This is a genomic window from Mesorhizobium sp. CNPSo 4689, assembly GCF_057784325.1.
Genome location: NZ_JBWLUZ010000035.1, coordinates 1 through 51,971 on the forward strand (window position 1 = coordinate 1; position 51,971 = coordinate 51,971).

The following is a 51,971-nucleotide window of genomic DNA, read 5'->3' on the forward strand; positions in this document are numbered from 1 at the left end:
GCGGTGCCGACCAGATCGGCGGCGCCGACTACACCTTCGACTGCACCGGCAGCACCAAGGTGATGCGCCAGGCGCTGGAAGCCTCGCATCGCGGCTGGGGCAAGTCGGTCGTCATCGGCGTCGCCGGCGCCGGCCAGGAGATCTCGACCCGGCCGTTCCAGCTGGTCACCGGCCGCACCTGGATGGGCACCGCCTTCGGCGGCGCGCGCGGCCGCACCGACGTGCCGAGGATCGTCGACTGGTACATGGACGGCAAGATCCAGATCGACCCGATGATCACGCACACGCTGAAGCTGGAAGACATCAACAAGGGCTTTGATCTGATGCATGAGGGCAAGTCGATCAGGAGCGTGGTGATTTACTGAGGAGAAGAAAGCCGCCGACCGAAGGGCCAGCGACTGACGTTGCACAGGGTTCAACAAGGGAGGAATAAATGCCGGAAAAACTGCATCCGAAAATCGACAATGGCCTGCCCAGGGAAAGCGCAAGCTTTGCCGGCGGCACGCTGGTCTGTGCCTGCACCAGCAAGCCGGTGAAGGTGAAGGTCAAGGGCCAGATCGCCCATAACCACGCCTGCGGCTGCACCAAATGCTGGAAGCCTGATGGCGCGATCTTCTCGGTCGTTGCCGTGGCTGGCACCGGCGACGTCACCGTCGTCGAGAACGGCGACAAGCTGAAAGTGGTTGATCCAAGCGCGCTGATCCAGCGGCATGCCTGCACCGGCTGCGGCGTCCACATGCATGGCCCGGTCGAACGCGATCATCCGTTCAAGGGCCTGAGCTTCATCCATCCCGAGCGCTTCGAGGAGGACGGCTGGTCGCCGCCGGGCTTCACCGCCTTCGTCTCATCGATCATCGAATCCGGTGTCGATCCAAGCCGCATGGACGGCATCCGCGCCCAGTTGAAGTCAATCGGCCTCGAGCCCTATGACTGCCTCAATCCGGGCCTGATGGACTACATCGCCACCTGGACCGCGAAGAAGTCGGGCGCGCTGCCGGCCTGACAATTGTTCGATTTCAGGCATGGGGCCGGGCAAGTCTCGGCCCCATGCTCGTTTTGGAGAGACAATGCCCGCACCCGCCATCCTCGTCGATGCCGACGCCTGCCCGGTGAAAGCCGAGGTCGAAAAGGTCGCGGAGCGCCACGGCGTCGTCGTCACCTTCGTTTCTAACGGCGGCTTGCGCCCGTCACGCGATCCGATGGTCCGCAACGTCGTCGTCTCCAAGGGCGCCGACGCGGCCGACGACTGGATCGTCGACAATGCCAGGCCCAACGACATCGTGGTCACGGCAGACATCCCGCTCGCCGCCCGCGCGGTGGCGCTTGGCGCCCATGTGCTCGGCCCAACCGGGCGCCCGTTCACGCCGGAGACGATCGGCATGGCGGTGGCGATGCGCGATTTGAAGCAGCATCTGCGCGAGACCGGCGAAAGCAAAGGCTACAATGCCGGCTTCACGCCGCAGGACCGTTCGCGGTTTCTCGGCGAGCTCGACCGCATCTTGCGGCGAGCGCTCAAATCCGCCACACCGGATTGAAATATGACGACCGACACGCCCATCAAGACGCCCTCGCACCGGCACAAGCAGTTCGCGATATCTGCTTGCATTGGCTTGGCAGCGTTGGTCATCGCGCTTTTCTTGCGTGCACCGCTCGCCTATTCGATAGGCGCCAACGCGTTTTTCGGCACCTATATCACTCTCGTCGTCGCCCAGATGCCGCTGCTTACCGGCACCTATCTGAGCAAGAACGCGCGCGCCACCGACCAGCCGGTGCTGGTCATCTTCGCCGTCACGCTGATTGTCGTCGGCGTCGCCATCATCTCGCTGTTCCAGCTGATCAACCAAAAGGACAGCGCGGATTCGCTCCAACTCACCTTCGCACTGCTGTCGATCCCGCTCGGCTGGTTCACCATCCATGCCATGACAGCGCTACACTATGCGCATGTTTATTGGATGGACGACGAGGAGACCGGCGGCAAATCGAAACAGAAAAAGCCCGTCGGCGGCCTCGAATTCACCGGCAAGGAGCGGCCGGACGGCTGGGATTTCCTCTATTTCTCGACCACTGTCGGCATGACCTCGCAGACCTCCGATACCGAGGTCTCGACCACACAGATGCGGCGCATCGTGCTTCTCCATTCGATCCTGTCGTTCTTCTTCAACACCATCATCGTCGCCGCCGCGGTCAATCTCGCCGTCAACCTCGGCAGCCCGTAATAAAAACGTGATCGTGTGAAACATCGCTTGGGCCGGCGACGTATTGGGAGGAGAACGAACATCTGAGAGGCCGCGACGGGACGCGCGGACGGGAGTACAAAGGACGATGGAAACCGTTGCCAGGAGCCAACCAACCGTCGAGGCGGATGCCGCGCCGAAGGATGCGACGCTGATCTACCGGCAGTCGCGCTGGACGCGGCTGACGCACTGGCTGTGGGCGATCTCGCTGTTCTTCATGCTGCTTTCCGGCCTGCAGATCTTCAACGCCCGCCCCCAGCTCTACATCGGCAAGGAGTCCGGGTTCGACTACAACAACACCGTCTTCGCCATTGGCGCTGAAAACACCGCTGCCGGCACGCGCGGCTACACCGAGATCTTCGGCAAACGTTTCGACACCACGGGCGTGCTTGGCTGGTCGGGGCCGGCGGGCCAGGAAACCTCGCGCGGCTTCCCGTCCTGGGCGACCATTCCGTCCTATTATGACCTTGGCACCGCCCGCGTGGTGCATTTCTTCTTCGCCTGGATTTTGAGCACCACCTTGCTCGTGTGGCTCATCGCCAGCCTTATCAACGGCCATCTGCGCCGCGATCTCGCCCCGCGTCTCGATGATCTCAAGCGCCTGCCGCGCGACATTGTCGATCATGCCAAACTGAAGTTCCACCACACGCGCGAATACAACACGCTGCAGAAGATGGCCTATGGCGGCGTTCTGTTCGTGCTGCTGCCGCTGATGATCATCACCGGCCTTGCCATGTCGCCGAGCATGAATTCGGTGCTGCCGTTCCTCAACGATCTGCTCGGCGGCCGGCAGACGGCGCGCACCATCCATTTCGCGGTCATGGTGCTGCTGGTCGGCTTCTTCATCATCCATATGCTGATGATCCTCGCCGCCGGCCCGATCAACGAATTGCGATCGATCATCACCGGCTGGTACCGCACCGATCCGCCGGCGCATGGCGACAACACGCCCGAGAGGAGCGCCTGACATGGCGAAGTTCGAGATCAGCCGCCGGAAATTTCTCACCTCGGCCAGCCTCGGCGTTTCCGGCATCATGCTGTCGGGTTGCGATGCCTTTGACAGTGGGCTCGGCGTCGGCGACGGCCTGCGCAGTTTCCTCGAAGGCGCCAACGGCCTGACATATCGCGCGCAACGTTGGCTCGCCGGCCGCGACGCGCTGGCCCAGGAATTCACCGAGGCCGACATCCGCCAGCCGCAGCGGCCGAACGGCGTCACCGCGCCCGACGACGATACCTACAGGGGCCTGCTCGCCAACAATTTCGCCGACTGGCGGCTGGAAGTCTCAGGCCTCGTCGAAAAGCCGCTGTCGCTGACCCGCGAGCAGCTTCAGAACATGCCGAGCCGCACCCAGATCACCCGTCACGACTGCGTCGAAGGCTGGAGCTGCATAGCCAAATGGACCGGCACGCCGCTGTCGCTGGTGCTCGACCAGGCGATGGTCAAGCCGCAGGCGCGTTACGTCATGTTCCATTGCCTGGACACGATCGACCGGAGTCTAGCCGGCGATATCAAATATTACGGCACCATCGACCTGATCGATGCCCGCCATCCGCAGACGATCCTAGCCTATGGTCTGAACGGCAAGCCGCTGCCGGTCGAGAACGGTGCGCCGCTGCGCGTCCGCGTCGAACGACAGCTCGGCTACAAGATGCCGAAATACCTCTACAAGATCGAGCTGGTCGACAGTTTCGCCGCGATCGGCGGCGGCCGCGGTGGCTATTGGGAGGACAATGGCTACGACTGGTACGCCGGGATTTGAAGCCGTCGACCGTTTCCGATCAATGATTTGACGTCTAAGCTACTTTGTCGAGCAGCGGCTTCAGCGCCGGGTGGATTTCCGGCGAAGCGTGCTTGATCAGCGTCAGCAGCGCGCGCTCGTTCTCGCGTAGCGGCCGGTCCCCGCCGATTCGCTCGGCCAGCCATTTCGCTTCGCCGGCGTCGATCGTCTCGGCGCGGCGGGCGAGCGCCTCGGACGCCCGGTTCTTGGCTTCCCACTCGGTCTCGATATCATCCGGCGCGCGATAGGCTTCCATGATGGCGGCAAGACCGCCGGACACCATGCGGCCGAAGAAGCCGCCGATTTCGGCATCCGCCTGTTCGAAGAAGCTATCGCGGCGCAGCGCCACCTCGCGCGTCGGCGCCTCGTAACCGGCCGAGCACATGACAAAATTGGCGATCGCCTTGACGAACAGATCGTTCCAGGACGGGTCGTTGCTGGCCGCCGCGGTCCGCTCGTTGATCTTGAACAGCACCTCGGCCTCGGCGCGGGTGATGGCGATGTTGCCGTCGCCGCCATAGGCATAAAGGATCCGGCGCAACAGATCGACCTCGGCCTTGGCGATAAGGCCGGGGACCAGATCACCGCCGAGCATCAGCGAACCCTTGCCGTCGATCACCGCATGGCCGACCTGTTCCAGCGCGTAGGCGGAAAGCCGGCTGGGCGAGGATTTCGCCTTTTCCAGCACATGCACCAGAAGTTCGAGTTCGGTCAGGCTGTCGACCATGCCGTCGCGCGAGATCGTCTGGACCAGCCAATCGGCATTGCCCTCAGAGATGTAGCCCGCCGGCTTTTCCTGGTGGACGATGTAGTCGGTGATCGCCTCGACGAAGAATTCAGGCCATTCCTGGCACTTGTCGCGAGCCGTCGCGTCGAGCGCGAACAGCGCCTCGGCCTCGCCGCGGCTCACCACGCCGTCGCCGAACACCTCGCGGCGCAGCATCGTCACGTCCTCGGCCGTGATGCGGTTCTTCGAGGTCAGTCCAGCCACCGGTGCGCTCATGATCAGTTCGCCCATTTTCTTGTCCCCGTCCGCGCCGGCAGCCGCCGGTCGCAAGCCACCATGTCGACCAGCATATCAGCAGTGTCTTGAAAAACCGGCAAACGGCGTGGTTAGCGAAGACTTGTCGGCCAATGCATGTCGCCCAAAAGTGTGCCGCGGTTTTGGGAGAACGACATGCATCAAAACAAAGATCTAAAGCGTGTCGCCTGAATCCGTTTCAGCGCGACGCGCTTTAGATGTCGCTGGCAGGTGACAAGGTGTCGTTCACGGGCTATGGATGACGAGTCGAGGGCTCATCGTTTGAGTCCTACCTGTTTGCGGGAGAGAGCAGCGAGAGCTGCCGCCGAAGGGGAAATCGCCCGAAATCTCTCAGGCAAAAGAACCGTAGACGGGAAAGACACTCTGGAAAGTCGGGGCTTGCCCCCGCGCCGAAGGTGTAAGCGCTGCCGACAGAGTTACGGGGCGCGAGTCTCTCAGGCTTCAGACAGAGGGGCACGGACTGGTCGCCATCAGCGGCCGATTGCGTGCGACTCTGGAGAAGACATGACGGGCGAAGACACCAAACACCTCCCTCTCAAGGATCTGCACACGGCCGCGGACGCGCGCTTTGGCGCGTTCGCCGGCTGGTCGATGCCGCTCACCTATCCGGCCGGCGTCATGAAGGAGCATCTCCACACCCGCGAGCATGCCGGACTGTTCGACATCTCGCACATGAAACTGTTCGAGGTCAGCGGTCCCGGTGCGGCGGCGCTTCTCAACCGCACCTGCCCACTCGACGCCAGTGCGCTCGATATTTCCCAGTCGAAATACACCTTCCTCCTCAATGAGGCCGCCGGCATCATCGACGACCTCATCATCACAAGGCTCGGCAACGAGCGCTTCATGGTGGTCGCCAATGCCGGCAATGCCATCACGGACGAGAAGCACCTGCGGGCATTGGCCGAGGATTTCGACGCAAAGGTCGATGCGCTCGACCGCGTCTTCCTGGCCATCCAGGGGCCCGAGGCCTGGGCAGCCCTTGCCCGCGCCGGCATCGAGACCGGTTCGTTGCTGTTCATGCACGGCATCGAGCCCAGGCAAGACTGGTTCATGAGCCGCTCGGGCTATACCGGCGAAGACGGCTTCGAGATCGGCCTGCCGGAGGCGGACGCGCGGAATCTGGTCGCGAAATTGCTCGAAGACGAGCGCGTGCTGTGGATCGGCCTCGCCGCGCGCGACAGCCTGCGGCTGGAGGCCGGGCTCTGCCTGCACGGCCAGGACATCACGCCGGAGATCGATCCGGCCAGCGCCGGGCTGATGTGGGCGATCCCCAAGGATGTTCGCGCCTCGGGCCATTTCATCGGCGCCGACGCGTTGCGCGCAATCGTTGAGCGCGGCGCGGCGCAAAAACGCGTCGGCCTGAAGCCGGAAGGCCGCCAGCCGGTGCGCGCGGGAGCGGCCCTGTTCGACGCCGACGGCAATCCGGCCGGCCACGTCACCTCGGGCGGCTTCGGCCCGTCGGCCGGCCATCCGGTCGCCATCGGCTATGTCCACACCGCGCTGGCCAAGCCCGGCACAAAACTTTTCGCCGATGTGCGCGGGACGAAAATCCCGATCGAAATCAATCCCCTGCCCTTCACACCTCATCGCTACCGCAAAGGATAAGTCCCGATGGCAAAGACCTATTTCACCGAAGACCACGAATGGCTCCGCGTCGAAGGCGGCATCGCCACGGTCGGCATCACGGACTACGCGCAGGAGCAACTCGGCGATCTCGTCTTCGTCGAACTGCCCGAAATCGGCAAGAAACTGAGCAAGGGCGATACGGCGGTCGTGGTCGAATCCGTCAAGGCGGCCTCGGACGTCTACGCGCCCGTCGATGGCGAAATCACCGACGCCAACAGTTCGTTGTCATCGGATCCATCGCTGGTCAACTCGGCCGCGACCGGCGACGGCTGGCTGTGGAAGATGCGGCTCGCCAATGAAAGCCAGCTCGAAGGCCTTCTGGATGAGGCGGGTTACAAGGCCCATATCGGCTGATAGCAGGATCATGACAATGAGCGCAGCACCCTACCCCTTTTCCGCCCGCCATATTGGCCCCGGCCTCAATGATATCAGAGCGATGCTGGCCACTATCGGCGTTCCCTCCGTCGAGACGCTGATCAGCCAGGCCGTGCCGCGATCGATCCGCCTCGACTTGCCGCTGACCCTGCCTGCGCCGGCCAGCGAAGCTGAAGCGCTGGCCGAATTGTCGGCGACCATGGCAAAGAACACGGTGCTGAAGAGCTTCATCGGCGCCGGCTACCACGGCGTCCACGTGCCGCCTGTCATCCAGCGCAATCTGTTCGAGAATCCGGCCTGGTATACGGCCTACACGCCCTACCAGGCCGAGATCAGCCAGGGCCGGTTGGAAATGCTGTTCAACTTCCAGACCCTGGTCGCCGAGCTGACCGGCCTGCCGGTAGCATCGGCCTCGCTGCTCGATGAGGCAACCGCCGTCGCCGAGGCCGTCGGCATTGCGCTGCGCCACCATCGCGACAAGCGCACCAAGGTGGCGCTTGCCGGCACGCCGCATCCGCAGACGCTGGATGTCGTGCGCACCCGTGCCGAGCCGCTCGGCACCGAAGTCGACGGCGAAACGATCGACGACAATACCGCGGCCCTGCTCGTCTCGTGGCCGGATACGTTTGGCGTCTATGGCGACCACAAGGCGGCAATCGAAAAAGCCCGCGCCCTTGGTGCGCTTGTCATCTTCATTGCCGATCCGCTCGGCCTGACGCTGACCGACGCGCCGGCGAAGCTCGGCGCCGACATCGCCGTTGGCCCGATGCAGCGTTTTGGTGTACCGATGGGCTTTGGCGGCCCGCACGCCGCCTATTGCGCCGTCTCCGACAAACTAACCCGCCTGATGCCCGGCCGCCTCGTCGGCCAGTCCACCGACAGCATGGGCCGCCCGGGCTACCGGCTCGCCCTGCAGACACGCGAACAGCATATCCGCCGCGACAAGGCCACCTCCAACATCTGCACCGCGCAGGCGTTGCTTGCCAATATGGCGACCGCCTATGCGATCTGGCATGGCCCCGCCGGCCTGCAGGCGATTGCCGGGCGCATCCATGCGCTCGCCAGCCGCCTGGCTGCCGGCCTCGAGGCGTCAGGCGTTTCGGTGCTCGGCACCAGCCGCTTCGACACCGTGACAGTGGAAGTGAAAGGCAAGGCCAAGGCGATTGCCGCCGCCGCCGAAAAAACCGGCCGGCTGCTGCGCGCTATCGACGCCGACCATGTCGGCATCAGCTTCGACGAGACCTCGACCGAGACCGATCTGGAGGCGATTGCCGCGCTGTTCGGAGCCAAGGCCGGCGCTGCCGGTGCCGGCACCCTGCCCGGAAAACCGCGCGGCAAGGAGTTTCTCAGCCAGCCGGTCTTCCACGACAACCACTCTGAAACCGAGATGATGCGCTTCCTGCGCCGGTTGGCCGACAAGGATCTGGCGCTCGACCGCGCCATGATCCCGCTGGGATCCTGCACGATGAAGCTCAATGCCGCCGCCGAGATGATGCCGGTGAGCTGGCCGAGCGTCGCCAATTTGCATCCCTTCGCGCCGGCCGGCCATTCGGCTGGCTACCGCGCGATGGTCGGCGAACTGGAAGGCTGGCTGTCGGAGATCACCGGTTTCGACGCGGTCAGCATGCAGCCCAATGCCGGCAGCCAGGGCGAATATGCCGGGCTGCTCGCCATCCGCGCCTATCACCGCTCGCGCGGCGAAGGCCATCGCACAGTCTGCCTGATCCCGTCCTCCGCGCATGGCACCAATCCGGCCAGTGCGGCGATGGCGGGCATGAGCGTCGTCGTCGTGCGCTGCTCAGAGGACGGCAACATCGACATGGACGATATGAGGGCCAAAGCCAATGAGCATTCCAAGAATCTCGCGGCGTTGATGTTCACCTATCCCTCGACGCATGGCGTCTACGAGGAAGGCGCGCGCCACCTCTGCGCTCTCATCCACGAGCATGGCGCCCAGGTCTATTTCGACGGCGCCAACCTCAACGCCCTTGTCGGCCTCGCCCGCCCCGGCGATATCGGCGCCGACGTCTGCCACATGAACCTGCACAAGACCTTCTGCATCCCGCATGGTGGCGGCGGTCCGGGCGTCGGCCCGATCGGCGTCAAGGCCCATCTGCAGCCCTATCTGCCGGGTCATGTCACCGAGGGCTCGGCGCATGCCGTGGCGGCCGCACCCTTCGGCAGCGCTTCCATCCTGCCGATCACCTGGATGTACATCCGCATGATGGGCGCTTCCGGCCTGAAGCAGGCTACGGAAACCGCCATCATCTCGGCCAACTACGTGGCGACCCGGCTCGCGCCGCACTTCCCGCTGCTCTACAAGGGCAGGCACGATCGCATCGCGCATGAATGCATCCTCGACACCCGCGTGCTCAAGGAGAGCGCCGGCATCAGCGTCGACGATATCGCCAAGCGGCTGATCGACTATGGCTTCCATGCGCCGACCATGTCGTTCCCGGTTGCCGGCACGCTGATGGTCGAGCCGACCGAATCCGAGCCCAAGCGCGAGCTCGACCGCTTCTGCGAGGCGATGATCGCGATTGCTGGTGAGGCAGCCAAGGTGGCGAAGGGCGAATGGCCGCTTGCCGACAATCCGCTGGTCAATGCACCGCACACCGCGGCGGAAGCGCTGGCCGTCGAGTGGTCGCATCCCTATTCGCGCCTGGAGGCCGCCTATCCGGCGGGTGATGCCGACAGCGCGGCAAAATACTGGCCGCCGGTATCGCGCATCGACAATGTCGCCGGCGACCGCAACCTCGTCTGCTCCTGCCCGCCGCTGTCTGAATATCTGGGCGCCGCCGAATAATTTCGGGCGACGGGTCAAGCGGAACGCAAGGCCGGCCCCTCGGCCTTGCTCGCCCTGTCCAGGACAAGCACGCGGTTTCGCCCGGTGTTCTTGGCCGCGTAGAGCGCTCTGTCGGCCTCGGCCAGCACGTCCTCGAGGCTGCGGCCGCCGACCTCGCCGAAACCGATGCCGCCGCTGACGGTGCTGCGCAAGGGGCCGCGCGGGGTGGGCACGACTTCGGCGCCGAAGGCGACACCGATCTTACTCGCAAAGTCGTAGGCCTTTTCTTCCGTCATGCGCGACATGACCAGCGCGAACTCCTCGCCGCCCAGCCGAAAGGCGTCGACGCCGGTCCGGCCATATTTGCGGATGACCGCGGCGAAGCGGCACAGAACCTTGTCGCCGACCGGATGGCCGAACACGTCGTTCGTCCGCTTGAAATGATCGAGGTCGAACATGACCACGGACATGAACGGGCCGAAGGCGCGCTCGCCATAGAGCGACATCAGCGCCCGCCGGTTCATCAGCCCCGTCAGCGGATCGGTCAGGGTCTCGGCCTTCAATTCGATCTGCGCCTGCAAATGGTGCAGCGAGAGCGTCAACGCGCCGAGACCGGTCATGCAGGCGACCGCCACGACGGAATTCAATCGTTCGGCCCAGTTGTCGGGCGCCACGCCGAGCACCCATTGTCCCTTGACGACCAGCATCGCGGCACAAAGTCCGAAGGAAAGGGCGCAGGTGCCGCTCAGGAAAGAAACGACCAGCAGAATCCGGCGATCATGACCGCCCTGGATCCAGAACAGCACCCCGGTCACTGTCAGCAGCGCCGTCACGGCAATGTAGGTGAGGATGAAGCCGACGCCATCGAGGCCGAAATAGGTGACAGCCGCGCAGACGGCCATCGCCGCTACGGTCGGAAGCACAACGCTGCGATAGTGACGAACGCCGAGATACTGCATGGCAGACAGGCAGATGATCAGAAAGCCCAGGCTGAGCAGCGCAAGCACGGCCTGGCACAGCCAGGGGCCTGGATCTCTGCCGTACTGCCAGAACAGCACCACATGCGCCACAAGGACGAGCATGCCGCAGGCCACCGTCAGGACAAACCGCGCCATCGGCGTGGTGAACCAGATTGCAAGCAGGGTTATGCTGAGACACGTGCCCGACAGCGCCGCCGCGAGCAGGAGCGAACTGAAATCCAACATATGTGCGCGGCAGCCTTTGCGATCCTTGGTTGCATTGCATCATAAGCCAGGGGCGGCCCGCAGGTACCATTTTTGGTCAGGTTTCCCGCCCAACCTGCGGACAGGGTTTATAAAGAGTCGATGTCCTTTTCCGCCAGCCGCTGCACGTTACGGATGCGAGACCGGAGGAGATCAGCTCTTGGCCAGCAGCGCCAAATTGGCGTCGACCACCGTCTGGTCGGCCATATGGGCCTTGGCCTCGAGCAGCAGCGCCCTCGCCTTCTTCTTGTTGCCGCGCAGCAGCTGCGAATAGCCCATATTGTTGACGATCTGCGGCTTGCGGCCGGCAACCTTCAGAAGTTGGTCGTAGGCGCGGTCGGCGAAGTCGAAACGGCCGAGCTCGTCATAGGAAGCGGCCAGCCCCATCCATGCCTCGGCATTGTCGGCCTTCAGCTCGACGGCCTTGCGAAAGTGCTTTTCGGCGAGGCCGTAATTCGCCTCGCGGAACTGCGCCTTGCCCTGATCCAGGTCGGACGCGCTGACGTCCTTTGCCGTTGGCTGGATGGCGGTGGTCTTGGTCGTGTCGACGTTGCTCGACGTGCAACCGGATATTATCAAGACGGCTGCCATCGCGGCCATTGCCGTGAGAGTTCTGTGACGCATGCCCCTGCCCCAATCGCCCGATTTGCCGGGTCGTCCTTCAGGAAGCACCGTACAAGAAGGCGATTAACCTTCGGTGCCGAAACGCGCCTAAAATTTGGTTTCGAACAAGGATCGCATTTGTCGCAAAAACGAAATCCTAATTCGCCGTCATTTTGACGATGATCGGAATGATGGCGATCATCAGCACCACCGGCAGGATGCAGACCGTCACCGGGACCGACATCTTGGCCGGCAAGGCATGCGCCTTCTCCTCGGCGAGCGACATGCGCTTGTGGCGCATTTCGTCGGAAAACACGCGTAGCGCCCCCGACAGGCTGGTGCCAAGCTCCTTGGACTGCTGCAGGAGCGTGGCGAAGGAACGCACCTCGTCCAGGCTGAGGCGATCGGCGAGCGCCTTCAGCGCGTCGTCGAGGCTGCGGCCGGCCCTCAGCTCCAGCGACACCATCTGCAGATTATGGCTGAGCGACGGATAGGTCTTGGCAAGTTCTTTCGAAACCCGCTCGATGCCGGCCTCCATGCTCATGCCGGCATCGGAGCAGACGATCATCAGGTCCATGAAGTCGGGAAAGCCGTTGCGGTATTCGCGCATCTTTTCGCGCACCTTCTGGCTCAGCACCAGGCCCGGCAGGAAATAGCCGGCCGCTCCCGACAGGATGACGAAGCTCCAGCGGCTGGTCATGGTCGCATCGGCGCTGGCCATCCACTGGTTGATCAGAAACGCACCGACGGCGGCGCCGACAAAGGCGGCAAAGCGGATCAGGAAGAACGTGCCCACCGCGCGCGGCTCTATGTAGCCGGCCTGGATCAGTTTCATGCGCAGCCGTGCGACGTTTTCCGGATCGCTCTTGGCGTAGAATTCCTGCGCTCGCTTGACTGCCTTCTCGCGCACAGCGCTGGGGTTCTTCCTGGGCGCCGCTTCGATGCGTTCGACCGCCTGGCTGTCCTCTACCTTCAGCCGCCGCTTGACGTCGTTGCGGTCGCCTTGCGCGGCGACCAGCGGCCACGCCACCGCGCCGCCGCCCAGCACAAGCAACAGCAGCGCGACCGGCATCAGCGAGGTCGGCGCAAGCGAGGCGAGGAATTCGATGACGCTTTGCATGTCAGAATTTGAAGTTCGACATCTTGAACATTATGAGGTTGCCAAGCATCAGCCAGGAGATCGAGCCACCGAGCAGATACCAGGTCTTCGCCTCACCCCACACATCTTGATAGAACTGCGGCATCAGCACCATGATGGCGGCGAACAGCAGCGCCGGCACCGCCGTCAGGATGTAGGCCGACATGCGGCCCTCGGTCGAAATGGCGCGCACCTTGCGGCGCAGCTTGCCGCGGTCGCGGATCGTCATCGACAGCCCATCCAGGATTTCGCGCAGATTGCCGCCCGAACTGGTCTGGATCGACACGGCGGTGACGAACAGCGGAAGGTCCTCGTGGCCGACGCGGTCGAACAGCGCGTTCAACGCCGAGACCAGATCCGAGCCATAGGTCACCTCATCGGCAATGACGCCGAATTCGGTGCCGATCGGGTCCGGCATTTCGCGTGACACCATGGCGATGGCCACCGGCACGGGATGGCCGGCCTTCAGGCCGCGCGTGATCAGCTCCAGCGCCTCCGGCAACTGCATGCCGAACCGCTTCAGCCGGCGATTGCGCTGGGAGCGCATCACCATCACCGGCAGGACAGGCAGCAGCACGACGAAAAGCAGCAGGCCCATAAGCAGCGGCAGGCCATACCAGATGGCAACCAGCGCCAGCGCAAACGCCACGCCGGAGGTGATCGCCAGGAATTTGGGCAACGGCATGACCATGCCGGACTGGGTGCGCAGCGCACGGAACTGGTCGAGCGAAAACCGTGACGCTCCGGCCTCGAGACCGCGCTCCTTGCGCAGCTGGATCAGCACCTGCTCCTGGCTGATCTTGTTTTCCTGCAGCTTCATGCGCCGGTTGATCGCCGTGCGCTTGTCGCTGCGGCCGGCATAGAGCAGATAGCAGGCCTCAGCGATCATGATGCCGGTGAGCGCGGCCGCGGCATAGACGACGTAGATCGCGCTGAAGCCCTCGAACACCTGCTACTCCTGCGGCCGGCCGGGCTCGAAATAGCGTCCGGGGAACTCGATGCCCATGGCGCGCAGATCCTCTAGAAAGCGCGGACGGATGCCGGTCGCCTCGTAGTGACCGAGGATCTTGCCGTCGGCCTCCATGCCGGTGCGCACGAAGCGGAATATCTCCTGCATCTGGATGACATCGCCTTCCATGCCGGTCACCTCGGCGACGCTGGTCACCTTGCGCTTGCCGTCGGACAGGCGCGTCAGCTGGACGATGATGTCGATGGCGCTGGCGATCTGGCTGCGGATCGACTGCACCGTCATCGGCATGCCGGTCATGCCCAGCATCTGCTCCAGGCGCGAGATGGCGTCGCGCGGCGTGTTGGCGTGGATGGTCGCCATCGAGCCTTCATGGCCTGTGTTCATCGCTTGCAACATGTCGAAAGCTTCCTCTCCGCGGCACTCGCCGAGGATGACGCGGTCGGGGCGCATGCGCAGCGCGTTCTTGACCAGGTCGCGCTGTTTCAGTTCGCCATGGCCTTCGATGTTGGCCGGGCGCGTTTCCATGCGTGCGACATGCGGCTGTTGCAGCTGAAGCTCGGCCGCGTCCTCGATGGTGATCAGCCGCTCGTCTTCGGGGATGAAGGCTGACAGCGCATTCAGCATGGTCGTCTTGCCGGTGCCGGTGCCGCCCGAGATGATGGTGGTCTTGCGGGCGTGCACCGCCGCCGCCAGTACTTCGGCCATGTTCTGGGTGATGGCGCCGAACTCGACCAGTCTGTGCAGGCCAAGCTTGTTCTTCGAGAACTTTCTGATCGACACCAGCGGTCCGTCGACGCCAACAGGCCGGATGGCTGCGTTGAAGCGCGAGCCGTCGAGCATGCGGGCATCGACCATGGGCTGAGATTCATCGACGCGGCGGCCGACGGCCGCGACGATTTTGTTAATGATTCGAAGCAGATGCGCCTCATCCTTGAATGGGATGTGCACCTGCTGCAGCTTGCCGCGTTTTTCGACGAAGCAGTTCTGATGGCCGTTGATCAGGATATCGTTGATCTCGGGATCCTTCAGCAGCGGCTCCAGCGGACCGAGGCCGACCATCTCGTCGACGATGTCGTCGACCAGCGCTTCAAGCTCGACAGTGTTGATCGCCATCCGCTCCTGGCGGGCCTTTTCGGAGACGAATTCATGCACCTGGCGACGCATCTCGTCCTTTGGCAGCCGCTCCAGCGCGACCAGGTTGATCTCCTCGAGCAACATCCGGTGGATACGAACGCGCGCGTCGCCCACTTTGTTGCCGCTCTTGGCCGGTGTGGCCTCCGGCTTTGGCGCGACAGGCTTGCGGGTCGTCGGAATGACCACGGCGTGCTGGGTGACCGGCACGGCCTCGGGCGCCCTCAGCGGGCGTGCGTCGCGGTTCTGCAGGGTGGAAAAGCGGCTGGTCATCCGACCTTCCTCTTGAGCAATCCCTTGCCGAGACCGAACAGCGAGCGCGATTTCTCGGGCGTCGCGACCGCTTCTTCCGGCAGGATGATCTTCTTCAGATCGTTGACGACATTGGCGTTCGGGTCGATCTCGTGCAGCGGCACGCCGCGATCGACCGCCTCGCGCACCAGCCGGTAATTGTTCGAGATGCCGCCGACGAAATGCTCGCCGAGGATTTCCTGCACATCCGCATGCTTGATGCCGTTGTCGAACATCTTCTGCTCGAAGCGGTTGACGATGACGTTCGGCTTCACTTCCTTGCCGGCGGTCTCGTAGACCGCCTGGATGAGCCTCTGCGTGTGACGCAGGCATGGTACCGTCATTTCGGCGACGATGTAGAGCTTGTTGGAGCCGAGCAGCACTGTTTCCGTCCATGGAAACCAGGTGCGCGGCATGTCGATCACGACATTGTCGAAATAGGCCGAGACGAGGTCCAGCATGCGCACCACGACATCGGTCTTGAAGGAGCGCATTTCAGACGGGCGTGTCGGCGCCGCCAGCACGCAGAGCCCGCTCGCATGCTTGGACAGCATCACATCGAGCAGTTGCCGGTCGAGGCGCTCTGGCTGGTTCTCGATTTCGGTGATATCGAAGCGCGGTTCGAGGTCGAGATATTCGGCGCAGGCGCCTTGCTGGAAATTCAGGTCGACCACACAGGTCGAGGCGCCCCGCGTCACCGAATGATGCAGCTGGAAGGCGGTCTGCAGCGCCAGTGTCGTGGTGCCGACGCCGCCCGCGGCCGGCATGAAAGTATAGATCTGCGACTCTGTGTTCTCCTCCCGCCCCGGACCTTGCAGCGCGCGGATGACGGAGCGCACCAGGTCAGCGGTGGTGATCGGCTTGACCAGGAAGTCGGCGACCTTGAGCTGCACCAGGATGCGCACCGCCGCGGCGTTGAACTCCTGCGTGACGACGACGACGGGAACACGGCCCTCGAGCCGGCGCATGATGCGCTGCAGCGACTCGATCTCCTCGAGCTTCGCCGCATCCATGTCGACGATAAGAGCGCCGAAATCGGCTTCCTGAACCTCGCCGCGAAGCTCGGTGACATTCTTGTCGACCGTCGAAAGCTCGATGACTTCCGACGCGGCGAACGCCGTGCGCGTGTCCTGCAGGAACGTCCTGTCGGTGGATACGAGCAGTATCTTCTTGGTCTTGATGCCGCTTGCCATGTCGTCAGCCCGTCAGGTCAATAACAAATCAAAATCAATTGGTTGTGGACGTCGGTGCCGTCGTCGCGCTGGCTGCCGGGTCGGCGCCGCCGCTCGCGGGAGTGTCGCGCTGGGCCGGCACCAGAAGCCTGGTGTTCTGGACGCCGTATTTCCACGGATCGACCATCTGCATGACGGTATTGGATGCCTGCGCGTTGCCCGCGGCCGGCGTCACGCCTTCGCTGCGCACATAGTCGTCGCTGGTGCAGCCGCTGGAGAGGCCGGCAAGCGACAGGGCAAGCAACAATCCTGGGGCCAGACGCATGGCTTCAATCCTTCGGCAGGTCGAGGAAATGACCGGCCGTGGTGGCCGCGGCAGGCTGCGTGACGCGGCCGTCGGCCATCGCCAGGGCGCGGTTCGGGTCGGAGGCCTTCACTTCCTCGGTGTTGTTCAGGAAGTAATCGGCGTTGCTGGCCGGCTGCGTGCCGTCGGTCGGCTCGACGAGCTTCTTCGAAGGATCGACCGGTTTGACCAGGTAGGGCGTGACGATGATCACCAGATCGGTCTCGCGCCGCTGATAGGACTTCGACGAGAACAGCGGCCCAAGCACCGGCAGCTTGCCGAGGCCAGGAAGGCGCGAGGTGGTGATGTCGTTTTGCGACTGCAGCAGGCCGGCGATCATGAAGCTCTGGCCGTTCTTAAGATCGACCGACGTCCTGGCCCGGCGCACGATGAAGCCCGGCACCGAGATATCGCCGATATTGTAGGACGCCGAGGCATCGATCGAGGACACTTCCGGCGCGATGTCGAGGGCCACCAGCCCGTCCTTCAGCACGGTCGGCGTGAAATCCAGGCTGACGCCGTATTTCTTGTAGCTGACGCTGATCTTGCCGTCTTCTTCGGAAACCGGGATCGGGAACTCGCCGCCGGCGAGGAAACTCGCGGTCTGGCCCGAACGGGCGATCAGGTTCGGCTCGGCCAGCCGCCGGGCGAGACCGCGCTGTTCCAGTGCCTTGATGGCGATATCGATCGACACGCCGTTCGACAACAGCCGACCGATGATTTCGCCGGTCCCCGCCGCCGGTAGCTCGCCCGGCTCAAGGCTGACCTCGCGCCCGCCGATACCGTAGGCGAAGTTGGCGCTGTATTTGGCGCCGAGGTCCTGACCGGCCTGCCGGTTGATCTCGACGAAGCGGACATTGAGCTGGACCTGCTGCGACGAGGAGATGTTGACCGAGTTGATCACTTCCTCATTGCCGGAAAAGCGGGTGGCGATCTTGTTTGCCTTCTCGGCGGCAACCGCGTCATCGGCCTCGCCCGACAGCACCACGCGGCCGTTGGCCGAACCGACCTTGATGTTGGCGTCCGGCACGCTGGCACGAATGGTGTTCGCCAACTGGTCGGTGTCCAAAGTCACCTCGATGTCGATGGTGCCGACCAGATGCTTGTTCTCGTCGAACAGGGCGATGCCGGTGGTGCCGAGATTGTTGCCCAGCACGTAGAAGGACTTGTCGGTCAGCGGATTGACGTTGGCGATCTCCGGATCGCCGATGACGATCTGGTAGAAGGCCGCACTTGTCATGATCGTCTTCGGCTTGCCCTTGGCCACCTTGATCGAGGTGTTCTTGGTCGCCGAGACATAGACGACGTCGTTGTTGGCCATAGCCGGCCCACCGAGGCCAAGCACTCCGGAAGCGGCCAGCGAGGCCGCCGCGACGAGCGCGCGTGCGAGGTGCAGCCCCTTCGTCAAGCGATAGATGTTCAGCCCAAACATTGTCTGTCCCCGTCCGGTCCCCACCGGTTATTGTTTCAGGTCCTTCGAAGGAACCTTGTATTCCTCGGCCTGCGTGCCGCGCGTTACGATGATCGTCTTGAACTTCGGCTTCTCCGGCTCCTTGGTGGCCGCATTGAACAGCGACCCTGCGGCTGCCTGGACGTTGGCTGCGACCGACCCGCCGAAGGACGATATGGTGGTCAGGCCATCCTTGCCGGCGCCGTCTTCGCTGGCCGAGCGAAGCGACAGCGACAAGGTGCCTACGGTGCGGGCCAGCGCCACTTTCTGCGCCCCGTCGGTCGTCACCTCGAGGGTCACGGAATTGGCGACCTGCGGGGCGGTCTGCCGCTCGTCGGCGCCCTGGCCGACGCTCAGCACCTTGGCATCGGACACCACGATTTCAGATGTGATGGTCGAACCGGCGGCACCCTGCGCGTTCTTGGCCACTTCCTGGATTTCGCCGGCATCGCGCGTCAGCACCACGTCGACCCGGTCGCCAGGTGTCACGAAGCCGCCGACACCAGCGATCTCGTCGGTGCGGATGGTCACCGCCCGCATGCCGGGCGACAGCATGTTGGACAGCGTCGCGCGGCCGTTCGGCCCGGACAGCTTGGTGAGCAGCACCGGCTCGTTGATCTCGATCGGCGACAGAACCACACGGCCGCCTTCGTCAAGCAGCGATCCGATGGTGGTGAAGGCGCCTTGCGGCAGGGAATCCTGCGGCCACGGGATTTCGCTGAGCTGAGCCCGCTCGAGCTGCATGCCGTAGCGCAACGGGGCGTTCGCCACCACGATGGTCTTGAACTCGACCTTGGGTGCCGCGGGCGCCACGATCGACGCCGTTTTTTCCTCGGAATCGGCCTTCGCCTGGCTCTTGACCCAGAAATCCGCAGCGAAGATCGAGATCGCGCCGAAAACGGCGGCGATGCCGATCATGGTTATGGCCTTGCCCCTCACGCTAAACCCCTGACGCCCGTGGTCTTTTGTTCGTTGACGCTTACGCTAGGCGTCATTGTTAAAGAATCAGGAACGCCGCAATGCGCGCGCCGACCTATTTCCGCCGGCTTGGTTATCGAATGGTTTTGGAATAAGAGACAGTTTGATCCCTGAACGGAACAGGAACCTCGTTCGCCCGCCAAAAGCGTGGCAGTATCGCGGGGTGATTCGCAGCACCGGAATTTATGGCGAGCATGGACGACAATAACGATCTTTTCGGCACCCTCGACAAACAGCCGCCACCGGCTCGCGCACCGGCGCGGCCTGCCGATCCGCTGGTGCAGGCGGCGAAACGTCCGGCCGCCTCGCGCGACGGCAGCGAGAGCTACAGCGCCGCCGACATCGAGGTGCTGGAAGGACTGGAGCCGGTGCGGCGCCGGCCGGGCATGTATATTGGCGGCACCGACGACAAGGCGATGCACCATCTGTTTGCCGAAGTCATCGACAATTCGATGGACGAGGCGGTTGCCGGCCACGCGACCTTCATCGACGTCGAACTCTCCGCCGACGGCTATCTCTCGGTTACCGACAATGGCCGCGGCATTCCGGTCGACCCGCACCCCAAATTCAAGAAGCCGGCGCTCGAAGTCATCATGACGACGCTGCATTCGGGCGGCAAGTTCGACTCCAAGGTCTATGAAACTTCCGGCGGCCTGCATGGCGTCGGCGTCTCCGTGGTCAATGCGCTGTCCGATCATCTCGAAGTCGAGGTCGCGCGCGGACGGCAGCTCTACCGGCAGAAATTCTCGCGCGGCATTCCGGTGACCGGCCTGGAGCAGCTCGGCGAGGTGCACAACCGGCGCGGCACGAAAATCCGTTTCCATCCCGACGAGCAGATCTTCGGCAAGGGTGCGGCGTTCGAACCGGCGCGGCTTTACCGCATGACGCGCTCGAAGGCGTATCTGTTCGGCGGCGTCGAGATCCGCTGGAGTTGCGATCCCTCGCTGATCAAGGAAAAGGACCAGACGCCGGCCAAGGCCGAGTTCCATTTCCCGGGTGGCCTCAAGGACTACCTCAAGGCATCGCTCGGCGACGAATTCCAGGTCACCCGCGAAATCTTCGCCGGCAAGAGCGAGAAGCAGGGCGGCCATGGCTCGCTCGAATGGGCGGTGACCTGGTTCGGCGGCGACGGCTTTATCAATTCCTACTGCAACACCATTCCGACCGCCGAAGGCGGCACGCACGAGGCCGGCTTCCGCAACGTGCTGACACGTGGGCTTCGCGCCTATGCCGATCTGATCGGCAACAAGCGCGCCTCGATCGTCACCTCGGAAGACGTGATGATCTCGGCCGCCGGCATGCTGTCGGTGTTCATCCGCGAGCCCGAATTCGTCGGCCAGACCAAGGACAGGCTGGCGACGATCGAGGCGGTGCGCATCGTCGAGACCGCCATCCGCGACCCGTTCGACCATTGGCTCGCCGACAATCCGCAGGAAGCCTCGAAACTGCTCGAATGGGTGATCGCGCGCGCCGACGAGCGGGTGCGCCGGCGCCAGGAAAAGGAAGTGTCGCGCAAGAGCGCGGTGCGCAAGCTGCGCCTTCCCGGCAAGCTCGCCGACTGCACGCAGAATGCCGCCGCCGGCGCCGAACTCTTCATCGTCGAAGGCGACTCGGCCGGTGGCTCGGCCAAGCAGGCGCGCGACCGCGCCAGCCAGGCGGTGCTGCCATTGCGCGGCAAGATCCTCAACGTCGCCAGCGCCGGCAACGACAAGCTTGCCGCCAATCAGCAAATCTCCGACCTGGTCCAGGCGCTGGGCTGCGGCACGCGCTCGAAATACCGCGACGAGGATTTGCGCTACGACCGCGTCATCATCATGACCGACGCCGACGTCGACGGCGCCCACATCGCCTCGCTGCTGATCACCTTCTTCTACCAGGAAATGCCGAATCTGGTGCGCGGCGGCCATCTCTATCTGGCGGTGCCGCCGCTCTATTCGATCCGCCAGGGCGGCAAGGTCGCCTATGCCCGCGATGACGCGCACAAGGACGAACTTCTGCGCGCCGAATTCACCGGGCGCGCCAAGGTCGAGATCGGCCGCTTCAAGGGCCTGGGCGAGATGATGGCCGCGCAGCTCAAGGAGACGACCATGGATCCGAGGAAGCGCACGCTGCTCAGGGTCGATGTAAACGAAATCGATTCAGCCACCAAAGACAGGGTCGATGAGCTGATGGGCACCAAGCCCGAGGCACGCTTCCGCTTCATCCAGGAACGCGCCGAATTCGCCGAGACGGACGTGCTGGATATCTGAGCGTCTGCCGTTCTAGCTTGCCGTTCTAGGAGACGAGCATGTGACCTGGACGCGGCTGAACGATTACTTCGGTACGGCATTCGCGGAACTGACACGACCGACCCGCTCGGACTGGATTTTCGCCCTGCGCACCGTTTCGGCCGGGTTGATCGCGCTTCTCGCCGCCTACGCTCTCAAGCTCGACCATCCGCAATGGGCGATGATGACCGTGTTCATCGTCGCCCAGCCGGTCGCCGGTATGGTGTTGGCGAAAGGTTTTTACCGGCTGCTCGGCACGCTGGCCGGCGGACTAGCGGCGATCGGCGTCACCTCCCTGTTCGGCAGCAATCCCTGGCTGCTGGTCACCGCGCTTGCGGTGTGGATCGGCCTCTGCACGCTGGTCTCGTCGCTGCTGCGCAATCCGGAAGCCTATGGTGCGGCCCTTGCCGGCTATACCGCCATGATCATCGGGCTCCCGGCCTTTGGACAGCCGCACCTCGTCGTCGATCTCGCCGTCGCCCGCTGTGCCGAAATCGTGCTCGGCATTGTCTGCGCCGGCGTGACCAGCCGGCTGATCCTGCCGAAACTGGCGGCCGACGCCATCATCTCCAGGCTGAAGCGCAGCATTCTCGACCTTGCCACCTATGCCGGAGGCGCCTTTTCCGGCGGCGATCCTGCGATCCTTGCCGGGTTGCAACGCAAGCTGATCGCTGACGCCCAGACGCTCGCCGAAATGCGCACCTACGCCAGGCTCGAAGCGCCGAGCTTCGCCACTCGCGCCCACCCGGTCAGGCGTACGATCGGACAGCTTCTGTGGGCGCTCTCTGCGGCACGCGCGCTGCACTCCCATGCCGCGCCCAAAAACGCCGCGCTGATCCCGGTGCGCAGCGAGTTGCAGGCCCTTGTTGGCGAGTTGGCAGCGAAGCCGGGCGCCCTGGACGACACCGGACCGTGGGTCGCCCGGCTCGACGCGATCGCCAGCAGAGCGCGGCGGATACCGGAAATGCCGGCCGGGCAGGACGGCGACAAGATCGGCGCCATCACCCGCCTCACCATCGCCGCCGATTTCGCCGAGGCGTTGAAGCAGGTGTTGCGCGGCCTGGACGCGCTCCGCTCGCCCGTTTCCCGCCCCTCCCGCGACCGGCGGCAGCCGGCGTTGGTCGTGCACCGCGACTATCATGCGGCATGGCGCAATGCCGTGCGCGCCGCCCTTGCCACGCTGCTGGTCGCGGCCTTCTGGCTGACGACGAAATGGTCGGAAGCGGCGGGCACGGTCATTCTCGTCGCCGTCGTCTCCAGCCTGTTCGCCGCCCGCCCAGATCCCGTCGACTCGGCCTGGGGTTTCTTCAAGGGCACGCTGCTGGCCCTGCCCTTTGCGTTTCTCGTCGGCCAGATCGCCCTTCCCGCCCTGCCCGGCTTCGGCTGGTTCGTCGTCTTCGTCGTGCCGATCATGGTGCCGGCAGCGCTTGGCATGGCCAATCCGCGCCATGTCGGCGTGGCGACCGCCTTCGCCATCAACTTCTTCGCCTTCCTCAGCCCGCATCAGGCCATGACCTACGACCCCGGCCCGTTCTTTGCCGGCTCGGTGTCGATCCTGGTCGGCATCCTGCTGGCGGTCGGCGTCTTCATCGTCGTGCTGCCCGCCGACCCCTGGGTCACGGTCAACCGCATCCTGCAGGCCATGCGGGAGGATCTGGCGCGGCTTTGCCTGCATGAGCGCGTGCCGAGGCGGTCGGCCTTCGAAAGCCTTGCCTACGACCGGGTCAACCAGCTGATGCCGCAGTTGCAGCGCACCGGCAGGCAAGGCGACGCCGTTCTGGGCGGCAGCATCGCCGCCGTTACTGTCGGGTTGGAGATCCTGCGGCTGCGTGCTGCCCAGCAAACTGCGGCGATCCCGCCCGAGACCGTGCTTTCAATCAACAATTTCCTGCGCGGTCTGGCACGTGAGTTGCTGTTTCGAAGACCAGGCGAGCCGCAAACCGCGACTGTCGCCGTCGCCAGGCAATATGCGGCAGGCATCGCCGAGCGCAGCGACTCCGCCGAGATGCTGCAGGTCGCAGCCTCGCTGCGCGTCATTGCAGCGGCAATCGAGGACTTTCCGGATTTTTTCGCGAAGGCCTAGGCGCGGCACAGGGTGTGTTGAGATTCAGGTCAGGCCGAGTCGAAAACGATGGCTTCCGAGAACCGGAGCGGAGTGTACTCAAAGTACGTGAGCATCGGAAGCGCAGGAAGTCATCGTTTGCAGGCCGGCATCACCTGAATATCAGCACACCCTAGGCGGCTGCGATCGCCAACGCATGGCCGCGCGCGTTTTCACGCAGGGCCTCGAGATGGATCGACTTCACCAGCCCGGCGAGATCGCCTTCGGCGGACTGGCCGCCGAGTTCCTTCAGCATCAGCCAGCTGACTTCCTGCACGCCGGCGACGCGCTTGCCGTTGGCAACCTCGCGCCAGACCTTCAGCGCGCGCAGGATGATGCCATGGGTAGCGGCGGCGAGGCCGGCGCTGCGGAACAGCGCCTGCAGCGCCACGTCGTGCCCGCCGGCGAGCAGCGCCCTCACCCGTTGCTCGGACTGCTGGGCAAGCGCCACCAGCGCCGAGCCGAAGAAGTCGACCTTGCCATGCGCAATGGTGCGGATGATGAAGCTCGCGGTGAGGTCGCCGCGTAGCCTCAGATGTTCGATCAGCGCGGCGTGCTCCTCGGCGTGCGTGCCTTCGATCAAGGTCACGGAAGCCTTGACGCAGGCATCACGCATGACGCGATCGGCCCGGGCAGCGCCCATCAGCGCCAGCACCAGCGGCGATGTCTTGAGCGTCTCGCCGAGCTTGACCAGCAGCATATGGCGGCAGTCGGCGGGTAGCCGCGCATCCGATATCAGCGCTTCGCGCACCAGTGCGAGGTGGCCGTGCCGCTCCGCCATGCGGCGAAAGCTGAGCGAGGCGATGTCGGCGCCGCTGTTGGCGAGCAGCACGGCGCAGGCCTCCGGCTCGCCGATCTCGGCGATGGCCGCTGCCAGCGACATCGACACGACAGGCCGGTCGGCGATCAGCTTCTGCGTCGCCTTCTGGCCGCCGGCAACCCGGTCGATCAGGTCCGCGTCGGTAAGCAGCGGCGAGCGCGCCAGCACCATGGCGGCCACTTCCGGCTGGTCGGAAGCGAGCGCACTGATGATCTGCAGCGGCGCGTGGTGGCTCATCGACAGCGCTTCGGCAATCGCCAGCCGCACCTTCGACGAGGCATCGTCGAGCAGCAGCGTCAGCGCCGCCTCGGCGGCACAGCGATCCTCGAACGGCAGGTCGGAATTGATGTAAGCGCGAGCCAACGCACTGGCAGCGGCGGCGCGCTCGGAGACCCGCGCCGTGTCAATCCATTTCAGAAAGTGCGAAACTACCATGCCGCCTGCTTACGCCCCTTGCCAGAACGCGCCTGACCCCGATGGAAACGTAGGCCTGAAATGGTTTACGAAGCGTTCACCATGTTCCTTAACCGGCTTGATGGAGCCGCGGCCAACGCCTATCAAGCAACGGGAACGAGGAGATCGACCATGGCCGGGCTTTATCTGGAAGAGTTCGTCGTCGGCCATGTCTTCCGGCACACGCTGCGCAAGACAGTCACCGAAAGCGACAACATGCTGTTTTCGGTGATGACGCTGAACCCGCAGCCGCTGCATATCGATTTCGACTTCGCCGCCAAGAGCGAATGGGGCAGACCGCTGGTCAATTCGCTGTTCACGCTGGGGCTGATGATCGGCATCTCGGTCAACGACATCACCGTCGGCACCACCGTCGCCAATCTCGGCATGAAGGAAACCGTGTTTCCGCATCCGGTCTTCCATGGCGATACCATTCGCGTCGAGACCACGGTGGTTTCAGTGCGCGAGTCCAAATCCAAGCCGGATCGCGGCATCGTCGAGTTCGAGCACCGCGCCTACAACCAGGATGACATTCTCGTCGCCAAATGCACGAGACAGGCGATGATGATGAAAAAGGCGGCCTGAGCGATGCGTTCGCTGCTCTTCATTCCAGGCGATTCCGAAAAGAAACTGGAAAAGGGTTTTGGCGCCGGCGCCGACGTGGTCATCGTCGACCTTGAAGATTCCGTCGCGGCTGCGAACAAGTCGGCGGCACGAACGATTGCGAAGAGCTTCATCGCCAGCCAAAGGCAGCAGACGAGGTCTGCCATCTATGTGCGGGTCAACGATCTATCGACCGGCCTGACCGACGATGATCTCGCGGCCCTGGTCCCGGCGAAACCGGACGGCATCATGCTGCCGAAGTCGAACAGCGGCCAGGATGTGCAGCAGCTTTCGGCCAAACTCAGGGTGCACGAGGCCGAGAACGGCTTGCCGGATGGCGGAATCAAAATCCTGCCGATCATCACCGAAACGGCCGCCGGCGTATTGGCGGCCGCGACCTATGCCGGGGCGAGCACACGGCTTGCCGGCCTGACCTGGGGCGCAGAGGATCTGTCGGCAGCCATTGGCGCCCGCGCCGCGCGCGATGAGCGGGGCCGCTACACCGATGTCTTCCGCCTTGCCCGCACCATGACCATCCTTGCTGCCGGCAACGCCGAGGTCGCGGCGATCGATACGGTTTTTCCAAACTTCCGCGACATGAGCGCCTTCGAAGCCGAATGCATCGAGGCCGAGCGCGACGGATTCACCGGCAAGATGGCGATCCACCCGGCGCAAGTGCCGGTGATCAACGCAGCCTTCACACCGTCGGCCGAAGCCGTGAAACACTCCCAGGCGATCGTCGAGGCCTTCGCGGCGGCCGGAAATCCCGGCGTGGTCGGCATCGACGGCAAGATGGTGGACAGGCCGCATCTGCGGCTGGCCGAGCGGCTTCTGGCGCGCGCCAAGGCGGCGGGGATTTCCGTCTAGCCGCTACCAGACCAGCGGGATCAGCCTGTAGCGGACATTTGCCGCGTAGTCGTCGTAGCCGCGCAGGCCGGTCCGCAGCGTTCCCTCTTCGATAAATATGCGAATGGCCAGGAGAACGACGAACACAAGCACCGACGCCAGCCCCCACCAGGAGCCAAGCAGAAGCGCCGCGCCGGCGAAGAAGAGAATGGCGCCGGCATACATTGGATGGCGGACGTAGCCGTATGGGCCGGTGGTGATGACGTGCTGTCCGCGTTCTTTCTGGATCTTCACGACGGGCGCCGCGAAGCTGTTCTCCAGCATCGTGCGGTAGCAGATCCAGATCCCGAGCAGCAGCACTGCCGTGCCGACCACCTGCACCCATACGGGAACCGCCGACCAGCCGAAGCGGAAGTCGAGCCCCATCAGGACCTGCCAAACAAGCATGGCCAGCAGCAGCACGCTCAGCAGGACCTTGTCGGCCGCGGTCTGATTCTTCTGAATGGGCGGGTTCAGCCGCTCATTCATCAGGCCGGGATCGCGCCGGGCCAGGGACACGCCCAAGGTGAGGCTGAGCCCAACCATCATCACCAGGTACAGCCAGGCTCCAGGCCAGTTCAGCGTGCCGGCCGACAGGAAGAGCAAGGCGCCCATGGCGCCGAACCACACGAACGTCTGCAGGATCAACTTCGAGATCATAAGATGCCTCCTGATCCGCTAGTCCTTCTCCCAGCGCGGCCGCCGCATCGAAAATATGTCGCTGATGCTGGAATAGTCCATATAGCCGAGCCGGCTGACATTGCCGGCCCTGACGATGTCGAACCTGCCGTCTTTGAGGTAGGCGTCGTCGATATGCACGCCGACGACTTCGCCGGCGACAACGACGGCGCTGGTTTGCGAGCCGTCGAGCGCCCTTGGCCGCAGGATTTCCGTCACCCGGCATTCGAGCGCCGCCGGCGCTGCCGCCACACGCGGCGGCGCGACGAGTCGCGACGGCACCATGGCGAGATCGGCATAGTCGAATTCGCTGACACCGCGCGGCGCATCGACCGCCGTGCGGTTCATCTTCTCCGCCAGTTCGCGGCTGACCAGATTGGCGACGAACTCGCCCGTCTCTTGAGCGAAGCTGGCGCTGTCCTTCTCGCCTTCGGACGAGAACCAGACGATGAAGGGCCGGGTCGAAAAGGCGTTGAAGAAAGAATAGGGGGCGAGGTTGATCTTGCCTTGCCTGTTCAAGGTCGAAATCCAGCCGATCGGGCGTGGCGCCACGATCGCCTTGGACGGATCGTGCGGCAGCCCATGCCCTTTCGCCGGCTCGTAGAACATTTTCTCCCTAACCGGCCCACGGCCCCTGATAGTCGGCATAGAGCTTTGCCGGATCGGGTCGCGGCCGCTCCGGCGCCGGTCCCTGGTAGGAACCGATATGGACGAAGCCGACGACGCGCTCCTTCGGCGCCAGTCCCAGGATCGCCCTGCCCTCCGGCACGTCGGAATACCAGTTGCTGATCATGTTGGTGCCATAGCCCAGCGCGTTGGCCGCGATCATCAGGTTCATCGCCGCCATGCCGCCGGACAGGAACATTTCCCATTGCGGGATCTTGGGGTTCTCCCGAGGGATCGATACCACGCCGATCACCAGCGGCGCGCGCGAAAAGCGCGCCAGTTCCTGGTTGCGGCGACCTTCCGGCAGCGGCCCTTCGCGCTGTTCGGCGAGTGCCGCCAGCTGCTTGCCAATCTCGACGCGCGCCTCGCCGCGATAGAGGATGAAGCGCCATGGTTCGAGCCGGCCGTGGTCGGGCACGCGTGCGGCGGCGGCGATCATCGTCGCGATTTCGGCATCGCCGGGCGCCGGCTCCTTCAGCTCGGGAATCGGCGCCGAATTTCGAGTCTGCAGAAAGTCGATGATCGGCGACGCCATGGGCGCAAGTCTCCTGAACTGTGAGCTGAAGCGCGCCATCGGGAATTCGGGCGGCTCGGGCATTGGCGCGGCGCGCCGGAAGGAAGAGCCTCCGGCAGAGCGGATCAGACTCTTAAGCCTTGAAATTGCCACCGCCTTGGGCTTCAACGCAAGGCATGTTTGAGGGGAACTTGCGTCTTTTCCTGGTCTGGTTCGCCGCCGCGCTGTTCATGGCGCCGGTTTTGCTTGCTTCCGCGCAGACCAGGGATGGCATCAGCGACCTCAAACTTCCCGGAATCGCAAACTATTCGTCACCCAAGAACGAGACGTCGCTGGCGCTGGGAAGCGGCGGCGCAATCACGCTGTCGGCGCAGCTGACCGACAAAGGCACCGATATTACGCGCGGTATCGTCTGGCGCGTCTTCAAGCCTGAAGCAGCGAGCGACGGCAAGCTGCCGATGGTGGCCTCCGCCCATGGCGGCACCGCCGTGTTCCAGCTCGAGCCCGGCAGCTATCTGGTTCATGCTTCCTACGGACGCGCCGGCGCCACCAAGCGCATCACCGTAGGCAAGGAGGCCAAGCGCGAAAGCCTGGTGCTCGACGCCGGCGGCCTCAAGCTCGACGCCGTCCTGTCGGGCGGGGCGCACATACCGCCGAAAAAACTGCGTTTCTCGATCTATGAAGGCCGCACCGAAGCCAATGGCGAGCACGCGCTGATCATCCCCGATGTCGAACCGAACAGCGTCGTGCGGCTGAATGCCGGCACCTACCACGTCGTCTCGAACTATGGCTCGGTCAATGCCGTGATCCGCTCCGACATCCGTGTGGAGGCCGGCAAGCTGACGGAAGCCACCGTCGAGCACCGGGCGGCCGAGATGACCATGAAGCTGGTGCGCGAGGCCGGCGGCGAGGCGATCGCCGACACGTCCTGGTCGCTGCTCAACGAATCCGGCGATCCGATCAAGGAAACGGTCGGCGCCTTCGCCTCGATGGTGCTGGCCGAAGGCGACTACACCATCATCGCCAAGAACCGCGACCGCATCTACCAGAAGGATTTTACCGTAGTCGCCGGACAGAACCAGGAAATCGAGGTTCTGGCCACCGAAGCCTCGGCCATCGACCCCGAGGAAGGCGCGGACTAACCGACCTGCGATCAAGCTGCCTTGCGCATCCGGCGCGGCAGGAAGTGGACGCGGCCGCGCGGCGCGGCCGGCGCCAGGTCGAAGACGCCGCGATAGAGGCGCTTGAGCAAGGCCTTGCGATCGCGCAAAGGTTCCAGTTCGCTCCAGCTCAGAACGTCGCCGACGCGCACGTTGATAGACTTGCCGGACAGCCGCGCGAATTCGTGGATGAGCAGAGAAATGCGCAGCGTCAGCGAAGCCTTGCCGACGAATTTCGCCACACGCCCATCGCGCTCGGCCATGTTCATGGACCACTGACCAGATGGAACAGCCGCCCGTTCTGGCCGGAGAAATGCATCGGTATGACCGATGCCCGGGCATCCTGGACGAGACGGGCCGGAAACATCTTCCATGGCAGGTCACGCGCCCGGCCAAAGCCCTTCGGCGCGGTGGCGACGCCGCCGGCCGGAAAGACGACGATGGTGACGCCTTCCTTCAGCAGCCGCACCGCCTCATGGCGCACCGCCATGTTGTTCCTGAGCGCATCCTTGGTCTCGGAAAAATCGATCGGCAGCGAATAGGGTTCCATCTCGCGGATCTTGAGCAGGTCCTTGTGGATCATGACGCGAAACGGCCGCCCGAGTTGCTCGGCCAGCGACAGCACGGCAATGCCGTCGCCGATGCCGAACGGATGGTTGGCAACGATCACCAGCGGTGTGTCGGGCAGCTTTGCTGGCGGCCATTGATCGGCGCTCCACACCTTGACGTCGATCAGTTCCAGCATGCGGCTGAACACCCGCTCGCCGCTCGGCGCCACCTGCCGGCGCCAGAAATCATAGAGCGCGGCAAAACGATCGCGCCCGGACAGGGATGGAATGGATGAACCAGCGCGTGATCGCCGGCTGATGCGGACTGGCGTAGGAAAGCTCGGGAAACGGTCTTTCCCGCAGTTTCAGCTTGAGCATGGACGGCTCGTTACAGGCTTGGCGTGACAGGCATGTGAAAATGGCGGTGGATCGCTCCACCGCCATTTCGTCGGGACTGTGCGGATCAGGCAGCGCGCTTGGGCCTGCGATCCGGCGTCATCGCTTCTTCGCTCAATTGTGCGATCGCCTGGACGAGTCCAAGCGATTCCTGGTCGCGCGAGCCGAGCCGGCGGATGTTGACCGTCTCTTCCTCCGCCTCGCGCTTGCCGCAGACGAGGATGACCGGAACCTTGGCCAGCGAATGCTCGCGCACCTTGTAGTTGATCTTCTCGTTGCGCAGATCCGCTTCCGCCAGAAGCCCGGCCGCCTTCAACTGGCCTACGACCTTCATCGCGTAATCGTCGGCATCGGAGGTGATCGTCGCCACCACCACCTGCAGCGGCGCGAACCACAGCGGGAAATGGCCGGAATAGTTCTCGATCAGGATGCCGAGGAAACGCTCCATCGAACCGCAGATGGCGCGGTGCACCATGACAGGCTGCTTCTTTTCCGAATCCGAGCCGATGTAGAAGGCGCCAAAGCGTTCCGGCAGGTTGAAGTCGACCTGCGTGGTGCCGCACTGCCATTCGCGACCGATGGCGTCCTTCAGCACATATTCGAATTTCGGCCCGTAGAAGGCGCCCTCGCCCGGATTGATCGAGGTCTTGATGCGATTGCCCGAGCGCGTCCGGATCGTCTCCAGAACGCCGCCCATGATTGCCTCGGCATGATCCCAGGCCTCGTCGGTGCCGACACGCTTGTCCGGCCGCGTCGACAGCTTGACGCTGATCTCGTCGAAGCCGAAATCGGCATAGGTCGACAGGATCAGATCGTTGATGCGCAGGCATTCGGAGGCAAGCTGCTCCTCAGTGCAGAAGATATGCGCGTCGTCCTGCGTGAAGCCGCGCACGCGCATCAGCCCATGCAGCGCGCCGGATGGCTCATAGCGGTGCACATTGCCAAATTCCGCAAGCTTTACGGGCAGATCACGGTAGGACTTCAGCCCATGCTTGAATATCTGCACGTGACCAGGGCAGTTCATCGGCTTCAGCGCAAACACCCGGTCGTCGTCGGTATCGTCGCCGGCGACCGTCACCTTGAACATGGCGTCGCGATACCAGCCCCAGTGGCCCGACGTCTCCCAGAGGCTCTTGTCCAGAACCTGCGGTGCATTGACCTCCTGATAGCCCTGCTCGTCGAGGCGGCGGCGCATGTAGTTGACCAGTTTCTGGAACATCTTCCAGCCCTTGGCGTGCCAGAAGACGACACCGGGGCCTTCCTCCTGGAAATGGAACAGGTCCATTTCACGGCCGAGCTTCCTGTGGTCGCGCTTTTCGGCTTCCTCCAACATCGTCTGGTAGGCGTCGAGCTGCGCCTGGTCGGCCCAGGCCGTGCCGTAGATGCGCGTCAGCATCGGGTTGTTAGAGTCGCCGCGCCAATAGGCGCCGGCCACCTTCATCAGCTTGAAGGCGTTGCCGATCTGCCCGGTCGAGGCCATATGCGGGCCACGGCAAAGATCGAACCAGTCGCCCTGCGCGTAGATCTTGAGGTCCTGGTCCTCAGGGATGGCGTCGATCAGTTCCAGCTTGTAGCGCTCGCCCTTGTCGGCAAACACCTTCTTGGCCTTCTCGCGCGGCCAGACTTCCTTGGTGAACGGCTTGTTGCGCTGGATGATCTCGCGCATCTTCTTCTCGATCACCGGAAAATCGTCGGGCGTGAACGGCTCGTTGCGGGCGAAGTCGTAGTAGAACCCGTTCTCGATCACCGGCCCGATGGTCACCTGCGTTCCCGGCCACAGTTCCTGCACGGCCTCGGCCAGCACATGCGCTGCATCGTGGCGGATCAGTTCCAGCGCGCGCGGATCCTCGCGAGTGATTATCTCGACCTTGCCGGACTTGCCGAGCGGATCGGACAGATCGCGCACGACGCCATCGATCGAATAGGCGACGGCCTTCTTGGCCAGCGACTTCGAGATCGATTCGGCAAGACCAGCGCCGGTCATCGCCGCTTCGTAGTCGCGGACGGAGCCATCGGGAAATGTCAGGGAAACGGAATTCAGCATAGTTATCTCCTATCCAGTCCCGCAAACGAGCGCGGGTGGTGAAATGCCGGATGCGTCCGGCGGCAGTCTTTTATGGGCAGATTCCGGCGCCGTAAAGCGCTCGTTCCGCCTATTTGATCAAGCCAGGCAGGTCTTTCAAGAACCCCGCCCGTGTCTTGGGACCCTTGGGCGTGTCGGTTGGCTTCTCGTCAACCACCAGCCGGGCAAACACGATCCGCCGGCTATCCTTCTCGGCCCAGCCGACGAACCAGCCGAGGGAGCGTTTGCCCGTGCCGCCATTGCCGAGCCTCGTGCTGCCGGTCTTGCCCTGCACCGTCCACCCTTCCGCGCGAAAGCTCGGGATGATCGCCTTGGCCATCTGATGCGCCCCGGCCGACACCGGCATTTTGCCGGCAAGCATCCGGCGCAGGAAAGCCGTCTGCTCTACCGGCGATATTTCAAGCGAGGAGTTCACCCAGGAATGGGTCAGGCCGTCATTCTTTCCGGCGCTGCCGGAGACATCCATATTGCCGTAGCCGAACTTCGATACATAGCCGGCAAATCGTTTGCTGCCGAGCCTGCTTGTGATTTCGCGGGAATACCAGAGAACGGAATCGCGCTCCCAGATCGTCGGATCGACGGTCTTCCGGTCCCGCTTCACCGCATTGAACTCAGGTCTGTAGTCCCAGCTCGGCGTGTGCTCGTCGCTGAGGATGCCCCCGTCGTAGCCGACCAGCGCCAGTGGCACCTTGAAGGTCGACGCCGGGCTGAAGCGCTGGTCGCAGACACCATCCTGGTAGAGTGTCTCACCGCTTACCGCATCCTGGATCAGCGTGCATTCTATATCGCCGAGCGGGGCGGATTGCGCCCGCATCGGAAAACCAAGCAGCCAGGCCAGCAGGAACAGAACGATGGCAAAAACGAACGGAAGGCGGTCTATCTGGCGCATGTAAAATCTCTCTCCTGACGGGTGGGCAGAAGAGGACTTAGCGAGGCGTCTTGTCTCGATTTTGTCTCAAATTCGCAGTCTTTGTGCAGGCTTGCGTTAACCCTACCAGATCGTAAAGACCGGCCGCCGCAGAGACCCCTGGATGCAGTCAGACCTCGCCGCGCTTGCCGATCCGCCAGTACCGCCACGGCATGAACCAGACATAGCGCCCGGCCAGCGTCTCCGGCACGCGATCGATGCCATGCGTGCCGAACGGGCCGCAGCGCAGCACCCGGAAAAGCCCCATCCAGCCGCCGGCCCACAGGCCGTGGCGGGCGATCGCCTCATGCGCGTATTCGGAACAGGTCGGCAGATGGCGGCAGGTATTGCCGACAAAACCGGACAGCGTCAGCTGGTAGAGACGCACAAGCGACGTGCCGAGGATGCGGCCCGGCGTCTTGCGCCAGGGGCCTGGCCAATTGCGCCCGCGCCGCGCCGGTGTTGCGGCATGCGCATGCCCTTCGTGGTCGCGCACCGCATTCTCCGTATCGCGTTTCGCCCCGGGATAAATGTGGACTTCGAGCAGAGAACGCAATCCCCGTTGATGCTGGCCATTGGTGATGCCGGCTGTCGATGCTGGCCGTCCTGCCTTTCACCGGTGAAAAGTGCGCCGATCTGCCGGAGACACCCAACGCGTGGGGCTGGTTGGTCCCTGTTCGCGGCGTCCGGCCTGTGGCCGCTTCTCGCCATACCATTGAAACGTCGCGATCCGCATGACGTCGCCAAAAATCTCCAGGAATTGGATCATGGCCGTATCTCCTTTGGCATCGATTAGACTGCCGCTGGCCTTCGTCTTCAAACGAGTATAATTTCCACATCGGATAACTTTAGATTATGCGTATTGAAGTGTGCCCGGCTGCATGACAACGATGCAACTATATGAAATCATTATGTGATCTGGCTTTGCCGCGGCGGCTTCAAGCTTGCTGTGTTGAGCGGGCCGTAGGGCTATTTCGCGCGGTTTGTGTGCTTGATGTAAACTCGGAAAAAAGAGCTAGACTCGTGCCGATCGTCAAACTGCATCAAAAGGTAGCCGACAGGCTGAAGGCCCCCGAATGAAGCGCGGACGCCTGCCCCTGACGGCGCTGAGGAGTTTCGAGGCGGCCGGAAGGCACCTGAGTTTCAGCCGCGCGGCCGAGGAGCTTTATGTTTCGCAAGCCGCGATCAGCCGCCAGATCCGCGAACTCGAGACCTTCCTGCACCAGCCCCTGTTTTTCCGCCATCATCGCCGCGTCGAGTTGACAGACGCCGGCCGGCGGCTGCTTGATCAGCTCGTCAGAAGTTTTGGCGATATCGACAACATGCTGTCGGAAATGGCGGTCACGCCGGCCCAGTCCCTGGTCTGCGTCAGTGCCGAACCCTCGCTCGCAGCCTCATGGCTGGTGCCACGACTCAACCGGTTCCGCGAGCTGCGGCCGGACATCGACATTTCCCTCGAGGTCGACGCACGCCTGATCGAGTTCCGCAGCGACCAGGCCGAACTCGCTCTGCGCTTCAGCGCCAACAGCACCTCATGGCCGCGCAGCGAGGCCGAGCGGTTGGCGCCGGTCATCGATTCCCCGGTCCTGTCACCCGCTCTTTTCAAGTCCGGCCCGGCCCTGCGAAGCCCCGCCGACCTGCGCCGCTACACACTGCTGCATGAGGAAAACCGCCAGGGCTGGGCGCGCTGGTTCGAGGCGGCGGGCGTGACCGGCGACGCACTGCCGGAACGCGGTCCGCTTCTGGCCGATGCGTCGCTGTCGAAACAGGCGGCCATGCTCGGCCATGGCGTAGCTCTCGGCGATCTCCTGCTGATCGAGGCGGAACTGGCATCCGGCGCCTTGATCAAGCCCTTCGACACCAACGTCATCTGCGGCGCCTACTGGCTGGTCGCAAGAAGCCTGCAGAACCTGTCGGAACCGGCCGCGGCCTTCGCCGACTGGATCCGTGCCGAATTTGCCGAGAGCCGGCGTTCTCTGGAAGAAATCTAGGCTGCTTCTTCGGCGCGTTTCTTCTCGATCTGGCCGATCGCATCGACGACCGCATCGAAGGTCAGCATGGTCGAGGCATGGCGCGCCTTGTAGTCGCGCACCGGTTCCAGATAGCGCAGGTCGGCGAAGCGGCCTTCCGGCGGCGCGCCATTTTCCTTCAGCATCTTCAGCATCGTCTCGCGCACTGCGCGCAACTCGTCCGCGCTGGCGCCGATGACATGCTGGGCCATGATCGAGGACGACGCCTGGCCGAGCGCGCAGGCCTTCACGTCATGCGCAAAATCCGTAACGACGCCGTCATCCATCTTGAGATCGACGGTCACGGTCGATCCGCACAGTTTGGAATGCGCGCGTGCCGTCGCGTCCGGATGGTCGAGCCGGCCGATCCGCGCGATATTTCCGGCAAAACCCAGAATTTTCGCATTGTAGACGTCGTCGATCATATTTTTCCAATCTGTCGCCGCCGAGCGAACAGCGATTGCCGCTGATGCGTCTTTCATTCGCTCGGCACGACCATATATAATGCTCACAGTCGAGCATCGACAAGGCAGCCGAAGGCCACGTCTTTGCTCAAATCAATTCACGCCGCTTGAGGGCTGGAAACCGCGAGTTTCTTACACCCGAAAGGTCGTGGTCCGTTCAACTCGTCCCTCCTGAGAGAGGGACTACGGGAGACGCCTTTATGGATGCCGTCATCAAGAAACTCATGCCCCAGTCCACTTACATGGAAAAGCCGGTCACCGACAGGCCGAGCGAAGCCGAGGTCGAGGCCGCGGTGCGCACCCTGTTGCGCTGGACCGGCGACAATCCGGAGCGGGAGGGCCTGATCGACACGCCGAAGCGTGTCACCAAGGCATTTCTCGAAATGTTCAATGGCTACGACATGTGCCCGGCCGAGGAACTTGGCCGCACCTTCGAGGAAGTCGCCGGCTATGACGACCTCGTTATCGTCAGGGACATAAATTTCCATTCGCATTGCGAGCACCACATGGTGCCGATTATCGGCAAGGCGCATGTCGGCTACCTGCCGGACGGCAAGGTCGTCGGGCTGTCCAAGATCGCGCGCGTCGTCGACATCTTCGCTCATCGCCTGCAGACCCAGGAAGCGATGACCGCGCAGATCGCCAGCGTCATCCAGGACGTGCTCAATCCGCGCGGCGTCGCCGTCATGATCGAAGCCGAGCACATGTGCATGGCCATGCGCGGCATCCGCAAGCAGGGCTCCACCACGCTGACCTCAACCTTCACCGGCGTCTTCAAGGACACCCCCGAGGAACAGGTCCGTTTCGTCACCATGGTGCGCGGCGGCGGGGTCTGATCGGCCCTCGCCGGCCGCTAGACCATGATCCCAAAAAGTGGGAACCGGTTTTTGGACAAGATCATGGTCAAACAAGAAGATCCGGCGATGTCGGCACTGGAATTCCCGAAAGCTCCGTCAGACAAGAAAGCGCTGGAGGAAGGCACTGTCCTTTCGCCGCGCTTCGACGCCAGTGGCCTTGTCACTGTCGTCGTCACCGATGCTGCCGACGGCATGCTGTTGATGGTCGCGCATATGAATGCCGAAGCGCTGGCGCTGACGCTGGAAACCGGCATCGCCCATTACTGGTCACGCTCGCGCAACGCGCTGTGGAAGAAGGGGGAAACCTCCGGCAATTTCCAGAGCATCGTCGAGATGCGCACCGATTGCGACCAGGATGCATTGTGGCTGCGCGTGAAAGTGTTGGGCCACGACGCAACTTGTCACACCGGCCGGCGTTCCTGCTTTTATCGGACGGTGGGGTTGAACGACGGCAAGGCGACGCTTGCCGACGACGGCAGCAAACCGCTGTTCGATACGGAACAAGCGTATCGGAAGCCTTTGTGAACCATTCGATATTCACAAACCACTCATATTCATTATTCTCGAACATCCTTGCTGTAGAAGGGATGTGGGACAAGGGGAGATTGTGATGCTCGAATGGGCGTCATTGCGTAGCAGACCAGACGTTCGAGAGGCCAACGGCCCCTCCTCGTCGGGCGGCGCATCCGATACGAAGCCTGGCAAGAAAACAGGCATTTCATTGGCGCTCGGCGGTGGCTGCGCGCGGGGCTGGGCTCATATCGGCGTGCTGCGTGCGCTCGACGAGGCCGGCATCGAAGTGTCGATGATCGCCGGCACTTCGATCGGCGCCCTGGTCGGCGGCTGCTACCTTGCCGGCAAACTGGACGATCTCGAGGAATTCGCCAGGAGCCTGACCAAGCGGCGCCTCTTCGGCCTTCTCGATCTCAATCTGCGCGGCAGCGGGCTGTTCGGCGGCATGAAGCTGGACGCCAGGCTGCGCGAGCACATGGCCGGCATCCGCTTCGAAGACCTGTCCAAGCCTTTCGTTTGCGTCACCTCGGAAATCCGCACCGGCCATGAGATCTGGCTGTCGAGCGGCTCGCTGATCACCGCCATGCGTGCTTCCTACGCGCTGCCCGGCGTGTTCGAGCCAGTAATCTGCAACGGCCGCGTCCTGGTCGACGGCGCGCTGGTCAATCCGGTGCCGGTCTCGGTCTGCCGCGCCTACGAGCAGCCGCTGGTTGTCGCGGTCAACCTTCACTACGACCTGTTCGGCCGCGCCGCCGTCATCAAGCACAGCGCCGGTGAACTGGTCATCGAGAAGGACGCGCCAAGAGCCGGCCACGTCGACGCCGAGCGCCAGTCGCACCAAACGCGGCTCGGCATCACTGGCGTCATGGTCGAGGCCTTCAACATCATCCAGGATCGCATTTCGCGCGCCAGGCTGGCCGGTGACCCGCCCGACATGTCGCTGCAGCCCAAGCTCAGCCATATCGGCCTGACCGAATTCCATCGCGCCGACGAGGCGATCCGCCTCGGCTACCAGGCGACGATGGCGCAGATCAGCGAACTCACCCGGCTGCAGACGGTTCTCGCCTGACCCACAATCAGACAGTTCTCAGGCTATTGCCGCGTCGGTGATGCGGAACTGCACCGTGCGGTTGCCGTTCCAGTAATTGCCCGACAGCGAACCCGCGACATGCACCGTCTTGCCCCGGTTCTTGAACAGGAATTCGCCAAGCGCGGTATCGACGGCGCGAAAGGCGATCGCCTGGATGCGGCCGCCGCTTTGCGACTGCAGCTCGGCGCGGATGTGGTTGGTGCCGACCGGCCGTGCATCCGCCAGCCGGTGGCGCGGCAGCGCGAAGACCGGCGCGACATGGCCGGCGCCGAACGGCCCGGCCTTTTCCAGCGCGTCGAGCAGCGCGAGTGTGGCGCCCTCGGCGGCGAGTGCACCGTCGATGGCCAGGCTCTCCTCGTCCTGCAGCCGGAACACCTCGGCCGCCGCCCGCTCCTCGAAGAAGGCTCTTAGCGCCCCGAGCTTCGCCCGCTCGACCGTGATGCCGGCCGCCATGCCGTGGCCGCCGCCCTTGACGATCAGCCCGGCATCTGCCGCCTCGCGCACCAGCCGTCCGAGATCGAAGCCGGACACCGAGCGTCCCGAGCCGGTGCCGACGCCATTGGCGTTGAAGGCGATGGCAAAGGCCGGCCGCCGTGCGTGGTCCTTGAGCCGCGAGGCGAGCAGGCCGACGATACCCGGATGCCAGGTGGTGCTGGCGGTGACGACGACGGCCGGGCCATTGCCGCCGGCAAGCTCGGCATCGGCTTCGGCGCGCGCCTGCGCCAGCATCTCCAGCTCCATCTGCTGGCGTTCCTGATTGAGCCGGTCGAGCGTCTCGGCGATCGTGTTGGCCTCGACCGGATCGTCGGTGGCGAGCAGGCGGCTGCCGAGGGCGGCGTCGCCGATGCGCCCGCCGGCATTGATGCGCGGCCCGATCAGATAGGCGAGATGAAAGGTGCTGATCGGCTCGCCGATGCGCGACACCCGCGCAAGGGCGGCCAGCCCCTCGTTCTTCTGCTGGCGCGCCACCTGCAGCCCCTTGACCACGAAGGCGCGGTTGACGCCGGTCAGCGGCACCACATCGCAAACGGTGGCCAGCGCCACCAGGTCGAGCAGCGAAAGCAGATCCGGTGACCTGGCATCCGGCAGCCGACCGCGCAGAATCCTGGCCGTCTGCACCAGGGTGAGAAAAACGACGCCGGCCGCGCAAAGATGGCCCTGCCCGGAAAGATCGTCCTCGCGATTGGGATTGACCACCGCATCGGCTGCCGGCAGCGGACCGCCGACCTGATGGTGGTCGAGCACCACGACATCGGCGCCGGCCTCTCTCGCCGCGTCGATGGAGACGGCACTGTTGGTGCCGCAATCGACAGTGACGATCAGGGTCGCGCCGCGCGAGATGAGGTCGCGCATAGCCTCCGGATTGGGGCCGTAACCTTCGAAGATGCGGTCGGGTATGTAGATCTCGGACGGCACCGAGAAATGCCCGAGAAAGCGCTTGAGCAGCGCCGACGAGGCGGCTCCGTCGACATCGTAGTCGCCGAAGATCGCCACCTTTTCCTTGGCGATTATGGCCCCGGCGATGCGGGCCGCGGCCTTCCCCATGTCGGTCAGCGATGCCGGATCCGGCAAGAGATCGCGGATCGTCGGATCGAGGAAGCGCTCGGTCTGCTCGGCGGTCACGCCGCGCCCGGCGAGCACCCGCGCGACGATATCCGGCACGACGTAGCCTTGCGCTATGGCAAGTGCAGTCATGTCCTGCCGCTCGGTCAGCCGGTGTTCCCAGGAGACACCGGTAGCCGACTGCCTTACGTCGAGGAAAAGCCTCTTCTCGCCCGTCATATGACGTGCCGCCCGCCTATTGCCATCTGTCACGACATCAATAGGCGACGGCTAAGCAGGAAGGAATCAAAACTTTTCCAGATCCTGATGGCGTGCCTTGATCTCGCGCACGGTGCGCGACGACGAACGCAGCACGATGGTGTGCGTGGTGATGTAGGTGCGGCCGAACTTGACGCCGTCGAGCATGTTGCCGTCGGTGACACCGGTTGCCGCAAACAGCACGTCGCCGCACGCCATGTCCTGCGCGCGGTAGACCCGCTTCGGGTCGGAGATGCCCATCTTGGCCGCGCGCGCCACCTTTTCCGGCGTGTCGAGGATCAGCCGGCCCTGCATCTGGCCGCCGGTGCAACGCAAGGCTGCCGCCGCCAGCACCCCTTCCGGCGCGCCGCCGGTACCGAGATAGATGTCGATGCCGGTCTCTTCCGGATCGGTGGTGTGGATGACCCCGGCGACATCGCCGTCGCCGATCAGCCGGATCGCCGCGCCCGTCGCCCGTACCGCCTCGATCAGTCTACCGTGGCGCGGCCGGTCGAGGATGCAGGCGGTGATCTCGGACACCGCAACACCCTTGGCCCTGGCGAGGCTGGCGATGTTTTCGGCCGGCGAGGCGTCGATGCCGATGACGCCTTCGGCATAGCCCGGGCCGATGGCGATCTTGTCCATATAGACGTCCGGCGCGAACAAAAGGCTGCCCTTTTCCGCAATCGCGATGACGGCAAGCGCGTTAGGCAGGTTCTTGGCGCAGATCGTCGTGCCTTCCAGCGGATCGAGCGCGATATCGACCGTCGGGCCTTTGCCGGTGCCGACCTCTTCGCCGATGTAGAGCATCGGCGCCTCGTCGCGCTCGCCCTCGCCGATCACCACTGTGCCCTTGATGGCGAGGCGGTTGAGCTCCTCGCGCATGGCATCGACGGCGACCTGGTCGGCGGCCTTCTCGTCGCCGCGTCCGCGCAGCCTGGCGGCGGCGACAGCGGCCCGTTCGGTGACGCGCACCAGTTCCATGGTGAGTATCCGGTCGAGACCGGCGACAATGTTCTGGGCGACATTCATCGATGGAAAATCCTTGTTGCCACGCTACCTCCCGCCAGAGGCCCGCTTCTTGTGTCAAAGCTCCATGACAACGGCAAGACTTGCCACGTCAATTTTTCGAAATCGCAGCAATATCAATCGATTAAAGGCGGAATATGATTGAATTTATCCGGCGCGTTCGATGCGGATCACCTGCGGTTTGTCGGTCAGATGGCCGTCCTTGGTGATGCCGTCGACGGCCTTGCGCACCGCCGCTTCGGTCGTCTCGTGGGTGACCAGGATGACCGTCTTCTGCGCGTCCGTTTCCGGCCCGGAGGCGTGCTGGACAATCGATTCCAGCGAAATGTCGTTGTCGGCCATGCGCTTGGCGATCGCCGCAAAGACGCCGATGCGGTCATGCACGGTCAGCCGGATGAAATAGCCGCCGGCATGGCTGCGCATCTGCGCTTTCTTGTAGGGTTTCAATTCCTTGGCCGGACGGCCGAAGACCGGACCGTGCTGGAAGCCCGGCCGGCTCTTGGCGATGTCGGCGATATCACCGATGACGGCCGACGCCGTGGCGTTGCCGCCGGCGCCGGGGCCGGAAAGCAGCAGCTCGCCAAGGATGTCGGTCTCGATCGCCACCGCATTGGTGACGCCATGCACCTGCGCGATGACCGAGGCGGTCGGCACCATGGTCGGATGCACGCGCTGCTCGATGCCGCTGTCGGTGCGCTGGGCAACGCCGAGCAGCTTGATCCGGTAGCCGAGATCGGCGGCCGCGCGGATGTCGGCCTGGCTGATGTTGGAGATGCCTTCCATGTAGATGTCGTTGGCGGCGATTTTCGTGCCGAAGGCCAGGCTGGTCAGGATCGACAGCTTGTGCGCCGTGTCATGCCCTTCGATGTCGAAGGTTGGATCGGCCTCGGCATAGCCGAGGCGCTGCGCATCCTTCAGGCAGGCGTCGAAGGAGATGCCCTCGGCCTCCATGCGGGTCAGGATGTAGTTGCAGGTGCCGTTGAGGATGCCGAAGACGCGGGTGACGGAATTGCCGGCCATCGCCTCGCGCATTGTCTTGATGACCGGGATGCCGCCGGCCACCGCCGCCTCGTAGTTGAGCAGCACGCCCTTCTTCTCGGCGATCTCGGCAAGCTGCACGCCATGCTTGGCCAGCAGCGCCTTGTTGGCGGTCACCACGTGGCGGCCGGCCCCCAGTGCCGCTTTCACGGACGCGAGCGCGGGCCCCTCGTCGCCGCCGATCAATTCGACGAAGACGTCGATATCGGCCTTCTCAGCCATCTTCACGGCGTCGTCGAACCAAGTCGCCGAGCCAATGTCGACACCGCGGTCGCGCTTCGGATCGCGGGCGGAGACAGCTGTAACGACGATGTCGCGGCCGCACTGGCGGGTCAGTTCCGCCGCCTTGTCGCCGAGCACGCGCACCACCGAGGCACCGACAGTGCCGAGACCGGCAATTCCAACACGCAACGCTTCAGCCATGTCCGGCGACGCCCCTCAAATTCGTTTCGATGATGTCAGGCAAACTCAGCGATGCGCGGAGAGCGGCACCACATTGTTGGGCTGCTTGGCGCTGGACGCCAGGAAGCGCTTGATGTTGCGGGCAGCCTGCCGGATCCGGTGCTCGTTCTCGACCAGCGCGATGCGCACATGATCGTCGCCATGCTCGCCGAAGCCGACGCCCGGCGCCACCGCCACGTCGGCGTGCTCGATGAGCAGCTTCGAGAATTCGAGCGAGCCGAGATGACGGAACGGTTCCGGGATCGGCGCCCAGGCGAACATCGAGGCAGCCGGCGCCGGGATGGTCCAGCCGGCGCGGGTGAAGGCGTCGACCATCACGTCGCGGCGCTTGTGGTAGACCTCGCGGACTTCGGCGATATCGGCGCCGTCGCCGTTCAGCGCATGCGCCGCAGCCACCTGGATCGGCGTGAAGGCGCCATAGTCGAGGTAGGATTTTACGCGCGTCAGCGCGGAGATCAGCCGTTCGTTACCGACGGCGAAGCCCATGCGCCAGCCGGGCATGGAAAACGTCTTCGACATCGAGGTGAACTCGACGCAGACATCGATGGCGCCCGGAACCTGCAGCACCGAAGGCGGCGGGTTGCCGTCGAAATAGATCTCCGAATAGGCAAGGTCCGACAGGATGATGATGTCGTTCTTCTTGGCGAAGGCGACCACGTCCTTGTAGAAATCGAGCGAGGCGACCAGCGCCGTCGGGTTCGACGGATAGTTGAGGATCAGCGCCAGCGGCTTCGGGATCGAGTGGCGGATGCCGCGCTCGACCGCCGGGATGAAGCCGTCATCCGGCTCGACCTGCAGCGAGCGGATGACGCCGCCCGACATGATGAAGCCGAAGGCATGGATCGGATAGGTCGGGTTCGGGCAAAGGATCACGTCGCCGGGCGCGGTGATCGCCTGCGCCATGTTGGCGAAGCCTTCCTTGGAGCCCAGCGTCGCCACCACCTGCGTGTCCGCGTCGAGCTTCACGCCGAAGCGGCGCTGATAGTAGGCGGCCTGGGCGCGGCGCAGGCCCGGAATGCCGCGCGACGACGAATAGCGATGCGTGCGCGGATCGCGCACCACTTCGCACAATTTGTCGACGATGGCCTTCGGCGTCGGCAGGTCCGGATTGCCCATGCCAAGGTCGATGATGTCGGCGCCGCGCGAGCGGGCGCTGGCCTTCAGCCGATTGACCTGCTCGAAGACATAAGGCGGAAGCCGGCGGACCTTGTGAAATTCTTCCATGTCAGTTCCAGACATTTAAACGTGTTTGGCAAAGAGACGCTTTCGGCGTGCGATATAGCCCTAATTGCAGGTAGGGTCGAGGGCGGGATCGCATTTGGTCTCGATCTGCTTCAGCGTATCGTCGCCATGGGTCTTCGCCAGCGAGTTCAGCGCCGCCGGATTGCTCCCACCGGTGCCGCCGCTCTTGCCGAGCTGCGCCTGCTGGTCGCCCTTCAATTGGGCAAGCTTGGCCTTGGTCTCCTCAGGCGTGAGCTGCTTGGCAGCCACCTGCGGCGGGATGTTGAGGTTCGGATAGGAGCCGGTGTCCTTCGGGCCGTCGGTAGTGGCGACCGGCGTCGTGTTGCCGGTGTTGCTGCTGGCGCAGCCGCCGGCCGCAAGCAGGGTGCCCCCCAGCAAGGCCATCGCGGCAGCGATGCGGCAAATACCAACAGCGCTCGAAAAAACGGTCTCGCCGACATTAATCGTCATATTGTTTTCCTGGCAGCCGGGTTAGACCGTGTTGGACCCGGCCGAATGTCCCATGATACTATGTCAAGAAAACGCTCCGGGAGGAACCCCGAGAACCATGTCCAAGACACCCGATTCGGGCAAAGCGGAAGATGGCGGACCTTCGACCGTCGAGCAATATCTGGTAAAGGACCCGGAACGCTTTGCGCTGAACATGGCGCGCATGGTCGAGCAGGCCGGCAAGGCCGCCTCCGCCTGGGCCGAGCCGCGCGAAAAGGGCGAGGTGCGCGATCACGTCGCCGAACCCGTGGTCGACATGGTCAAGACTTTCTCCAAGCTCAGCGAATACTGGCTTGCCGACCCGCAGCGTGCGCTGGAGGCGCAGACGCGGCTGTTCGCCGGCTATATGACCGTCTGGGCAAATGCCATTCAGCGCGTCAGCCCCAACGCCGAAGCACCTGACGACGCGGTCAAGCCGGAGCGCGGCGACAAGCGCTTCCAGGATCCCGAATGGGGCCGCAACGCCTTCTTTGATTTCCTCAAGCAGGCCTATCTCGTCACCTCGCGCTGGGCTGCCGACCTGGTCGAGCATGCCGAGGGGCTGGACGAGCACACCCGCCACAAGGCCAGTTTCTACGTCAAGCAGGTGTCCAACGCGATTTCACCGTCGAACTTCATCCTGACCAATCCGGAGCTGTTTCGCGAAACCGTCGCCTCCAACGGCGAGAACCTGGTGCGCGGCATGAAGATGCTGGCCGAGGACATCGCCGCCGGCAAGGGCGACCTGAAGCTCAGGCAGGCCGACTATTCGCCCTTCGAGATCGGCAAGAACGTCGCCACCACACCCGGCAAGGTGGTCGGCCGCAGCGATGTCGCCGAGATCATCCAGTATGACCCGACGACCGAGACGGTGCTCAAGCGGCCGCTGCTGATCTGCCCGCCCTGGATCAACAAATACTACATCCTCGATCTCAACCCGCAGAAATCCTTCATCCGCTGGGCGATCGAGCAGGGCCACACCGTCTTTGTCATCTCCTGGATCAATCCGGACGAGCGCCACGGCGCCAAGGGCTGGGAGGCCTATATCCGCGAGGGCCTGCAATACGGCCTCGACATGGCCGAGAAGGCCACCGGCGAAAGGGACGTCAACGCCATCGGCTACTGCGTCGGCGGCACGCTGCTGGCGGCGGCATTGGCGCTGCTGGCGCAAGAGGGCGACGACCGCATCAAATCGGCCACCTTCTTCACCACCCAGGTCGATTTCACCTATGCCGGCGACTTGAAAGTCTTCGTCGACGAAGACCAGGTCGCGGCCGTCGAGAAGTCGATGAACGAGAAGGGCTACCTCGACGGCACCAAGATGGCGACAGCCTTCAACATGCTGCGCTCGGGCGACCTGATCTGGCCCTATGTCGTCAACAACTACATGCGCGGCAAGGATCCCCTGCCCTTCGACCTGCTCTACTGGAACGCCGATTCCACCCGCATGGCCGCCGCCAACCATTCCTTCTATCTGCGCAACTGCTACCTCGAGAACAACCTCTCGAAAGGCACGATGGAACTTGCCGGCCGCACTGTGTCGCTCGCCGACATCACCATTCCGGTCTACAACCTCGCCTCCAAGGAAGACCACATTGCGCCGGCGCTTTCGGTGTTCCTCGGGTCGAAGTATTTCGGCGGCCCGGTCGAGTATGTGATGGCCGGCTCCGGCCACATTGCCGGCGTCGTCAACCCGCCGGCTTCGATGAAGTACCAGTACTGGACCGGCGGCAAGCCGGTGGGCGACTTTGGCCAGTGGTTCGCTTCGGCGATGGAGCATCCCGGCTCCTGGTGGACGCACTGGCAGCGCTGGATCGAGACCCAGGACAACACCCGCGTTGCAGCCCGCAAACCGGGCAAGCATATGAAAACCTTGGGCGATGCGCCGGGCACCTATGTCAAGGTGCGTGTGTAACAGACTGTAATGTCTGGTGAGTTGACGGCTAGGCAAAACAGGCCGAAATGGTGTCGTCAACCATCCGGCAGCCTCAATTCGCCTTCTACAATCGAATAAATCCGAGGCTTGCAGATTTGACACAGGTCCCGTTTCCGGTTGGGGAACAGAGGGGGCATTGCGATGGAGCGCGAGGCGCCGAGTCGACGATGAACCGGCCGGATACCGAGGGGGAAATTTGTTTTGAGATCAGCAGGTTGGCGTCTCACACGAGGGGAAAGCCGCAGCATTGCGGCAGCGCTTTTCTCCGTGCTTCTGGCGTCCTGTACCTCCGCCGGCGACCCGACAATGTCCGTCGGCATGCCGGGCTACAACGCCACCTCGGCCGACATCAATGCGGCCTCCAGCGCGACAACGGCAACCGCGACCGATTCGTCAATGCAGGCGACGTCAGCCTCTTCGGAGGCCTCGACCGTGATGAGTGAGGGCGACAAGCCTTTGCCTGAAAAGGTCGCCTATGTGCCGGTGACCAAGCCCGGGGCGGCCTTCCCCATCAACGTGCCTGCCGGTTCCGACACCGTTGCCGGCAATACGCCGCAGCCGCTGGTGCAGCCGGCGCAGACAGCCGCCGAGACCGACGCCGTCGCGCAGAAGGTCGCCGCCGCCGATGCCTCCACGACGGCACCGAAAGCCGACGCCAAGGCTGCCGCCCCGGCGGTGGACAAAGCCGTCTATGTGACGGCCGGCGAGGCGGCGCCGCAGCAGGTCAGCGCACCGAAGAAGGGTTTCCTCGCCTCGCTGTTCAGCACCACACCGGCCTCGGCGGCACCGGCGCCGTTTGTCAACGCGCGCTCGGGCGAGCAGCCTGTGCAGGCCAAGGCCACGGCGCCCGCAAAGCCTATTATCACGCTGGCCTCGGCCACTCCTGCCGAAAAGCCGGTACAGCTTGCCTCGATCGGCGGCGATAGCAACCACATCACCGGTGCCGACGCCCTGCCCGGCGTGCGCCAGACGGCGCTGTTCGAGATCAAGCGCAAATCCGGTCTCGACGACGAAAGCGACGTCGATCTGAACGAGGACGAGGGCGGCGCTTACCAGGTGGCCTCTGCCGCGGGCCTTGCCCGCCTGGCCCCGAACGGCCTGCTGAAGCAGAACGAGAGCGTCGACGTCGCCTGCCTGAAGCCCTCGCTGGTGCGCGTGCTGAAGACGATCGAAGGCCACTACGGCCGCAAGATGGTCGTCACCTCGGGCTATCGCGACCCGGCCCGCAACCGCCGCGCCAACGGCGCCAAGAACTCGCTGCACATGTATTGCGCCGCCGCCGACATCCAGGTTCCCGGCGTCTCCAAATGGGATCTGGCAAACTACATCCGTACCATGCCCGGTCGTGGCGGCGTCGGCACCTATTGCCACACCGAATCCGTGCATATCGATGTCGGCCCCGAGCGCGACTGGAACTGGCGCTGCCGCCGGCGCAGCGCCGGCTGATTTTTCGCCGACCTGCGCAACTCTGCCGAATACGTTTTCCGAAGATCGGGCAAAGCTGCGAAGCCGCGGCCCGCAGCCAAAAACGCTGTTTTTGCCACTGTTGAAAAAAGTTGTCGCAGGCGGCGGCAGACGGGTTGCCGGTTGCGAACAACGCAATTATAAGCCGCTCATCTGAGCGCGCCCATCGTCTAGCGGTCAGGACACCGCCCTTTCACGGCGGTAACAGGGGTTCGATTCCCCTTGGGCGTACCAGACATTTCAAGCACTTAGCTAAAATCCTTCCTCCCCTGTCCAATATCTGGCCAATATCCGCCCGGCTTTGTTGAGTCGAGCGATTCCCTGTCACTCGGCTCGCTCATGCGACTGGAGGGGGAAAAATGCGAAATGTGGTACTTGGCCTGGCTGTTGCGGCTCTCGCCGGCTGCTCAAACAGCGAGCCTCGCTATGAAGTTTCGCAGGGGTCGATCGTTTCGTATATCCAGCCGTCCCAATCTCAGCAGACAACGATCTTGCTTGATCGGAAAACCGCGAAAAGCTGGTATTTGGTCCGCACAGCCTCTGGCGAGATCGTTTGGTTCTCTATCAGCGATCCGATGAACCTCCCATGAAAAAGGCCCGCCACCCAGGAGAGGCAGCGGGCGCTTAGTTCGGGAGGAGGTCGGGCGTCCCCTTTGCCCATGAACAACGGTACGGTACGCCTCGCTTAGCTGGATAATAAGCTCGCGCCGGTTGAAGCTCTGCATATTCAAGCTGCGTGACTTTTCGGCCACAAAGAAAGCCCGCCACCGTAGCGGCGGGACTAAACCAGTTTCAGATTTCGGTCAGACTCCCGGTCGACAAAACGCTCTCACGATTCCCATCGGCATTCAGCCGTTCGAGCTTTTCGAGATGTTTTGCCGTGGCAAAGCCATTGACGATGAACTGGCCATGGTTGATCCAGAGAGCCCCACCCGGCGGCATCAGATTGGTGTTTATGACCGATGTTCTAATGGAATATCGGAGCGGCATGCCCCCCGCCGCCCCTTTCTCAGAGTTGATTTTCTCAATGGCCTCGCGGTGAACTTCGACGGCCTGGCGCGATAGAATGAACTCTCCGCCATGCATCAAGCCGGACATCTCAAAAATCCCGCCACCCACGTGAAGGTACATCGGAATATCGTCGTCAGTGCCATGGCGACCTACTACCAGCCCACCATGACGCGCATCGGCGATGCGCATCGCTTCCATTTCCCCAAAGAAATCTGTGAACGTGAGGCGATAGGTGGGCGTCGAGCATTCTGGACATTCACCAACCTGGAGAGGTACGGATGTCTCGCAAACCCGGCAAGGCGATTCTGCCGCGATATCTACACAGAACTGAACCATTTTGATTCTCCCCCATCACATCCCTGCACCAATGATGACGAGCTAGGGGAAAATGAAAAGCCCGCCACCTTGCGGCAGCGGGCCATTTCGAAACTAGTTCCGATTTCAGGCGCCTTGCCGACCCGAGATCAGGCCGGGCTGGTCGCACTTCGCCGCCGCCGTAATATCTCTCGTCGCCATTGAAATCCAAGTTCGTTCGGCTCGATCGAGGCTATCGGATCGCGTTCGCGCCAGCCCGTAGCAATGCCGGTCATCCGGCTGTATCAGACCCGAGCGAGATAGAAAGAAAGGCCGGAAGCCGAAGCCGCCGTCAATAGCCAGTTGGAAACCACGGACTGGTGTCATACCCTAAGCGCGGATTATAATGATCCAGGAAGTTTGCGGCCCGATTTGACGGTTGCGCAACAACGGTGCCTGTCGATTTACAATCCAGTTTCGGGGTCGGCTTGCTGCCAGCCTTCATATGAGCTGCAGAACACGAGGTTGCAGCCTGAGCGGTGGCCACCTTTTTCTTCTCTTTCGCAACAGCTGCTCCGGTGGCGGCCAATACCATTGCTACGCCAAAGCGAATATAGTGCCAGTAAAAAAGGCTCGCCACTGTGAGGTAGCGGGGTTCGATTCCGTTTTGAACCATTCCGCAGCCTCAGCTTTGGAGCTATGTTACGTCGCGGAGGCGAAGGGCGATGGATACGGTAACGTCTGCGATTATGGTGCTGTTGTCGTGCAGTCCCGATTTGATGCTATGCCGAGCGCCGGCCGCAAAGCCCACGATCTTTTCGACCACGTCCCAATGCGAACAAGCGCTGACTGATCAGATATCGAGAGTTCCGCGCGCTGGTCAAAAAACGGTTGGACGTTGCCAGGCGATCAGAGATGAGAATGATATCGCGAGATGGGGCGTCTCGCCGAATGGCGAGCTATTCTATGCCAGCGCGACGGACGTGACCGAGACAGTAGAAGCCTCGACCGCGACCGTTGCGCCTGCCCCTGCAAAGAGCGGACCTACCACAGTGCGCGTAACGCGAGGTAACGGTTCCGGCGCGACGACAACGTCGTCGTACACTGTGCTTCGCACCGACTCAAAGTGAGCTAAAGAAGCCCGGCCAAGAATGGCGGCGGCGCTGGCCAAGGCGATCGAAAGGCTGGAAAATGAGGGCGGGATCGTCGGTGAGGATGATGTGTAAAGGGCGATCGACCATCCCGCTGTCCGCGATATTGCTTGCGGCCGCAAGCCTGACGGGCTGCGGTGACTCACCACAAGAGCCAGCTGGCTCGGCATATCGGATCGTTGACGCGGTGAGCGCTGATGCATCGTGCGATGCTGGCGAACTGCTGCTGAGCGCCTACTGCTTCTCTGATGCCGGCCGAAGCATCTCAGCGAGTGGTCCGGCACTCCAACCAGATACAAACGGCAGGATTGTAGCAACATGCCTCACGGGCGGCCGCCATCTGCGTCTGTTCTGCATCAAACAGCCGTGACATGGACGCCAGCAATGATGACTAAGGGGCGAATCGAGTTCATCAGCGCAGTGCAAGAGGAAGGGATAGGGGTGCCGCAGCTATCGACCGCTGGCGGCGGCGCCGTCCGGACAGAGCCGGGGGGCGCGGGACCTAGATTTGGAAATCACGGGCGGGGAGAGTATAATTTATCGCGGGTGGATGGCCAAAGGGAGGAATGGGCATGCACGCAATCGTAAGAACCTATTCTGGCAAGGGAGCGAAAGAGCTTTTCGACGTGCTGGAGAAGCGCAAGACGGAAGTTGAGAGCCTCATACGGTCGGTGAAGGGATTTGTGAGTTACTCGCTCATCCGCACGGCAGATGGCGGCATTTCCGTTACGGTCTGCACTAACAAGGCCGGCACGGATGAAAGCCTCCAGAAAGCGAGAGACTGGATCAAGGAGAACGCGTCCAACACTGGCGTCGGCGCACCCGCAGTCTCTGAGGGCTCGATCGTTCTGCAATTGAAGTAGCGCTACTAGCCTGGAGCCGAGACCCTGAAGAACGAAGAACTGTGTGGTCGAAGTGAGTGCTACGGCTGACACGCCGTCGTTCTAGGGCTCGCGCGCTCATGCTGAGACAAGCTGGCCGGCCGCCTTAGGTTCCTTCCTCGAAGTCCTGTCGCATGGCGTAGCGTGTGCTCGCCGCGAAGGAACTTAACCCGGCCGGTGATGCCTGGCTTGACCCATTCGACATCATCGGCAAAGGCGCTCGGCACCCGCTGCGCTGGCTTGGACGCCCTGGCCTCCTGTACACGCTCCGTCGCTTCGAGACCATGCCCTCCAGGCCCATCTGCTCAACAGCTTCGAAGAACGCGGCGCCATTGCCGGCGCATCTGGGCCGAACCGGTCGCGGAGCTTCACAGGGTCGAGCGGCTTGCTATGGTTCGACACGCATGGCAAGGGCGTAGCCATCATAAAGGGAAGCCTTGACGAGAAACCTCGGTGGCGTCGTTGACGGCAACTACACGAGCCCCTGACCTTTGTTCACTGGCCGCCGGCCAGCAGTCGCTAGAATTGTACTAATTGAACATCTCTTTGATTAACGCCGGCAGCGCTATCTTCTGCCTGGGTTGCTCATGTGGGTAAGGACCATGCATGGTCGGGGTTGGGTCAGAGATCAGCGGCTCGCCGAAGCCGTGAAATTACGGAAGCAGATCGCTTCGCTGCAATGCGAACTAACCGAAAAAGCGTCTTGTGCTGTCGGAATGTTCAAGATGGCCCAGCTTGGCCAACAATTGCGTTGGCACAAGTTTCGCCTGGAGCTTCTCGAAGATTGTCTAGCCGGGCTGTCGGAGGGGCGCGCCATGACTTCGAAAGACTGCCTGGCTAACGAACCGTAGGGGAATGACGCTATTTCACCGGCCCGGTCCCGTTCCATCTGATCTTTAGCATTACCTAACGTAAGAACGCCTCTTGCACGTTTCGGGAACGGAATGAGGCCCATTCTATATCACGTCATATCGGCGTATATCTTCGCCAGCCGGCACCCGTTGTTTGCCGGTTAAGGCAGGCCGGGCGGCCGACCCCCCCC

The 51,971-nt window shown here is 63.3% G+C and carries 48 protein-coding genes, 1 tRNA gene, 1 pseudogene and 1 riboswitch; of the genes and pseudogenes, 23 read left to right on the top strand and 27 right to left on the bottom strand.

Annotation, left to right across the window (positions count from 1 at the left end):
- The 6 genes from AC04SI_RS27805 to AC04SI_RS27830 form a co-directional block, all read left to right on the top strand.
- Positions 1–365: zinc-binding dehydrogenase (locus AC04SI_RS27805; RefSeq protein ID WP_488475285.1), on the top strand; the 365-nt coding region annotated here is incomplete at its 5' end.
- Between the two features lie 68 nt (positions 366–433).
- On the top strand, positions 434–1,003 hold the full coding sequence (gene gfa, locus AC04SI_RS27810) for an S-(hydroxymethyl)glutathione synthase (protein ID WP_006201602.1): 570 nt from the start codon (positions 434–436) through the stop codon (positions 1,001–1,003).
- Positions 1,004–1,067: 64 nt separating this feature from the next.
- Entirely contained in the window at positions 1,068–1,535 is a 468-nt protein-coding gene (locus tag AC04SI_RS27815) for a YaiI/YqxD family protein (protein ID WP_404282001.1), read from the top strand.
- Positions 1,536–1,538: 3 nt separating this feature from the next.
- Positions 1,539–2,216 (top strand): DUF1345 domain-containing protein, encoded by a 678-nt coding sequence (locus AC04SI_RS27820; RefSeq protein WP_404281999.1) that lies wholly within the window; start codon positions 1,539–1,541, stop codon positions 2,214–2,216.
- Positions 2,217–2,322: 106 nt separating this feature from the next.
- The gene (locus AC04SI_RS27825) at positions 2,323–3,201 is read left to right on the top strand and encodes a cytochrome b/b6 domain-containing protein (protein ID WP_404281997.1); all 879 of its coding nucleotides are present in this window, start codon (positions 2,323–2,325) and stop codon (positions 3,199–3,201) included.
- 1 nt (position 3,202) lies between these two features.
- The gene (locus tag AC04SI_RS27830) at positions 3,203–3,994 is read left to right on the top strand and encodes a molybdopterin-binding protein (RefSeq protein ID WP_488475286.1); all 792 of its coding nucleotides are present in this window, start codon (positions 3,203–3,205) and stop codon (positions 3,992–3,994) included.
- 34 nt (positions 3,995–4,028) lie between these two features.
- Here AC04SI_RS27830 and AC04SI_RS27835 read toward each other — a convergent pair whose 3' ends face one another.
- Positions 4,029–5,030 (bottom strand): hypothetical protein, encoded by a 1,002-nt coding sequence (locus AC04SI_RS27835; protein ID WP_488475287.1) that lies wholly within the window; start codon positions 5,028–5,030, stop codon positions 4,029–4,031.
- Positions 5,031–5,323: 293 nt separating this feature from the next.
- Positions 5,324–5,410, top strand: a riboswitch (glycine riboswitch).
- 148 nt (positions 5,411–5,558) lie between these two features.
- Between AC04SI_RS27835 and gcvT the strand changes: the two genes are divergently transcribed.
- From gcvT to gcvP, 3 genes are read left to right on the top strand one after another with little or no spacing between them, the layout of a single operon-like run.
- Positions 5,559–6,659 carry a glycine cleavage system aminomethyltransferase GcvT gene (gene gcvT, locus AC04SI_RS27840; protein ID WP_488475288.1) on the top strand — a complete coding sequence of 367 codons (1,101 nt, stop codon included), beginning with the start codon at positions 5,559–5,561 and terminating at the stop codon, positions 6,657–6,659.
- A gap of 6 nt (positions 6,660–6,665) precedes the next feature.
- Positions 6,666–7,034, top strand: a complete 369-nt coding sequence (gcvH, locus tag AC04SI_RS27845) for a glycine cleavage system protein GcvH (protein WP_404281990.1) — start codon at positions 6,666–6,668, stop codon at positions 7,032–7,034.
- Between the two features lie 16 nt (positions 7,035–7,050).
- The gene (gcvP, locus tag AC04SI_RS27850) at positions 7,051–9,861 is read left to right on the top strand and encodes an aminomethyl-transferring glycine dehydrogenase (RefSeq protein ID WP_488475289.1); all 2,811 of its coding nucleotides are present in this window, start codon (positions 7,051–7,053) and stop codon (positions 9,859–9,861) included.
- Positions 9,862–9,875: 14 nt separating this feature from the next.
- Here gcvP and AC04SI_RS27855 read toward each other — a convergent pair whose 3' ends face one another.
- The 9 genes from AC04SI_RS27855 to cpaB form a co-directional block, all read right to left on the bottom strand.
- A complete protein-coding gene (locus AC04SI_RS27855) occupies positions 9,876–11,045 on the bottom strand; it encodes a GGDEF domain-containing protein (protein WP_488475290.1) in 1,170 nt (389 codons plus the stop codon).
- A 171-nt stretch (positions 11,046–11,216) separates the two neighbouring features.
- Entirely contained in the window at positions 11,217–11,687 is a 471-nt protein-coding gene (locus tag AC04SI_RS27860) for a tetratricopeptide repeat protein (protein ID WP_488475291.1), read from the bottom strand.
- A 136-nt stretch (positions 11,688–11,823) separates the two neighbouring features.
- A complete protein-coding gene (locus AC04SI_RS27865; protein ID WP_488475292.1) occupies positions 11,824–12,786 on the bottom strand; it encodes a type II secretion system F family protein in 963 nt (320 codons plus the stop codon).
- Between the two features lies 1 nt (position 12,787).
- Positions 12,788–13,753 carry a type II secretion system F family protein gene (locus AC04SI_RS27870; RefSeq protein WP_488475293.1) on the bottom strand — a complete coding sequence of 322 codons (966 nt, stop codon included), beginning with the start codon at positions 13,751–13,753 and terminating at the stop codon, positions 12,788–12,790.
- Positions 13,754–13,756: 3 nt separating this feature from the next.
- Positions 13,757–15,178: a TadA family conjugal transfer-associated ATPase gene (locus AC04SI_RS27875; protein WP_488475294.1), complete on the bottom strand. Its 1,422-nt coding sequence runs from the start codon at positions 15,176–15,178 to the stop codon at positions 13,757–13,759.
- On the bottom strand, positions 15,175–16,389 hold the full coding sequence (locus AC04SI_RS27880; protein ID WP_192177634.1) for a CpaE/TadZ family protein: 1,215 nt from the start codon (positions 16,387–16,389) through the stop codon (positions 15,175–15,177). Before AC04SI_RS27880 ends, AC04SI_RS27875 begins: the two co-directional genes overlap by 4 nt.
- 34 nt (positions 16,390–16,423) lie before the next feature.
- Positions 16,424–16,693 (bottom strand): hypothetical protein, encoded by a 270-nt coding sequence (locus AC04SI_RS27885; RefSeq protein WP_192177635.1) that lies wholly within the window; start codon positions 16,691–16,693, stop codon positions 16,424–16,426.
- 4 nt (positions 16,694–16,697) lie between these two features.
- Positions 16,698–18,143, bottom strand: a complete 1,446-nt coding sequence (locus tag AC04SI_RS27890; RefSeq protein WP_488475295.1) for a type II and III secretion system protein family protein — start codon at positions 18,141–18,143, stop codon at positions 16,698–16,700.
- A gap of 27 nt (positions 18,144–18,170) precedes the next feature.
- Positions 18,171–19,100, bottom strand: a complete 930-nt coding sequence (gene cpaB / locus AC04SI_RS27895; RefSeq protein ID WP_488475296.1) for a Flp pilus assembly protein CpaB — start codon at positions 19,098–19,100, stop codon at positions 18,171–18,173.
- A gap of 233 nt (positions 19,101–19,333) precedes the next feature.
- Between cpaB and parE the strand changes: the two genes are divergently transcribed.
- Together parE and AC04SI_RS27905 are read left to right on the top strand one after the other, a co-directional pair.
- A complete protein-coding gene (parE, locus tag AC04SI_RS27900; RefSeq protein WP_488475297.1) occupies positions 19,334–21,388 on the top strand; it encodes a DNA topoisomerase IV subunit B in 2,055 nt (684 codons plus the stop codon).
- A gap of 40 nt (positions 21,389–21,428) precedes the next feature.
- The gene (locus AC04SI_RS27905) at positions 21,429–23,489 is read left to right on the top strand and encodes an FUSC family protein (protein ID WP_488475298.1); all 2,061 of its coding nucleotides are present in this window, start codon (positions 21,429–21,431) and stop codon (positions 23,487–23,489) included.
- 151 nt (positions 23,490–23,640) lie between these two features.
- Here AC04SI_RS27905 and AC04SI_RS27910 read toward each other — a convergent pair whose 3' ends face one another.
- On the bottom strand, positions 23,641–24,762 hold the full coding sequence (locus tag AC04SI_RS27910; protein ID WP_488475299.1) for a DUF2336 domain-containing protein: 1,122 nt from the start codon (positions 24,760–24,762) through the stop codon (positions 23,641–23,643).
- A gap of 150 nt (positions 24,763–24,912) precedes the next feature.
- Here AC04SI_RS27910 and AC04SI_RS27915 point away from each other — a divergent pair, with 150 nt between their 5' ends.
- Positions 24,913–25,365: a MaoC family dehydratase gene (locus AC04SI_RS27915; protein WP_192177640.1), complete on the top strand. Its 453-nt coding sequence runs from the start codon at positions 24,913–24,915 to the stop codon at positions 25,363–25,365.
- A gap of 3 nt (positions 25,366–25,368) precedes the next feature.
- Positions 25,369–26,250 carry an HpcH/HpaI aldolase/citrate lyase family protein gene (locus tag AC04SI_RS27920; protein WP_488475300.1) on the top strand — a complete coding sequence of 294 codons (882 nt, stop codon included), beginning with the start codon at positions 25,369–25,371 and terminating at the stop codon, positions 26,248–26,250.
- Positions 26,251–26,253: 3 nt separating this feature from the next.
- Here AC04SI_RS27920 and AC04SI_RS27925 read toward each other — a convergent pair whose 3' ends face one another.
- Genes AC04SI_RS27925 through AC04SI_RS27935 form a run of 3 tightly spaced genes read right to left on the bottom strand, consistent with a single transcriptional unit; the run spans position 26,254 to position 28,147 of the window.
- Positions 26,254–26,928: a methyltransferase family protein gene (locus AC04SI_RS27925; RefSeq protein ID WP_488475301.1), complete on the bottom strand. Its 675-nt coding sequence runs from the start codon at positions 26,926–26,928 to the stop codon at positions 26,254–26,256.
- A gap of 18 nt (positions 26,929–26,946) precedes the next feature.
- Positions 26,947–27,555, bottom strand: a complete 609-nt coding sequence (locus tag AC04SI_RS27930) for a flavin reductase family protein (protein ID WP_488475302.1) — start codon at positions 27,553–27,555, stop codon at positions 26,947–26,949.
- 7 nt (positions 27,556–27,562) lie between these two features.
- A complete protein-coding gene (locus AC04SI_RS27935; protein WP_488475303.1) occupies positions 27,563–28,147 on the bottom strand; it encodes a nitroreductase family protein in 585 nt (194 codons plus the stop codon).
- Here AC04SI_RS27935 and AC04SI_RS27940 point away from each other — a divergent pair.
- Positions 28,131–28,310 (top strand): hypothetical protein, encoded by a 180-nt coding sequence (locus tag AC04SI_RS27940; RefSeq protein ID WP_139032197.1) that lies wholly within the window; start codon positions 28,131–28,133, stop codon positions 28,308–28,310. The two genes, AC04SI_RS27935 and AC04SI_RS27940, sit on opposite strands and share 17 nt — an antisense overlap.
- Positions 28,303–29,268 (top strand): hypothetical protein, encoded by a 966-nt coding sequence (locus tag AC04SI_RS27945; protein ID WP_488475304.1) that lies wholly within the window; start codon positions 28,303–28,305, stop codon positions 29,266–29,268. Before AC04SI_RS27940 ends, AC04SI_RS27945 begins: the two co-directional genes overlap by 8 nt.
- Positions 29,269–29,279: 11 nt before the next feature.
- On the opposite strand, the pseudogene AC04SI_RS27950 reads toward AC04SI_RS27945, so the two are convergent.
- The 5 genes and pseudogenes from AC04SI_RS27950 to AC04SI_RS27970 all read right to left on the bottom strand — a co-directional run bounded on the left by AC04SI_RS27950 (position 29,280) and on the right by AC04SI_RS27970 (position 33,989).
- Positions 29,280–30,212: pseudogene (locus AC04SI_RS27950) on the bottom strand (lysophospholipid acyltransferase family protein).
- Positions 30,213–30,297: 85 nt separating this feature from the next.
- Positions 30,298–32,274 carry a threonine--tRNA ligase gene (thrS, locus tag AC04SI_RS27955; RefSeq protein WP_488475305.1) on the bottom strand — a complete coding sequence of 659 codons (1,977 nt, stop codon included), beginning with the start codon at positions 32,272–32,274 and terminating at the stop codon, positions 30,298–30,300.
- A gap of 109 nt (positions 32,275–32,383) precedes the next feature.
- Positions 32,384–33,202 carry a class D beta-lactamase gene (blaOXA, locus tag AC04SI_RS27960; protein WP_488475306.1) on the bottom strand — a complete coding sequence of 273 codons (819 nt, stop codon included), beginning with the start codon at positions 33,200–33,202 and terminating at the stop codon, positions 32,384–32,386.
- 148 nt (positions 33,203–33,350) lie between these two features.
- Positions 33,351–33,716, bottom strand: a complete 366-nt coding sequence (gene yidD / locus AC04SI_RS27965) for a membrane protein insertion efficiency factor YidD (protein WP_488475307.1) — start codon at positions 33,714–33,716, stop codon at positions 33,351–33,353.
- Positions 33,717–33,833: 117 nt separating this feature from the next.
- Complete coding sequence (locus AC04SI_RS27970) at positions 33,834–33,989, bottom strand: hypothetical protein (protein WP_100084769.1); 156 nt, start codon at positions 33,987–33,989, stop codon at positions 33,834–33,836.
- Positions 33,990–34,296: 307 nt separating this feature from the next.
- Here AC04SI_RS27970 and AC04SI_RS27975 point away from each other — a divergent pair, with 307 nt between their 5' ends.
- Positions 34,297–35,211, top strand: coding sequence for a LysR substrate-binding domain-containing protein (locus AC04SI_RS27975; RefSeq protein ID WP_488475308.1), 915 nt, complete (start codon positions 34,297–34,299; stop codon positions 35,209–35,211).
- Here the strand turns inward: AC04SI_RS27975 and AC04SI_RS27980 are convergent.
- Entirely contained in the window at positions 35,208–35,654 is a 447-nt protein-coding gene (locus AC04SI_RS27980; RefSeq protein ID WP_192177652.1) for an iron-sulfur cluster assembly scaffold protein, read from the bottom strand. The genes AC04SI_RS27975 and AC04SI_RS27980 overlap by 4 nt on opposite strands.
- 239 nt (positions 35,655–35,893) lie before the next feature.
- Between AC04SI_RS27980 and folE the strand changes: the two genes are divergently transcribed.
- The 3 genes from folE to AC04SI_RS27995 all read left to right on the top strand — a co-directional run bounded on the left by folE (position 35,894) and on the right by AC04SI_RS27995 (position 38,132).
- Positions 35,894–36,529 carry a GTP cyclohydrolase I FolE gene (folE, locus tag AC04SI_RS27985; protein ID WP_192177653.1) on the top strand — a complete coding sequence of 212 codons (636 nt, stop codon included), beginning with the start codon at positions 35,894–35,896 and terminating at the stop codon, positions 36,527–36,529.
- A gap of 87 nt (positions 36,530–36,616) precedes the next feature.
- On the top strand, positions 36,617–37,075 hold the full coding sequence (gene hisI / locus AC04SI_RS27990; protein WP_192177741.1) for a phosphoribosyl-AMP cyclohydrolase: 459 nt from the start codon (positions 36,617–36,619) through the stop codon (positions 37,073–37,075).
- Positions 37,076–37,160: 85 nt separating this feature from the next.
- Positions 37,161–38,132 (top strand): patatin family protein, encoded by a 972-nt coding sequence (locus AC04SI_RS27995; protein ID WP_192177654.1) that lies wholly within the window; start codon positions 37,161–37,163, stop codon positions 38,130–38,132.
- A gap of 18 nt (positions 38,133–38,150) precedes the next feature.
- Here AC04SI_RS27995 and recJ read toward each other — a convergent pair whose 3' ends face one another.
- The 5 genes from recJ to AC04SI_RS28020 all read right to left on the bottom strand — a co-directional run bounded on the left by recJ (position 38,151) and on the right by AC04SI_RS28020 (position 44,174).
- Entirely contained in the window at positions 38,151–39,935 is a 1,785-nt protein-coding gene (recJ, locus tag AC04SI_RS28000; protein ID WP_488475309.1) for a single-stranded-DNA-specific exonuclease RecJ, read from the bottom strand.
- A gap of 66 nt (positions 39,936–40,001) precedes the next feature.
- Positions 40,002–40,985 (bottom strand): class II fructose-bisphosphatase, encoded by a 984-nt coding sequence (glpX, locus tag AC04SI_RS28005; RefSeq protein WP_488475310.1) that lies wholly within the window; start codon positions 40,983–40,985, stop codon positions 40,002–40,004.
- A gap of 144 nt (positions 40,986–41,129) precedes the next feature.
- A complete protein-coding gene (locus AC04SI_RS28010) occupies positions 41,130–42,443 on the bottom strand; it encodes a homoserine dehydrogenase (protein ID WP_192177657.1) in 1,314 nt (437 codons plus the stop codon).
- 45 nt (positions 42,444–42,488) lie between these two features.
- A complete protein-coding gene (locus AC04SI_RS28015) occupies positions 42,489–43,706 on the bottom strand; it encodes an LL-diaminopimelate aminotransferase (protein WP_404281938.1) in 1,218 nt (405 codons plus the stop codon).
- A 60-nt stretch (positions 43,707–43,766) separates the two neighbouring features.
- Entirely contained in the window at positions 43,767–44,174 is a 408-nt protein-coding gene (locus AC04SI_RS28020; protein WP_192177658.1) for a hypothetical protein, read from the bottom strand.
- 97 nt (positions 44,175–44,271) lie between these two features.
- On the opposite strand from AC04SI_RS28020, the gene phaC reads away from it, so the two are divergent.
- From phaC to AC04SI_RS28035, 3 genes are all read left to right on the top strand, one after another.
- Positions 44,272–46,107, top strand: a complete 1,836-nt coding sequence (gene phaC / locus AC04SI_RS28025; RefSeq protein ID WP_488475311.1) for a class I poly(R)-hydroxyalkanoic acid synthase — start codon at positions 44,272–44,274, stop codon at positions 46,105–46,107.
- 327 nt (positions 46,108–46,434) lie between these two features.
- Positions 46,435–47,574 (top strand): YcbK family protein, encoded by a 1,140-nt coding sequence (locus tag AC04SI_RS28030; protein WP_488475312.1) that lies wholly within the window; start codon positions 46,435–46,437, stop codon positions 47,572–47,574.
- 177 nt (positions 47,575–47,751) lie between these two features.
- Positions 47,752–47,826: transfer RNA gene (locus tag AC04SI_RS28035), tRNA-Glu, on the top strand.
- 558 nt (positions 47,827–48,384) lie between these two features.
- Here AC04SI_RS28035 and AC04SI_RS28040 read toward each other — a convergent pair.
- Together AC04SI_RS28040 and AC04SI_RS28045 are read right to left on the bottom strand one after the other, a co-directional pair.
- Positions 48,385–48,939, bottom strand: a complete 555-nt coding sequence (locus AC04SI_RS28040; protein WP_488475313.1) for a hypothetical protein — start codon at positions 48,937–48,939, stop codon at positions 48,385–48,387.
- 310 nt (positions 48,940–49,249) lie between these two features.
- Positions 49,250–49,573 carry a hypothetical protein gene (locus AC04SI_RS28045; protein WP_488475314.1) on the bottom strand — a complete coding sequence of 108 codons (324 nt, stop codon included), beginning with the start codon at positions 49,571–49,573 and terminating at the stop codon, positions 49,250–49,252.
- Positions 49,574–50,620: 1,047 nt separating this feature from the next.
- Between AC04SI_RS28045 and AC04SI_RS28050 the strand changes: the two genes are divergently transcribed.
- Complete coding sequence (locus AC04SI_RS28050; RefSeq protein WP_192178824.1) at positions 50,621–50,911, top strand: hypothetical protein; 291 nt, start codon at positions 50,621–50,623, stop codon at positions 50,909–50,911.
- The last annotated feature ends 1,060 nt before the right edge of the window (positions 50,912–51,971 follow it).

Coding starts and splice junctions, on each gene's coding strand:
- gfa (WP_006201602.1), top strand. CDS start 434: ATGCCGGAAAAACTGCATCCGAAAATCGACAATGGCCTGCCCAGGGAA.
- AC04SI_RS27815 (WP_404282001.1), top strand. CDS start 1,068: ATGCCCGCACCCGCCATCCTCGTCGATGCCGACGCCTGCCCGGTGAAA.
- AC04SI_RS27820 (WP_404281999.1), top strand. CDS start 1,539: ATGACGACCGACACGCCCATCAAGACGCCCTCGCACCGGCACAAGCAG.
- AC04SI_RS27825 (WP_404281997.1), top strand. CDS start 2,323: ATGGAAACCGTTGCCAGGAGCCAACCAACCGTCGAGGCGGATGCCGCG.
- AC04SI_RS27830 (WP_488475286.1), top strand. CDS start 3,203: ATGGCGAAGTTCGAGATCAGCCGCCGGAAATTTCTCACCTCGGCCAGC.
- AC04SI_RS27835 (WP_488475287.1), bottom strand. CDS start 5,030: ATGGGCGAACTGATCATGAGCGCACCGGTGGCTGGACTGACCTCGAAG.
- gcvT (WP_488475288.1), top strand. CDS start 5,559: ATGACGGGCGAAGACACCAAACACCTCCCTCTCAAGGATCTGCACACG.
- gcvH (WP_404281990.1), top strand. CDS start 6,666: ATGGCAAAGACCTATTTCACCGAAGACCACGAATGGCTCCGCGTCGAA.
- gcvP (WP_488475289.1), top strand. CDS start 7,051: ATGAGCGCAGCACCCTACCCCTTTTCCGCCCGCCATATTGGCCCCGGC.
- AC04SI_RS27855 (WP_488475290.1), bottom strand. CDS start 11,045: ATGTTGGATTTCAGTTCGCTCCTGCTCGCGGCGGCGCTGTCGGGCACG.
- AC04SI_RS27860 (WP_488475291.1), bottom strand. CDS start 11,687: ATGCGTCACAGAACTCTCACGGCAATGGCCGCGATGGCAGCCGTCTTG.
- AC04SI_RS27865 (WP_488475292.1), bottom strand. CDS start 12,786: ATGCAAAGCGTCATCGAATTCCTCGCCTCGCTTGCGCCGACCTCGCTG.
- AC04SI_RS27875 (WP_488475294.1), bottom strand. CDS start 15,178: ATGACCAGCCGCTTTTCCACCCTGCAGAACCGCGACGCACGCCCGCTG.
- AC04SI_RS27880 (WP_192177634.1), bottom strand. CDS start 16,389: ATGGCAAGCGGCATCAAGACCAAGAAGATACTGCTCGTATCCACCGAC.
- AC04SI_RS27885 (WP_192177635.1), bottom strand. CDS start 16,693: ATGCGTCTGGCCCCAGGATTGTTGCTTGCCCTGTCGCTTGCCGGCCTC.
- AC04SI_RS27890 (WP_488475295.1), bottom strand. CDS start 18,143: ATGTTTGGGCTGAACATCTATCGCTTGACGAAGGGGCTGCACCTCGCA.
- parE (WP_488475297.1), top strand. CDS start 19,334: ATGGACGACAATAACGATCTTTTCGGCACCCTCGACAAACAGCCGCCA.
- AC04SI_RS27910 (WP_488475299.1), bottom strand. CDS start 24,762: ATGGTAGTTTCGCACTTTCTGAAATGGATTGACACGGCGCGGGTCTCC.
- AC04SI_RS27915 (WP_192177640.1), top strand. CDS start 24,913: ATGGCCGGGCTTTATCTGGAAGAGTTCGTCGTCGGCCATGTCTTCCGG.
- AC04SI_RS27920 (WP_488475300.1), top strand. CDS start 25,369: ATGCGTTCGCTGCTCTTCATTCCAGGCGATTCCGAAAAGAAACTGGAA.
- AC04SI_RS27925 (WP_488475301.1), bottom strand. CDS start 26,928: ATGATCTCGAAGTTGATCCTGCAGACGTTCGTGTGGTTCGGCGCCATG.
- AC04SI_RS27930 (WP_488475302.1), bottom strand. CDS start 27,555: ATGTTCTACGAGCCGGCGAAAGGGCATGGGCTGCCGCACGATCCGTCC.
- AC04SI_RS27940 (WP_139032197.1), top strand. CDS start 28,131: ATGATCGGCGACGCCATGGGCGCAAGTCTCCTGAACTGTGAGCTGAAG.
- AC04SI_RS27935 (WP_488475303.1), bottom strand. CDS start 28,147: ATGGCGTCGCCGATCATCGACTTTCTGCAGACTCGAAATTCGGCGCCG.
- AC04SI_RS27945 (WP_488475304.1), top strand. CDS start 28,303: ATGTTTGAGGGGAACTTGCGTCTTTTCCTGGTCTGGTTCGCCGCCGCG.
- thrS (WP_488475305.1), bottom strand. CDS start 32,274: ATGCTGAATTCCGTTTCCCTGACATTTCCCGATGGCTCCGTCCGCGAC.
- blaOXA (WP_488475306.1), bottom strand. CDS start 33,202: ATGCGCCAGATAGACCGCCTTCCGTTCGTTTTTGCCATCGTTCTGTTC.
- AC04SI_RS27970 (WP_100084769.1), bottom strand. CDS start 33,989: ATGATCCAATTCCTGGAGATTTTTGGCGACGTCATGCGGATCGCGACG.
- AC04SI_RS27975 (WP_488475308.1), top strand. CDS start 34,297: ATGAAGCGCGGACGCCTGCCCCTGACGGCGCTGAGGAGTTTCGAGGCG.
- AC04SI_RS27980 (WP_192177652.1), bottom strand. CDS start 35,654: ATGATCGACGACGTCTACAATGCGAAAATTCTGGGTTTTGCCGGAAAT.
- folE (WP_192177653.1), top strand. CDS start 35,894: ATGGATGCCGTCATCAAGAAACTCATGCCCCAGTCCACTTACATGGAA.
- hisI (WP_192177741.1), top strand. CDS start 36,617: ATGTCGGCACTGGAATTCCCGAAAGCTCCGTCAGACAAGAAAGCGCTG.
- AC04SI_RS27995 (WP_192177654.1), top strand. CDS start 37,161: ATGCTCGAATGGGCGTCATTGCGTAGCAGACCAGACGTTCGAGAGGCC.
- recJ (WP_488475309.1), bottom strand. CDS start 39,935: ATGACGGGCGAGAAGAGGCTTTTCCTCGACGTAAGGCAGTCGGCTACC.
- glpX (WP_488475310.1), bottom strand. CDS start 40,985: ATGAATGTCGCCCAGAACATTGTCGCCGGTCTCGACCGGATACTCACC.
- AC04SI_RS28010 (WP_192177657.1), bottom strand. CDS start 42,443: ATGGCTGAAGCGTTGCGTGTTGGAATTGCCGGTCTCGGCACTGTCGGT.
- AC04SI_RS28015 (WP_404281938.1), bottom strand. CDS start 43,706: ATGGAAGAATTTCACAAGGTCCGCCGGCTTCCGCCTTATGTCTTCGAG.
- AC04SI_RS28020 (WP_192177658.1), bottom strand. CDS start 44,174: ATGACGATTAATGTCGGCGAGACCGTTTTTTCGAGCGCTGTTGGTATT.
- phaC (WP_488475311.1), top strand. CDS start 44,272: ATGTCCAAGACACCCGATTCGGGCAAAGCGGAAGATGGCGGACCTTCG.
- AC04SI_RS28030 (WP_488475312.1), top strand. CDS start 46,435: ATGTCCGTCGGCATGCCGGGCTACAACGCCACCTCGGCCGACATCAAT.
- AC04SI_RS28040 (WP_488475313.1), bottom strand. CDS start 48,939: ATGGTTCAGTTCTGTGTAGATATCGCGGCAGAATCGCCTTGCCGGGTT.
- AC04SI_RS28045 (WP_488475314.1), bottom strand. CDS start 49,573: ATGGTTCAAAACGGAATCGAACCCCGCTACCTCACAGTGGCGAGCCTT.
- AC04SI_RS28050 (WP_192178824.1), top strand. CDS start 50,621: ATGCACGCAATCGTAAGAACCTATTCTGGCAAGGGAGCGAAAGAGCTT.